Here is a 57,671-nt window from a genome sequence, read left to right as displayed (position 1 = left end):
CAACAGATACCTGCAGACTTTGCCCTAAATGGAGTCCGAAAGAACCTTGAGAAAATAATACATGAATTGAAAGAGCTTGCTCCTAAGGCGGATATCTATATAATGGGTTATTATGATGCCTATCCACATGTTAGCGAGAAACAAAAGGTTGGGCTAAAAGAAGAGTTATCTGTCCTTAACCAAATTTTACGTAGTCAGGCTGAAAAAGTCGGAGCGAAATATGTGCCGGTAGAAGAAGCATTCAAGGGAAAAGAGAAAGAGTTAGTGACTAATGCATCGGATGTCCATCCAAGCATGGAGGGGTATCGCATAATGGCTAACACCTTTTTCACCCAATATGATCAACGTCTTTCAGTAGTGAAAACAGAGCTGCCAAAGCCTAATCCACTGACGTTTGAAGAAATCATACAGGCTAGACAACGGAGTACAGAGGAGGGAGTGACCAAGAGTACAATGAACGGTTATCTCTCTTTAACTGAATTAAAAGCTTACACATGATTTCAAGCTGTATTAGTTTACCGATGAAAATAGAGGGTGGTCAGGAGTAACTTCCTGGTCCACCCTCTATTAATTTTCTTATGTGTTCCCTGTAATGGAGATTACTGACTTTTTCTAATCCACTTGAACTGGTTACATGTAACCTACCTTACTGGTTTCTTTGCTTTCATTACTTTTCGGATTATGGGATACACTACAGGTCCCCATTTCATCGCAGTCTTTATGAGAGATTTTATTTTCATGCTATCCGCTCCTTATTTTGTCTATATTTTTTTATTCCCCAACCCTGTTTTCCATAAACATTTAACGGAGAACCTTAATACCTTGTACAATGTTCCAAATCAGAAGGATACCATAAACAAGCATGTAGAGGAGCATAAGAATAATAGGTAATACAATCGGACCCAATGAAGTTCCATCAGCTGGTATAGAGAATATATTTAAAAAAAGTGAAAAAAATAGGATGACAGTTAGAATGACAGGGAAAATATGTGATATTAGAGATCTTTTCGCATGGTATTTTACCTCTCTATCCTCTGAAATGAAATAGACGATGATAGGTAATAGAAAAGGAGCAAAAAGAATAGAAAAATAAGACAGAGAACTTAAAATTTTGTTTGTTTCCATAAAGGTCTCCTTTAGATAGGTTAACTACTATACGTGTTTACAGGAGTTTTGGTTTCACTGTAATGCAAAAGAGACAAGGATGTCTTTATAGGTTTCGACAGACTCGATGGATACCCATTCCTTATCACCGTGCCAATCTCCTCCTATCGGTCCGTACTCAATTGCCCCTGCTCCTTTAGCCGCATAATATCTTGTGTCCGCTGCACCGTGCTGTCCAAATAAAACGGTTGGTTTGTCTCTTAAGTGGTTTGCAATAGATTGTAGCGTTTGGATATACTTGTTATCCTCTTTGTTCGTGATAGCAGGGGATTTGCCTTGCAATACAACCTCGCTTCCTGGATACTTTGCTATTAGTTCTCTTATCTCTTCGGTAATTGCTTCTATATCTTGCCCAGGTACAAAGCGCAGAGAATAACTAATAACGCATTTATCAGGAACCATATTGTATCTTTCTCCTGCCTCTATTTTTGCCAAATTTAGAGATGGATAATCATAATAAGCATTACTAGCCGTCATAAAGGAACATTTACGTAGCTCTTGATCTAATTCCATTGCTTTTTCAATGGCATTTATCCCTTCCCAAGGTCTACTTCCGTGCGCTGATTTTCCTTTCACGATAAAGTCCCATTGAAGAATCCCCTTTGCTTGAAGGCCGATGTTCAAGTTAGTAGGCTCCCCACAAATAACGAAATCTCCAAAGTGCCCTTGCTCAACTATGTGCTTGGAGGTCTTTCCACCCTTTTCTTCATCTGTGGCAATATGGAGCTGTACTCGTTTCGTCAATTGTTCTTGACTTTGAGCTAATCTACAAAATGCTTCCATCATCGCTGCAACTCCAGCCTTCATATCAGCAGCTCCTCTACCAAAAAGCTGATCTCCCAGTATATAAGGAGTAAACTGCTCGATATTTCCTGGCACTACGTCAATGTGCCCGTTCCATACAATACATTCTTCTCCTGTGCCTAATTCTGCCAGGAGCATTAGCTTGGAATCTAATTCATAGGTGGTACAAGTAACTCCACGCTCTTCTAGCCAATCCTTACAGAAGATAAGTGCCTCATTAGCTCCCTCGATTGTGTCGCTTTTAATTCTTATCAAATCCATTAGTAACTGAATCAAGCTATCACTCCCTCTCCAATATTACTTATCTATTATTTTACCCCAAGGCTTGCATTATCTAACTTCTTCCATTAAAATGAACTCGAATATAATAAAAATCGAAACCACAGGGGGCGTCGCTTTAAGCGGCTGAGATAGTACCCTTTGAACCTGTAAGTTCATGCTTGCGTAGGGATGTGGATAGAATCTGACAATCGCGCGGTGTCTGGCTCTGTCCCACGGCGTTTTTTTTGTGGTTAAAAAGGGGAGAGATCATGAAGAATACTCGTGTTGTATTGTTAGTGGAGATTGCTATTTTTGCTGCGTTAGGTTATGTGTTGGATATGATTGGGTTCGGAATGCCACAAGGAGGAGACGTTTCTTTTGTGCTCGTTCCAATTATACTAATTGCTTTTCGTAGAGGGATTGTAGCAGGCTTAGTTACTGGGTTTTTAGTTGGACTTTTACAGGTGGCAACAGGAAGAATTTCTACCGCACCATTATCCTTTGAGATTGTTGTTATACAGGTAATTATGGATTATTTCTTGGCGTATATGGTTGCAGGGTTTGCAGGACTATTTAGGGGCTCTTTCTTGACGGCACTGGAACGACAGGACAAAAAACAAATGATATTAGTGGTAACCTTAGGTGCACTTCTTGCTTCTTTTCTCCGTTATCTTGCTCATGTAATATCTGGCATACTATTCTTTGGTGAGTTTGCAGAGGGGAATGTCATTCTCTATTCACTGGGCTATAATGCAACCTATATGATTCCTGTTTTCCTATTAGCAGCTATTATATGTTCTTCTCTATTCGTAAAGGCTCCACGCCTTATACTGCCTAAATAACGTGAAATATGGTATGATATTTGTACAGTTATAATCATATTAGATGTATATAAATAGAAGCATCTAGTAGGAGAAGGGATCTTGTTAAGATGATTGTACAAACAAATGAAGATTTACAAGCTTTAAAAAAAATTGGCCAAATAGTTGCTGAAATACGAGAAGCGATGAAGGCTGCAACAAAGCCAGGTGTAACCACAAAAGAGCTTGACGAAATTGCAGGAAGAATGTTTGAAGAAAAAGGTGCTGTGTCAGGCCCAGTGGGTGAATATGACTTTCCTGGTTTTACTTGCATCAGTGTAAATGAAGAGGTTGCCCATGGTATTCCAGGCTCAAAGGTAATCCAAGAAGGCGACCTGGTAAACATAGATGTTTCTGGTTCTTATAATGGATATTTTGCTGATACAGGTATTTCTTTCGTAGTTGGCGAGGGGTATGAAAGTAAGGAAAAGCTTTGTAAGGTAGCTGAAAGTGCTTTTAATCGTGCAATGACGAAGGTAAAGGCTGGATCTAGATTAAATCAAATAGGTAAAGCAGTGGCTAGAGAAGCGAAAGATAATGGATTAACGGTTATTATGAACCTAACTGGTCACGGAATTGGTAAATCGCTTCATGAAGCGCCACAGCATGTACTAAATTATTATGATGCATGGGATCCAACTATTCTGAAAGAGGGGATGGTTTTAGCAGTAGAGCCATTCATCTCCGAAAAGGCAGAGCATATCGTGGAATCTGGCGATGGTTGGACGTTTGTTACTCCAGATAAATCGCTAGTGGCTCAAATCGAGCACACGATCATCGTGACAAAAGATACACCAATTATTCTAACAAAATTAGATTAATCTTAGATTTCTTGGAAACAAAGTTGAGTATAGAAAAACGTCTGCGAAATATTATTTCGCAGACGTTTTTTTTATAAAGAAAATACCAAATATTAACACAGCACTTAAAAATAGCGAAGCTGTAGATATTAGTAACTCATTAAACATATGGCGGAAAGCTATGCCTATAAATGCCCAAATAAATACAAGTATAATTGCGCGGTCATTAAAATGATAACGGAAATGAAGGGCAATAGCAGTTGCAATGGTTAGAAAAATAACCACCCAAAGGGAGTTAGTCATACCAAAGCCACTAAACTCATAGTAGGTTAACACATAATCAAGGTTTGCAAAATTGGCTACAAAGATCCACCCTAAATAGATAGAAATCGGTAATCTACTCTTCCAGTTCTTTTCTTCTGTTGAATAGCTTAAGTAGAGTAAGAAAAGGGACCAAAGTAAAGCGATATTTGTGACTAATGAATAGCTGAATTTTTCATAATGCCATAAGTAAATCCAAGAAATATTAAATATGCAGGTTGCTAGAAACAAAGCTACTCTCGTTAAAGGAACTCTTTCTCCGTTGCGATATTCTTTAATGATATTCCATATCCAAAAGGCCAATAAAATGTATATAAATATCCAAATAGAAAATACATAATTAGCAGGAGTGAATAGCGCAGGAATTCTAGCAGAAATAGCCCCAGTGGTTTGCCCATTAATAGGAAGTGTGTTGGCTAATATATTGATTGAGATCACAGCAATATAGCCAATTACCAAAAGGATAATTTTAATCATACAACCCCCCTCCTTCTATCTAATAAGTATACCTTCGAAATATATGAACGACAAATTCAATTATGGGAATTATGTGACAAAAAAACGAATAATCAACAGGAATGCTTTAAAACAATGATATAATACAAATGATGTAAATATTTAAAATAGGGGGAATATTTAGATGATAAAACAAGACTATTCAAATGTCTGGGATCTTGACTGCTTTTTTCCAGGTGGAAGTAAGTCTCCAGAATTAAGAGCACATCTAGACAAAGTAAAGGAAAGCTTAGTAGTTTTCGAAAGAGAAACAGCTCGCTATGAAATCCCTTCCTCGATACAGGATGTCCAACTTATGCGTAATACTATTGAAGAGCTAAAGGATATAGCCATTCATTTGTCTCAAGCTAGTGCTGTTATCTCTTGCTTCCTTGCACAGGATACGAGAGATAAACAAGCGGCTCTTTTACAAGGAGAAACTAGTGCATTATATGCAAAATTGTCTTCTATCATGCTTTCTATCCAACAATCTTATAGTAAGGTTGAGGATACAGTTTGGGAGCAATTGTTACAAACGGAGGAGCTATCTCCTTTTTATTTTGTTTTGAACGAGTGGAGAGAAAAAGCAAAGAAAGCGTTGTCTGAAAAAGAAGAGGACTTAATCACAAAATTAGAAGTGGATGGATACCATGCATGGGGTCAACTGTACAATATGCTGGTGGGAGACATGAAGATTAAGCTCACAAATGACGGGAAAGAAGAGCTCTTATCGGTTGGCCAAGCAAATAATTTAAGCTCCCATCAAAACAAGGATGTTAGGAAAGAGGCACATGAAGTTTTGGAAAGCTCTTGGGAAGAGAAGGAAGAAATCTTTGCAAAGACTCTTAATCACCTGGCAGGATTTCGCTTAGCAACTTATGAAAAGAGGGGCTGGGATTCTGTCCTTCAAGAACCATTAGAAATTAATCGTATGAAGCAGGAAACATTGGATGCAATGTGGGGAGCAATTGCGAAAAATAAAAAGCCATTTGTTGATTATTTAAAAAGAAAATCAGATATGCTTGGAGAAGAGAGCATGCATTGGTACAATTTAGATGCACCAATAAGTTCTTCTACTCAAACTATGAGCTACCAAGAGGGTGCGGAATTTATATTAAAGCATTTCAAAGAGTTTGGTCCTAAGCTAGAAGCCTTTGCAAGACATGCATTTGAAAATCGTTGGATTGAAGCAGAAGATCGCCCTAATAAGCGACCGGGTGGTTTTTGTACAGGAATGCCTGTTTCAGAAGAGTCACGTATTTTTATGACATATAGCGGGTCAATGTCTAATGTTTCAACCTTAGCTCATGAATTAGGACATGCTTTCCATTCATATGCTTTAAAACCTGTACATTGGCTAAATCGTAGATATGCAATGGGAGTTGCTGAAACTGCTTCTACATTTGCAGAGATGATTGTTTCTGATGCGGCAGTTAAAGAAGCACGTACGAAAGAAGAGAAAATCGCTCTGCTTGAGGATAAAATTCAACGTAGCGTAGCCTTTTTCATGAATATCCACGCTCGATTCCTTTTTGAAACTAGATTTTATGAAGAGCGTAAAAATGGGATAGTCTCTGCAGCAAGGTTAAATGAACTGATGGAAGAAGCACAACGAGAAGCTTATGGTCATGCTCTTGATACTGCTCACCCTCATTTTTGGGCATCTAAGCTACATTTTTATATTACGGGAGTACCGTTCTATAATTTCCCTTATACTTTTGGATACTTATTCTCTTTAAGCATCTATGCGAAAGCGAAAAGTGAGGGGACTGGCTTTGAAGAAAAGTATATTGCATTACTGCAAGATACTGCAGTAATGACTGTAGAAGATTTAGCGATGAAGCACTTGGGAGAAGATATTACACAAGAGTCCTTTTGGATGAAGGGGATTAACCTTTGCATTCAGGATGTCCAGGAGTTTTTGCAATTAACTAATGCCGAAGGGTGAAATTATTGATTTATTTAGATGGAACTACATGTTATTTAAGGACCTTAACTATTAAGGACGCCTCAAGCCTTGCTAATTTAGTATACGACAATAAATTTTATTGGTCTGTCTTTGAACCTTTACATCAAGATGAGTACTATACTTCCTCAGTACAGAGAGAAAAAATTAGAGAATCTTTAATGCTGATGCAGGAGAAGAGAGAGTTTAGTTTTGGTATATTTGAGCATAAGACGGATAGGATGATTGGGAGCGTATCTTTGTATAGCCTTAAACGCATGCCATTTTCAAGTGGCTTGATAGGTTATTCAGTGGACCAAGGGTTTATTGGTAAAGGGATAGCGACTGAGGCCGTAAAGCTAGTTAAATCATTTGGCTTTGAAAATGTACATCTGAATCGTATTGAGGCATATGTATCGCCTAGAAATTTTGGTTCTATCAAGGTACTAGAGAATAACCTTTTCCTTAGAGAGGGGTTACTTCGTAAGCTTCTCTTTATAAATGGTAAGTGGGAGGATCATTATATGTATTCGTCGCTTCGTGAAGAATATATTATAGGTAGATAATTTACCTACGTAAAGAGAGCCAGAATAATCAGATATGGAAAATGGAAGAGAGCACATCACGATTACTCGGAAAGATAGAATCGTAAGTGCTCTCTTTATACCAGGGGAAATGTCGATTTCCCGGGAAATATTTTACTTTTTGTCGATGTTTCCGTCAGATATCAAGTCTAATCGCCCAGTAGTTGGATCAATTATTAGTCCATGAACTGGAACATTTGGTACCATGAGCGGATGATTTCGAATCATTTTTACGCTATTTAATACACTTTCTTCTACATTAGAAAAGCCTTCAAGCCACTTATGTATATCTACACCTGAGTACTTAAGCACTTCGAAGGTTTTCGGATCAATACCACGGTTCTCCATCTCTCTCATCACCTTTTCAGGCTCAACGGAGTTCATTCCACAATCGTAATGTCCAATTACATAAACCTCATCCGCTTGAAGAGCATATACGGCAACCATCAGGCTTCGCATAATTCCACCAAATGGGTGGTTGATCACTGCACCTGCACTTTTTACGATTTTAATGTCCCCATTTTTTAAATTCATTGATTTGGGCAACAACTCTACTAATCGAGTATCCATACAGGTAAGGATAACAATTCGTTTATCCGGAAATTTTGTTGTAACAAACGGTTCGTACTGCTTATCTTCTACAAATGTTTTATTATATTCTAGAATGTTATATAAGCTTGGCATTGAATCTCCTCCTATTCTATATTCTATTATAAGTAAGAAAGGGGAGAGCTTCAAATTGTTGTGTATAAAATTCGCTTATTTTGCTATTTTCCGTTTTCGAGTATTAACGAAGAAGGACTTTCCCGTACCAACCGCCACGGATTGAAGAGGTTCTGGAGCGATATGGACAGGAACCTCAATGGTTGAACTTAGCCATTCCTCCATATCCTTTAATAGTGCGCCACCACCTGTTAGGACAACCCCATGATCTACAATGTCTCCAGAAAGCTCAGGCGGACAGATTTCTAGTGTTGCTCGGATTGCTTCCAAGATAGATTCTAATGATTCCTTTAGAACCTCTTGGATTTGAGTAGAAGAGAGGTTAATAGTTTTCGGTAGCCCAGTAACTACGTCTCTTCCACGCACCTCTAGTTGTTCAACTACATGAGGTACTAAGGCATGGCCAATCGAGATTTTAATATTCTCAGCAGTCGGCTCTCCTATCATTACGTTATATTCTTTTCGCACAAAATTAATGATTGCCTCATCCATACGGTCTCCAGCTGCTTTCACAGTGTTTGAGGCGACTACGCCACCAAAAGAAATAATGCCAACTTCCGTGGTGCCACCACCAATATCAACAATCATACTTGCAATTGGCTCATTAACAGGGAGACCAGCACCGATTGCGGCTGCTACGGGCTCATCCATTAGTTGAACTTCCTTTGCACCACTTTGTCTAACTGCATCTTGTATGGCTCTTTTCTCTACAGAAGTGGCACCAGATGGCGTGCACACAATAACGGAAGGCTTTCGTAGTGCTGTCCCTAGCTTCTTGCTAGCTTTTTGCATAATTAATTTTAATAGCTGCGTTGTAACATCAAAATCAGCAATGACTCCATCTTTTAAAGGTCGAATGACGTCAATAGAAGCTGGAGTCTTCCCAATCATTTTTTTTGCCTCATTCCCAAAAGCGACAATCTCATTCGTTTTATTGTTCACAGCTACCACTGTAGGTTCATCTATTAATATGCCTTTTGCTTTTGTATATACCAATGTATTAGCAGTTCCTAAATCTATCCCAATATATTGAGTTGATAACATAAGTATTCCTCCATTCGCTACTCTTTCACTTTCGTCATTATAATAGAAAAAGTCCTCATTGCCATGTGTAAGGATATGGAACTTTACTTATGTTGCAGAGAAAAAGGGGATAATTTAACTATGGTTAACCATTTAACCATCTGAAAAGTACTAATATGTTATATTTCTGCAAACTCCTTGTTACGTAAAAGTTATAAAAAAGAGAAGTAGTTACAGAAATTTAAAAAGAAAAAAAGCACTGCAATTGCAGTGCTTAAATCTATTAGAATTTTTCAGTTGGTTTAGGATCGATCGTACTTGAATCAAGGTTATTCATTGGCATGGAGAAATAATGCATAATAATATACCCTATTACACCCATTCCAACTGTAAAGCCAAGAACTGTTGCTAAGAATAAGCCCATTTTTAAAACACCTCACTAGCAAGTTTTGCTATTATTATAACGTAGATTAGATATAAATGTAAAAAGAAATATCTACTGAGCTGATTAGAACGCCCAGTTTCCATTACGGAATATTGGTTCTACTGAGCCATCTTCCTTAATTCCATCTATGTTCATGTTAGCAGAGCCAATCATAAAGTCAACATGTGTAATGCTCTCATTAAGTCCATTAGCGGCTAATTCCTCACGACTCATTTTCTTGCCGCCTTCAATACAGAATGCATAAGCACTGCCAATTGCTAAATGATTGGAAGCATTCTCATCAAATAATGTATTGTAGAATAATAGATTCGAATTAGAAATTGGTGAATCATGCGGAACAAGTGCAACTTCTCCTAAGTAATGGGAGCCTTCATCAGTTGCCACAAGATTTTCTAATACCTCTTGTCCTTCCTCAGCCTCTACTTTTACAATTCTTCCTTCTTCAAAAGTAACCGTAAAGTTGTCAATAATATTCCCGCCGTAGCTTAAAGGCTTGCTGCTTGCGACATACCCATTTACACCGGTTTTTAGAGGAACTGTGAACACTTCTTCTGTTGGCATGTTGGCCATAAAGGCTTCCCCTTTTTCATTTACACTGCTTGCTCCACACCATAAATGTCGTTTAGGAAGCTCTATAATTAGATCTGTTCCCGGAGCTGTATAATGTAACTTTTGATACCTTTTCTCATTTAGGTAATCTACTTTTGTATGCAACTCCACGTCATGCTCTTTCCAAGCTTCTACAGGATTTTCCTGGTTTACACGAACCGCTTGGAAGATAGCCTCCCATAATGCTGGTACTTGTTCTTCCTCAGATAGCTCTGGGTAAACCATGGCTGCCCATTTTGGGGATGGTGCGGCAATTACAGACCAGCTAATCTTATCGGATTGCACATATTGGCGATATTTGCTCATTGCTTTTCCAGATGCTTTTTGGAAAGCGGAGATTTTGGCAGAATCAATCCCTTTAAATAAATCAGGAGCTTTGCTCACGATACTCAAAAAAGCTGCTCCGTTTTCAGCTAAATATTCTCTTTCTTGAACCTTCCAAGGAGGGAAGAATTCAAAAGACTCTTGCGGAGCCATTTCATAATGAATACGTGACAGTTCATCGTCATTTAAGTCTACATATACGTTGCTCGCTCCAGCTTCATATGCTTTTCTCGTAATTAAACGTACTAACTCTAGGCTGTCTGTGGAAGCAGCAATATACAGTGCTTGGCCTTGCTGAATATTCACACCGACCTTCACTGCTAACGAAGCATACTTTTCAAGTTTCGTAGTAAAAGATGACATGTTCATACTTCCTTTCTGTGATAACTTCATAGTACCAGTTACATCCATGCACTTTCAATGGCAATTCAGACAAATCTGTCAAAAATTATTCATACATCAATAAATTATATGCTTGTTCCAAATCTTTTTATTAAAAAATGCTCCAACTTGCCGAAATAAAAAACAGAAATAGAATGTGGGGGTTAATGAATTGGATAAATCGACAGTCTTTGGACTTATTATTGCTGCAATAGCTTTACTAGTAGGAATGTTCTTTAAAGGAGTAACACCGGATGCATTATTAAATCCAGCTGCTATATTTATCATTATTTTAGGTACAATTTCAGCGGTTGTGATTGCATTTCCGACCAGTGACTTAAAGAGAGTACCAAAGCTATTCGGAGTTTTGCTGAAAGAACAGAAAGGTATCTCAGATGCCGAAATAATACACCTATTTTCGAGCTGGGCAGATCTTGCGCGCAGGGAGGGGCTGTTGGCTTTAGAAGGGAAGATTTCAGAAGTCGATGACGTTTTTCTGAAAAATGGTTTAACATTGGCAATAGACGGTCAAAACGCAGATTATATAAGAGATGTGTTAACAGAGGAAATAGATGCATTGGAAGATAGACATGCCGGTGGGGCGCAAATTTTCTCTCAAGCCGGGACTTATGCTCCTACTTTAGGGGTACTAGGTGCTGTTATCGGGTTAATTGCTGCACTTAAAGATATGAATGATATAGAAGCATTAGGACATGCTATCTCCGCTGCTTTCGTTGCAACATTAATGGGTATTTTCACTGGATATGTAATTTGGCATCCTTTTGCAAATAAATTAAAGAGAAAATCCAAACAAGAAATTCGTCAAAAAACGATGATGTTAGAAGGGGTATTATCTGTATTAGAAGGAGATGCTCCAAGAGTTATAGAGCAGAAGTTGGCTTCTTACTTATCGATGGCTGACCGCAAAAAAATCATGAATGAAAGCGGGGCGGCAAGTATTGGCAAGGAAGCATAAAAAACATAAGCATGAAGAGCATATGGATGAGTCTTGGCTTATACCATATGCCGACATCCTTACACTATTATTAGCTTTGTTTATTGTGTTATTTGCATCAAGTACAGTAGATCAACAAAAGCTAGAGCAAATGTCAGCTGTATTTAGTCAGGTTTTTGATGGCGGTGAAAGCATTATGGATAACCCAGCACCCCTAGAGATTCCTAATGCTTCTAAGCAAACTGGTGAAGGGACCGAAAGCACAGCGTATATAGAGGATCAGCAGGCGTTAGCTGAGATTCAAGACAGCGTGGATGAATATATAGCGGTGAATGAGCTCGAAAAACAATTTGCTACTAAGTTAACTGATGAGGGTCTATTGGTTACGATTCGTGATAGTATACTCTTTGATTTTGGAGAAGCTGAAGTAAAAGAGGAGTATCGTGGGATAGCAGAAGATATCTCTGAACTCTTGGTGTTTGATCCACCAAGAAATGTTGTGATTACAGGGCATACAGATAATATTCCAATATCGAGCTCGGAATACGCATCGAATTGGGAGTTAAGTGTCATGCGTTCTGTCAACTTCCTAAAAATTTTAGTGAACAATCAAACGATTGATCCACTATATTTTAGTGCAAAAGGTTATGGAGAATATATGCCTCTCGCATCTAATGACACAGAGGAAGGCCGTTCTAAAAATAGAAGAGTAGAAGTTTTAATTCAACCAAGAGTATTAGAGGATGGGACGTTAAACGATACACCCCAATAGATAAGAATGAAGTATAGTACCACAAAATAGATGCACTTGCGATGTTATCTTTTGATAACCTCGTGAGTGCTTTTTTACTTCTCTAACGTCTTGTTAACTTATTGGACCGGAATAAATAATTTTTATTTGAAAAAACAATTGACTTTATTAAACAAAAGTTTATACTTTAAACAAAAGTAAAAAACATTTGGTAAAAGTTTGAATGGGGGTGTATACACCATGGAATCTAAGGAAGTGAAAATATTATCATTCCTGCAAAAAAACCCTTACGCTTCCCAGCAAGAGATTGCTAATGAGCTAGGCATATCAAGACCAGCAGTTGCTAATATAATTTCTCAGCTAATAAAAAACGGAAAAATTATAGGACGTGCTTATGTGCTTCCCGAGAAAAAGGAAGTAATCTGTATCGGCGGAGCCAATGTAGATAGAAAATACATAGTAAAAGATAAACTGCTAATGGGAACTTCTAATCCAACTACTAGTATGCAAAGCATAGGTGGAGTTGCAAGAAATATTGCAGAGAATCTTGGGAGGCTTGGTCATTCGGTCCGTTTGCTGACCGTAGCAGGGAATGATATGGAGTTTGATTTAATTGAAAAGGCTTCAAGTCATTGGATGAATTTGTTCTCAGTGGAGAGGCTGTCAACCCATCAAACGGGAACGTATTCAGCCGTCCTGGATAAGGAAGGCGAAATGCTCTTTGCATTAGCTAACATGGATATATATGAACAATTAACGGTGGATTATATTAAAAAGCATGAATCTTTCCTAACAAATGCTAGATTACTTGTTTTGGATATGAATTGTCCTAAACAAGTGATTGAGTATGTGCAAGGTTTAGCTAAAGGACATCATATTCCCTTAGCGATTATTCCTGTTTCCTCTCCCAAGATGAATAGAATGCCCGATTCTTTGGAAGGCTTAGATTGGTTAATCGTTAATCGAGATGAAGTGGAAACATATCTACATATAGAAATATCAGATGAAACAGCATGGAAAGCTGCGGCAGATCAGCTAGTGGCCTTAGGTGTTAAACATGTAGCGATTACCAATGGATCAAAGGGAGTTGTGTCAGCCGGTTCATCATACGAGCCGATGCATATCCCAGCAATACCTACTACGCAGGTAGTCGATGTAACGGGAGCTGGTGATGCTTTTGTGTCAGGCACCTTGCATGCTTGGTTGGAGGGAGAAGGCTTGAAGGAGGCTATTCAAGCTGGAATGATGAATGCTCACAAAACATTACAATCTGCAGACACTGTAAGAACTGAACTTTCAAAAATTACTTTATTAAAAGAGTTGGAGGAACAAACGATATGAAACAATACTTAACATATTCAGAAGAAGTAAAAAAAGCGATGGAGGCTGGTCTTCCAATCGTTGCATTAGAATCAACTATTATTTCCCATGGCATGCCATACCCACAAAACGTTGAAATGGCAAGAACAGTTGAACAGATTGTCAGAGACAATGGTTCAGTTCCAGCGACTATAGCTATTATGGATGGAAAGATTAAGATAGGTCTATCAGATGAGGAGCTTGAATTGTTAGGAACAAGTAAAGGAGTAAGAAAGACTTCTCGCCGCGATCTTCCTTACGTGATAGCCTCCAAAGAAATTGGGGCAACTACTGTTTCGACTACCATGATATGTGCGGACCTAGCGGGAATCAGAATGTTTGTAACTGGTGGTATAGGTGGAGTTCATAGAGGAGCAGAAACTACTATGGATATTTCTGCAGATTTAGAGGAACTAGCTTCTACGAACGTAGCTGTCGTTTGTGCAGGAGCAAAATCTATTTTAGATATCGGATTAACATTAGAATATCTAGAAACAAAGGGTGTTCCGGTAATTGGCTATCAAACTTCTTCTTTCCCAGCATTTTATTCAGCAACAAGCCCTTTTGAAGTGAATTTCCGATTAGATTCAGAACAATCAGTTGCAGAATTGCTGAAGGTGAAATGGGAGCTTGGACTACAAGGGGGAGCAGTTATCGCAAATCCTATTCCCGCTGAATATTCCTTAGACGAGCAATATATGGATGAAATTATTCGAAAAGCACTTGGAGAAGCTGAAGAAAAAGGTATTAAAGGGAAAGATGTAACTCCTTTCTTATTAGGAAAAGTAAAAGAGCTTACAGAAGGAAAATCTTTAGAATCTAATATTCAATTAGTATATAATAACGCAAAAGTTGGGGCGCGTATCGCTGCGGTTTTAAACAAACTTGCTTAAACATAAAAAAATAATTTAAACAAAAAACATTTTTCTCAGCTGAGAAAAATGTTTTTTTATTTAAAAGGTATATAATTTTAGGGCCAAGTGTTTATATGACTCCAGCGTCTTGCCCCTCGAGGGCCAACAGGATGTTGGTCAGGAAAACGTTGTCACACGATGTTACGTTCTTAGTTTTTCTTCCTTGCTTACGTTCCCCATTTGCTTGTCGGGGCAAACCAGGCGCTTGCGCTTTTCTTGTTTATTTTCTTAGGTTGCCTAATTCTGATGCAATAGCTTGCATTTCACTAGGACTAAACGAATCTCTTTTTTGAACCATTTCATAAAGGTAAACTAAATCCTCGTACTGTGTAGCGTTGAAATCATCTACACGCATTGCATCAACGTTCACCATTCGTAATTTTTCTTTTATTGTCTCAAGCATAAACTTTACATTTTCTGCAGAAGGTTTTGATAAATCCATCTTCGTACCTGCCTTTCTATTCTGAACTCTAGCTACTAAGCGTTCAAGTTTCAATTAATCATTTCATGCTGCCGATAGAAAGTCAATTGTTAATTGGATTTGGCTGCTGCCTTTTCTTCTTTAAGCTTCTCTTGAATTCTCTTTGTTTCAAAAACTACTACACCAGCTAAGCCTATTAAACCTATTAAGTTAGGTATCGCCATCAATGCGTTCGTAATATCAGAGAATTTCCAGATAAGGTCAAGGGAAACTACAGAGCCTACAAAAACCATTGCCACAAAAGCTATCCGATAAACAATCAGTAGGGAAGTGCTCTTGAATAAATATTGGAAGCATTTCTCACCGTAATAAGCCCAACCAAAAATAGTAGAAGAGGCAAAAAATATTAAACCAATTGCTACTACAATTGGACCCCAATCTCCTAAGAAATATCCAAAGGAAGCGGAAGTTAAAGCGTCTCCCTTGATACTAGTATCTAGATATTGACCAGACATTACGATCGTTAAGCCAGTGATTGTACAAATAACAAAAGTATCTAAGAAAACTTGTGTCATGGATACAAGCGCTTGACGGCCGGGCATATCCGTCTTTGCTGCTGCGGCAGCGATAGGAGCAGACCCAAGACCTGCTTCGTTAGAAAATACCCCACGTGCAATCCCGTAACGAATAGCTGCCCCAATTGCACCACCAGCAGCAGCTTCTGTTGAAAATGCCATCTTAAAAATAGTTGCAAAAGCACTTGGGACTTCGGAAAAATTCGTCACCACAACTATTAAACCAGCAACTAAATAAAAGAGAGCCATAATAGGAACAAAAACAGCGGTCACTTTTCCAATTGATTTTATTCCACCAAGTATTACGAGTGCAGTAAATATTGTAAGTATAAGGCCTGTAATCCAAGTTTCAATACCAAAAGTAGTTTCTACTACACCAGCTACTGAATTAGATTGTGTACCATTTCCGATTCCAAAGGCAGCAACTGCTCCAAAAATAGCGAACAGTACAGCTAACCACTTTTGCTTTAATCCATGCTCTAAATAATACATAGGTCCCCCAGCCATTTGGCCATTAGAGTCCTTTACACGGTATTTTACGGCTAATATTGCCTCACTATATTTCGTAACCATCCCGAAAAAAGCGGAGAACCACATCCAAAAGATTGCTCCTGGTCCACCTAATACTACCGCTGTTGCTACTCCCACTATGTTACCAGTTCCGACAGTAGCAGCTAATGCTGTGGTAAGAGCTTGGAATTGAGAAATATCTCCTTCTGCATTTTTGTCATGCTTTCTTGAAAAAGCTAGTCTCAAGGCTACAGGCAATAATCTCACTTGTAAAAATGCAACTCGGACTGTTAAATAAATACCTGTTCCTACAATGAGAATTAATAGGGGCGCGCCCCATAAAAAATCAGAAATGCTTCCTAGTATGTCGTTTAAGCGTTCCATGCTTGCTTCCCTCCAAAAAATTATGTAGTATTTTTCCTTTCTAGTGAGACAGCTCCTTCTGCAATGTATTTTTCCTTTGTTACAATACTCTTAAATTAATGCGTTTTAGTCAAGATAAAATCAAATATTTATAATATTAGTTTGATTAATAACGACCCGGGTATAATGATGTTAAACTGATAAGTTTTAAAATGGAGGTATGTAAAATGAGTGAGAATAAGTTTTATAAAGGTATTTTGTACGGCGCGGTACTTGGAGGAGCGGTTACCCTGCTTGATAGAAAAACGAGAGATGCAGTGATGAATAAATCAAGAGTTATTCGGAATGAAATTAGTTATTATAGCAAAAATAGAGAGGAACTGAAAACTACCCTCGAAGATCAGATGAACAAATGGAAAGCTATTTATGAGCAATTTTCTTCAGATGCTAAATATCTATCTAATAAGGTTAATGAGGTAAAAGAAATTACTCCTCAAGTAAAAAATCTGTTAGCAGAAACCAAGGATACTTTTTCTCATTCAAAAGAGGAATATAAAACATTAGTTGCAGCAGAGGAAGAACCTAAAAGTATCTATGAACCAAAAGGATAAGGTAGGAAGAGGAGGGATGAAAACATGGAGCAAAACCATAACCACAAATCTAAGGCCTCCTCGTCGCATTGGTTATCAAGAATAAAGTTTTTAAATGTAAAGAAAAAGGAAGAGGCGGAAGAAAAACACGATTTAACCTCTTGGTCTGGTTATTTTAAGTATCTTGTGGCTCACATTAAGAGTGTTGATTTGTCGGGGCTAGCTGCTCAGCTAGCTTATTTCTTCCTTCTTTCTTTGTTTCCTTTACTTATATTTATGGTAACGCTTTTACCTTATTTAAATTTAGATGAGGCTCAAGTATATAGATTTCTAGAAAATTATGCTCCAGGTGAGGTATATGCATTAATCGAGGGTACTCTTTCAGATGTATTGCAGAATAGAAATGGTGGATTATTGTCATTTGGTATCATTGCTACTATCTGGTCTGCTTCTAACGGGATGAATGCAATTGTTAAATCACTAAATAGATCGTATGGAATAGAGGAGACTAGACCTTTTTATATTGTAAGAGGGTTATCTGTTGTTTTTACAATCCTAATGATTCTCCTATTTGCTGTCGCCTTAGTTCTACCGGTATTCGGAAGGCAAATAGGAAGTGTTCTATTTTCTTTCTTTGGCTTTGAGGAAGGTTTTATAAACATATGGAATAGCATTAGATGGACAATCAGTCCGCTTATTATCTTTATAGTTCTTAGTGCGCTATATTGGATTGTTCCTAATACAAAGTTAACGTTAAAAAGTGTTCTTCCTGGTGCATTATTCTCTACGATTGGATGGATTCTTACTTCTCTAGCATTCTCTTTTTATGTAAGCAATTTTGCGAATTACGCCAATACATATGGGAGTATTGGGGGAATCATCGTATTAATGCTATGGCTATACTTTACAGGAAATATCCTTCTAATTGGAGGTCAAGTAAATGCAGTAATGCGTGAAAGACAAGCGCAGCTAAATGCGAAGAAAGTAAACAGAGTGAAAGTGAAAGTGAAGGAAAGGTAATCCCTTTTGTTCGTAGAGAGAAAAGAGACAGGTTCTAATTCAAATGTAGAGGTGTGTCCAATTGATTTTTCCATTGGCGCACCTCTTTTTGATGCCTATGACTTCGTCAAAATAATAGGTGAATTCCTACTGAATCCCTACATTTTTAAATATATGATTGAGAGGAATTAACGCATAGAGAAAAAGCGCTTATGATTCCGAATAACATACAGAATCATAAGCGCTTTACCTTTACGAGGAATATTATTAAGAAGGAATGTTTCTATTTAGCATACGCAATCCATTTAGGATGACGAGAATTGTACTTCCTTCGTGACCAATTACTCCAAACGGCAAATCTACTACCTGCAGGAAGTTTGAAATAATAAGGACCACAATGACAGAGATAGAGAAGAAGATATTTTGCTTGACTATTCGTTGCATTTTTCGTGACAGTCGAACTGCATAAGCAATTTTAGATAAATCATTCTTCATTAATACAACGTCTGCTGTTTCAAGTGCGACATCTGTTCCTTCTCCCATAGCGAAGCCGGTTGTTGCGGTAGCTAGGGCAGGTGCATCGTTAATACCATCTCCGACCATACCTACAAAATGATGCTCCTTAAGCAACTCCTTCATATGCTCTACCTTTGTTTCAGGGAGGCATTCGGCTATATATCGGTCAATTCCAGCTTCCTTTGCAATTGCTTTTGCTGTTTTCTCATTGTCCCCAGTAAGCATGATCGGAGTTATACCAAGTTTTTTTAGCTGTTTGATAGCTTCTTTTGCTTCTTCACGTACTGTATCCTTTAATGCTACAGCGGCGGCAATACCAGCTTCATCACGCATAAATATGACGGTTTTCCCTTCGTTGGCAAGATTGCTAGTTATGCCATTCTGAAATGCGAAGGCATCCTCTTTATTCACGAAATCTGGCTTTCCGACTAAATATAATTGATTATTCACTGTAGCCTGTAATCCAAAACCTGGCTTATCCTCAATTGGAATCGGACTAAATTTAGTAATTCCTTTGTCCTTTGCGAAACTTGTAATGGCTACAGCAAGTGGATGATTGGACTGTGCCTCGATTGTTGCTAGAATTTCTAATGTAGCTAATTGATCTAAACCATCTCGAACGAAGTAATCTGTCACTACCGGCTTCCCTTGGGTTAATGTTCCTGTTTTATCAAGGGCTATTGCTTTCATTTCACTGATATTTTCTAGATGCATACCACCCTTAAAGAGGATTCCGCTCTTAGCTCCATTAGAAATAGCAGCTAGTGTCGCAGGCATAATGGAAGCGACAAGTGCGCAAGGAGAAGCAACTACTAAGAGTACCATAGCTCGATAAAAAGTAGTATTCCAATCCCAGTCAAGTAAATAATGAGGGAGAAACATCATCAAGGCAACTGCGACTAGCACTACTTTTACATATGTACCCTCAAATCTCTCGATAAATTGTTGAGCAGGAGATTTCTCATCTCTTGCTGCTTGTACGAGGTCGATAATTTTTTGGAAAAGCGAATCCTCATTTGTTTTCGTCATTTCCATTGTAATAGCACCACTTAAGTTAACTGTACCGGCAAATAATTCATCGCCTGTTTGTTTGGAAAGTGGGATGGATTCTCCACTAATCGTTGCTTCATCAACGGATGTAGCTCCAGAAATGATTACCCCATCTGCAGGAATTCTTTCTCCTGGTTTAACCACTAACCGATCTTTTAATTGTAGATCTTTGACGGAAACTCTTGTAGTTGTACCATCATTGTTAAGTCTCCATGCTTCTTCAGGCTGAAGCTCCATAAGAGAGGAGATTTCCTTTTCGCTCTTATTCATCGTATAAGTTTCCAAAGCACCACTTAGAGCAAAAATGAAGATTAAAATCGCACCTTCCGTCCAATATCCAATGATTGCTGAGCCTATTGCCGCTAGAATCATCAGCATTTCTACATTGAGTTTTCTCTCCTGAATGGTAGCCTCTATACCCTCTTTTGCTTTGGCAAAGCCACCGATAATAAATGCTAGCAAATAAAAAATAATAGAAGCAGTCTGTTGTCCTGCCTCACCTATAAGCCATGCAGCTAATATTAAGACACCCGAAAGTAGAGCAGCTATTAACTCTAAATGGGGAACAATTCTTTGTAAAATATTTGTTGATTTACTGTTTATCATGAAATTACCTCCTCTTACCAGTATCCCTATAGAGAATGCATTCAATAGGGATTAATGGGAAAACTGGACCTCCCAAAGGGGGAAATCCAGTTAATTATATTAAATATTACTTTATAATCATTATAATGTAGAGAGGTTTTTCGTGTCAACCTTATACGATTAGGAGAATACTCTTTCTTTATACATAGCTAGTTTTTCTAAAGAAGATTTCTCTACGTCTGCATGTAAACTGTTGCCATGAGAATCCATTGTAACAACAGCAGTAAAGTCCTCTACTCGAAGATGCCACATTGCTTCTGGGATACCGAATTCCATTAAGTCTACGCCGTCAACCCCCTTAATGCAATCAGCATAATATTGAGCTGCTCCACCAATTGCATTCAAATAAACTCCTCCATGCTCTTGTAGGGCAGCGAGTGTTTTAGGACCCATTCCTCCTTTTCCGATTACGGCACGAATACCAAATTTTTTCATAATATCCCCTTGGTAAGGCTCCTCACGGATAGAGGTTGTCGGACCTGCTGCACGCACATGCCAGTTGCCGTCTTCGTCTTTTTGCATTACTGGACCGCAGTGGTAAATAATTTGTCCATTTAAATCGACAGGCGCATCATGACTCATTAAGTGATGGTGAATTGCATCACGGCCTGTATACATACGACCTGTGATAGAAACAACATCTCCTACTTTTAAAGAACGAATTTGTTCTTCTGTTATAGGAGCTTTCAGTTCGATTACTTGTTTACTAGCATCTTCTTTTATTTCATCTTTAAACTCTATTTTTTCTCCATCTTGGTAATGCCAATCTAAGATTTCTCCAGTAGATGGGTGTATATTAATAGCCATACGACGATATGCCCAGCAATTATAAGCTACTGAAACATAAAAGCTGGCTGGTATACGATGCATGACACCAATTTTGCAGCCCAGTAGAGTAGCTTCTCCACCAAATCCCATCGTTCCTATTCCTAAGGTATTTGCTTTTTCTACTATATATGCCTCTAATTTTGCAAGGTCCGGATTTGGATTAACATCCTCTACAGAACGGAATAGTTGCTCTTTAGCTAAATCATAACCGGATGAACGGTCTCCACCTATACCAACACCTATAAAACCTGCTGAACATCCTTGTCCTTGTGCTTGATAAACAGAGTGAAGGATACACTTACGAATGCCATCTAAATCTCTTCCTGCACGACCAAGCCCTTCTAATTCTGTAGGAAGACTGTATTGGATATTTTTGTTTTCACATCCGCCACCCTTAAGGATTAGCTTCATCTCTATGTAGTCTTTTTCCCATTGTTCAAACTTGATAACAGGGACACCATCTCCTAGATTATCTCCACTATTTTTTCCTGTTAATGAATCTACGGAGTTTGGTCGAAGTTTCGCATCTTTTGTAGCCTCAGCTATCGCTTTCTTAATAGCGGCTTTTATTTCTAATTGGTTAACACCGACAGGAGTTTTTATCTTGAACGTTGGAAGTCCAGTGTCCTGACAAATAGGAGATATATTTTCATCTGCCATTTGAATGTTATTTGTAATAGTATCAAGGCTCATAGCAGCGCGTGTTCCTGCATTTTCTGAAGCCTTAGCCTTTTGAATTGCTCGTCGAACATCCTTTGGTAAATTTGTAGAAGTTTCAGTAATTAACTGATATATGCTTCTCTCCAACTGCTCAAGATATGTACCGTTTCTTTCTAATTGCTCTAATTGCATATGGAAACGCCCCTTTTTAATATGTAGTAACAAGCCATCTTTCAGTATACTATGTTCTTCATCTGAAAAAAAGAGTGCTAAGCAGTTGAAAGAGGAAACAAACAATGTTTTCCTGATCTCCTGTTGGGCTACGGAAAGCGTCCGGCGCAACGAAGAACCCAATGGCGAAAAAATCTAGATAGAAGGAATAGGTCCAACAATCCCATTCCTTTCTTGATTAGGTGAATGGTATTTAAATTTATAGAACATTTTAATTTTAGTAGGAAACCCGATTGGTTCGTAGCAGCGTCGGCGACTCCTGTGGGAGCAAGGTGGTAGGTAAGACAGCACAACCACGCGCGTTAGCGTTGGGTGCTGGCTTACCTAAGGGAGGGAAAACTAAGAACGTCACATCCTGTGACAACGTTTTCCTGACCAACATCCTGTTGGCTTCCGACGCAGCGGAGAACCATAATGCTTCAAAATAAAAAAGTACTTACGATTCTAATCATCTATAGAATCGCAAGTACTCTCATTCAATCTGCCCCAGTCATTTGAGGTATTTTATCTACATTCATTTCAAAACAAGCATATTAGGCTTATTTTATTTATTGGAGTTTTTAAATTGTTCCATTTTAAGTTCTAGGTCGTCCATCATTTGAATAAGGCGATCAATATCCTCTAAATTAGTCGTTTCTGGCTCAATGGAATCAAGAACCTCCAAGAACATTTGCAGCCTGTCCTTTAAATAGGATACTTGCTGTTCTGGATTTGAAATTTGTTTGCCCAAAGAATAACACCTCGCTTTTATATGATAAGAATATAGGAAAGCTTCAAGAAAAGATAGGAAAAAAGAGTTATTTCTTTATTTTATTTATTTATAATATTTACAATAATCAGTTTACGTGTTATTGTAGATATAACCTTTACATAGGAAGGAGGCCGTAGTGAATAGTCGAAACCAATTCAATCTAGTGAAGGAGGGGTTCAGACATTTCACCGGCAACAGTGCCGTAAATGCAATTATGAAGAATTTCAAGGAGAATAGTTATCATTAAAGGCTCAGTCTTATCTATTTAGATATTGCTGGGCCTTTTGTTTTGTCTTTTTTCACCGTGTTTGGAAAGGTATATTTTATCGTGTTAGTTTGTTAAAATAGTCTCATCACACATCTACGAGGTACAGTTTATGCATTTTACAAGCACAGAAAAGAAACGTTTTCTTATTTTGGTCCTAATCGTCTCTATCTCAGGGTTCTCACAAGGAATGCTGCTTCCCTTAATATCTGTTATTTTTGAGATGGATGGGGTAAACTCCACGCTTAATGGACTTAGTGCCACAGGTTTATACATAGGTACATTATTAATATCCCCATTTATTGAAAAACCATTACAGAAATATGGATATAAACCGATGATTATCGTTGGTGGATTAATGGTAATAATCTCCCTGTTATTATTTCCTTTATGGAAATCGGTTGTATTTTGGTTTGTTTTACGATTGCTGATTGGAATAGGAGATCATGCGCTTCATTTTTCTACGCAAACCTGGATCACTAGCTTTTCTCCACAGCATCGTCTAGGGAGAAACATAGCCATATATGGATTGGCGTTTGGAGTAGGCTTTGCAGTTGGACCTCTGTTTGTTCAACTAGTTAAAATTCATGAAGCAGTACCTTTCATCGTATCTAGCTTGCTTTGTTTACTGGCATGGATATTTGTATTTTTTATTGAAAATGAAAAGCCTGAAATAGGGGTTAGTACCTCTGAAAATGGTACGTGGAAACGTTTTGGGGCTGCGTTCGCCGTTGCTTGGGTAGCATTTATTCCACCATTTAGCTATGGCTTTCTAGAGTCCTCACTAAATGCTATCTATCCTGTTTATGCTCTTCGAAATAGCTTAGAGGTGTCCGATCTTTCGTTTATCCTAGCTGCTTTCTCTATTGGTGGAGTGATCTCTCAATTACCACTTGGAATACTGAGTGACCGCTTAGGTAGAAGAAAAATCTTAATCGTAGCATTGGGTGTGGGTGCTTGCTTATTTACTTTCGCTAGTTTATATGAGCATTCAGCTATTGTATTAGGAATTATATTTTTATTTGCCGGGATGTTTGTCGGTTCCATGTTCTCCTTGGGTATTTCTTATATGGCAGACCTTACTCCGAAAAACCTTCTCCCAACAGGTAACCTAATGTGCGGCATTGCATTTAGTCTTGGTAGTCTAACAGGGCCTATTTTCGGAGGGATGTTCATCCAAATCTTTGCAGGAATCAGCTTTTTGTTATTAGTGGCTGTTTTACTTGGATTATTTAGTCTAATCATTTTTTTCTCCAATAAGAGGGAAAGGGCTATGTCATAAAGACAGCCCTTTTTTAGTTCTTATTATATTTCCAGCCGAAGCTATTATGATAAATCATCTGTTTAGACATTCCACCATCAATCGTAATTTCTTCCCCATTAATAAAATCATTGGCAGGGTCACATAAAAATATCGCTGCCCTTGCAATATCTTGTGGTGTGCCGATTCTATTAGAGGGATGCTGCTGGATATCTTCTTCTGATGGCTTATAGGCTTCTGCATCAAAATGATATTCTCCTGTTTCTATCCAACCAGGGTTAATTGCATTCACCCGAACCTTCCCTGTTAAACTAATCGCTAGTGCATGTGTTAAAGCGCTTATCCCTCCCTTAGCAGCTGTGTAGCTTTCTGTATCCGGTTCACTCATAGATGCTCTTGTAGAAGAGATATTTATAATTGAAGCATTCTTGGTAAAGTGGGGGAGTAGAAGCTTTGTAAGATAATAGGGAGCGGTTACCCCGACACGGAGGATTTCATTAAAATCTTCATAGCTACAATCACTTAATATTCCTTTATTACTAAAGCAAGCATTATTAATGAGACAGTCAACCCGTCCATATTTTTGTATGGTGCTTGAAATAAAATCTTCTATCTCTGTCTGGTTGGCTATATCACCAGCTATAAATAGATGATCCCCCTGTAGAGATGACAGTAGTTTGTCTCCCGCATCTTTATCCTTATCAATAAAGGCAATAGAGGCTCCTAACCGAGAAAACTCCTCTACCAAACATCTTCCAATACCATTTGCTCCACCAGTGATAATGCATACTTTTCCTTCGAACATAATCATCATTCCTTTATTCGTGTTTTACTTCATCATAACGTACAAAAGGGGCCGTCTGAAAAGTCATTTTGAGACGGACCCTTTGCGACGATGGTGGCATTTTGACGCGACCACCGCAGGAGCAAAAAAACTGTCTGAAAAGTCATTTTGAGACGGGCCCTTTGCGACGAGGATGGTGGCATTTTGATGCGACCACCGCAGGAGCAATGCTACATAACAGATATCTGTCAAAGAAGGAAGGGGTTGTCCCGTAAGTTTTTTACTTATGGGACAACCCTCAATTATTTTAAGGCTTTAGAACAAATTTAATACTTTCTTCCTCATGATCATGGAAAATGCGATAAGCTTCGCTAGCTTGATCTAGTGGCACACGGTGGGTGATAATTTGGGTTGGGTCGATATCGCCTTTTACAATCATATCGTATAGCATTGGCATGTAATGTACCACAGGTGCTTGCCCAGATTTAATGGTTAAGTTTCTTTCAAATATGTTTCCAAGTGGGAACATATTATAATTGGAGCCATAAACTCCTGTTAACATAATGGTACCAAATTTTCTTACGGCATCTTTAGAAGCTTCTAAAGCGCTAAGCGTACCACCCTGCAATTTAAGCTTTTGCCCTAATCTCTCCATAGCAGACATTTTACCGTCCATGCCGACGCAATCAATGACTACATCAGCACCGCCGTTGGTAACTTCTCTTAAGTATTTTCCAATATCGTCATGCTCGTCAATATTAAATGCTTCTACTTTATTATTTTTAACTGCATGTTCCAAGCGATATGATAGATGATCGACCGCTATAACACGCTTTGCACCTTTCATCCATGCAAATTGTTGAGTCATCAGACCAATTGGGCCAGATCCCATTACAATTACGGTATCTCCTTTTTTAACTCCTGCATGCTCAACGCTCCAGTATGCAGTTGGGAGGACGTCAGAAAGAAATAAAAGTGATTCATCCTCTAGTTCACAGGATTCAGGTATTTTGAATGGCAAATAGTTTCCGTATGGAACGCGAAGATATTCTGCTTGGCCACCAGGGAAGTCCCCGTATCTTTCGGTATAGCCAAAGTATGCTCCAGAATCTAGTGCAGGATTTTCATTGGAGTTATCACATTGGCTCTCCATTTCATTTTTGCAGTAATAGCATTCTCCACAAGAGATATTAAAGGGGATAACGACACGATCGCCTTTTTTAACTTTTGTCACATTAGGACCGACTTCCTCAACGATTCCCATTGGCTCGTGTCCAATGACAAATCCTTTACGAGTAGGTACGGCACCTCGATAAATATGAAGGTCGGATCCACAGATGGCCGTAGTCGTAATACGTACGACAATATCATCAGCTTTTTCAATCTTTGCATCTGGAACATTCTTTACTTGAACATCTTTTGCACCTTGAAAAGTAACTGCTTTCAAAATAACACCCTCCTTTAGATTAAATAAGCTCTATTAGTACTTACCCTGCTAGTCCTAAAAAAAACGCTAAACTCACTAATTGTTCTCCAAATTTTGTAGGGTATCAATTTTCTCTGTTTCTTCTTCTGGAAGAATGGAGATTTCCCCATTTGGCTCTATAACTACGGCTTTGACTTGCTCCATCGAAAGATCGCCATTTATTCTAACAGATTGGATAATTTCTTCTTCTTGAATCCTCTCTTTTTTAAGCGCATTTTTGCAAAAAGAACCGTTGTAATAGAGGAGGGTTGGATCAGCTGTAACAACGTCATCGAATTTCTTAGACTTTTTAGTTGTCATAGTAAATATCCACTGAAGAAGTAACAGCGTAGCTAATGCAGTGATTCCATCAAAAATGGAGACTTTTTGATCAAGCATAATCGTTGCTAATATCGATCCAATGGAGACGGTGACAACGAGGTCGAATGCATTTAACTGGGAAAGCGATCTTTTGCCGGCAATTCTTAATAGCAAAATTAATACAACATACCCCATTAATCCTAACAGAGCTATTTTCCCAATATTTGTCCAATCTAATGTAAACATCTAATACTCCTTTCTAACTCTTTTTTTTACAGGTACCACGACATAATGTTAATAAACAAGGTTTTTATTAAAGGGATAACTAATTCGAAGGAGGGGAGCTTCGCAAGTAATTAATCAGCGTCTGTATGTGAAAAGGAATAAATATGATAAATTTCCATTTATATAAATGATTCGATTAATCTTTCAAAGTATTATGTCTATTAACAAAAAAACAGGCTACAAACAACTCAAAGGAAATTGAGAAGTCTGTAGCCTGATAAATAGGTATTTAATCTTAAGTTTTTAAGCAATTCAATTTGTTTGCTCTTCTTATTGTATAGATTCTAATTGTTGTCTTTCTTCTTCCGTATAAACACGTGATCGAATATGAAATGCATACTCGCCTGTGCTCTCGAGGGAGAAAGAGGCTCCCATGCCTTTTACGACATCCAGAATAATCTGGGTATGCTCGTAATAACCAAAATTGGTTTTATGCATGTAATAAGGGACGTTCCCAATAGTACCGATAAGTAAATCACGGCTTCCAATATAGAAATCACCTTGCTTATAGCACATAGGAGCAGAACCGTCACAGCATCCAGCAGATTGTACAAACATGATTGCTCCATGCTTGGCTTCAAGCTCTTCTATAAGTGCAAGTGCTGCATCTGTTGCAATTACACGTTTGACCATCATCTGTTCATCTCTTTCTATATTAGAAGAATCCCATAGCTGATTTGTTATAACCAACTAGTAAACATTTCGTTTGTTGATAGTGTTCAAGCATCATTAAGTGGTTTTCACGACCGATACCTGATTGTTTGAATCCACCGAATGCAGCGTGAGCAGGGTATTGGTGGTAAGTGTTTGTCCAAACACGTCCAGCTTGGATAGCGCGACCTGCACGGTATGCAGTATCGATGTTACGAGTCCAAACACCAGCGCCTAGACCAAATTCTGAGTCGTTAGCAATTTCCATTGCTTCGTCGAAGTCTTTGAAAGTAGTTAATGAAAGTACTGGTCCAAAGATTTCTTCTTGGAAGATACGCATTTTGTTGTTTCCTTTGAATACTGTAGGAGCAACATAGTAACCGCCTTCTTGGTCACCATCAAGTTTGTTTTGAGTACCACCGATTAATAATTCAGCGCCTTCTTCTTTACCGATTTCGATGTAAGAAAGAATTTTTTCTAATTGTTGGCTAGAAGCTTGAGCACCCATCATTACTTCTGTATCAAGTGGGTTACCAATTTTAATCGCTTTAATGCGCTCTAATGCACGCTCCATGAATTTTTCATAGATAGATTCTTGAACAAGTGCACGAGAAGGACATGTACAAATTTCACCAGAGTTTAGTGCAAATAATACTAAACCTTCAATTGCTTTATCGAAGTACTCATCATCTGCATCCATAATATCCTCGAAGAAGATGTTAGGAGATTTTCCACCTAACTCTAAAGTTACAGGAATAATGTTTTCTGTTGCATATTGCATGATAAGACGACCAACGCCAGTTGATCCAGTGAAAGCTACTTTGTTGATACGTGGATTAGTAGCAAGTGGTTTACCTACTTCTACACCGAATCCGTTAACAACGTTTAGTACACCTTTTGGTAACAAATCTTGGATTAGCTCGATTAATACCATAAGAGAAGCAGGAGTCTGCTCAGCTGGTTTTAATACGATTGTGTTACCTGCAGCTAAAGCAGGAGCGATTTTCCAAACTGCCATAAGTAATGGGAAGTTCCAAGGGATAATTTGTCCTACAACTCCGATTGGCTCATGGAAGTGGTAAGCTACTGTATCGTTATCGATTTGGCTGATTCCACCTTCTTGTGCACGAATAGCTCCAGCGAAATAACGGAAGTGATCAATTGCTAAAGGAATATCAGCATTTAATGTTTCACGAACTGCTTTACCGTTGTCCCAAGTTTCAGCTACAGCGATTTTTTCTAGGTTTGCTTCCATACGGTCAGCAATTTTGTTAAGGATGATTGCACGGTAAGCAACAGTTGTTTTTGCCCAAGCATCTTTTGCAGCGTGTGCTGCATCTAAAGCTAACTCGATATCAGCTTCTGTAGAACGAGCTGCTTTCGTGAAAACTTGTCCTGTAACTGGAGATTTAACGTCAAAGTATTCCCCGTTTACTGGAGCAACCCATTCGCCGCCGATAAAGTTATCATAACGTTCTTTGAAATTAACAATAGCGCCATCTGTATTAGGATTTGCATAAATCATTTTTCATTTCTCCCTTTTGTGATAAATTTGTTAGTCGTCTGACAACTCAGAGATTACTCCAATCATGCTATATAAATATTCGGAAAGCAAGAAAATTATACCGTTTTATTTAAATAAAAAAATAAATAATTATCACTAAAATCAAAATAATGCATAATGATTCCTGTTTGGTAAATGAACATGTAAAAGTATTCTTTACTTTAAAATATTTTGTTTTGAAATGAAATAATAAATATACAGAAAGTTGCATTTAAATAAGGCAGGGTGTTCTAGTTGGTAATTTTACACAATTATAAAAAGGAGGGAGTTAGGTAGTGTATTTTTTAGGTTAAAATGAGGATTTGGGTGTTTCGAAAATAAAAAGAAAAACACTTACAATTTTCTATTCAATTGTAAGTGCATTTTTTGATATTAAATTTAGGATTTTATTCGTATGGTGAGAATTCTAGTCTATTTCGATAGGTCTGAGAACATTGCTTAGACACTGTTACCCGCGGTATTTAATAGCTAACCCTTTTAAAAAGTTTCTGGCAAATTTATCTCCACATTCTTTAAAATTTCGATGTCCTTCTTTTCGAAGGATAGCCCCTAGCTCACTTTTCGTGATATTAATACGGGCCTCTTCAAATATTTCCATCATATCTTCACTAGTTAGAGATAAAGCAATTTTCATCTTTTTTAAAAGCATATTATTGATAGGTTCGTTAGAAGGAACGGGAGGAGCCTGATTATTGTCTTGTTGTCCTCTTTTGTAAACGATTAGACCGTTTAAAAACGACTCCATCATTTTGTTATTACATTTCAACGTATCCTGTTCTTCTTCCTCGTCTACTTTTTTCAGCATCTCAATTACATCAGCCTTTGAGATTTCTACGCCACCAAGCTTAAAGATTTCTACCATTTCAGGATTTTTTAAATCAAGAGCGTATCTTACACGTCTTAGAATATCGTTATTCTCCATTTCTTCCTCTCCTCTTTACAGTCTTATCCTCTCTCAGCTTTAATAAACAAACGGCTTCGATGTGAGCTGTTTGAGGAAACATATCTACTGGTTGGATATATTCGATAGTATAGGCTTTTGATAAGTCCTTCAAATCCTTTGCAAGTGTGGAAGGATTGCAAGATGTATAGACAAAACGTTTTGGTTTAATTTCTAAAACTGTTTGAATAAAGTCCTGATCTAGCCCTGTACGTGGTGGGTCTACTGTTAATACATCGGGTATAAAGCCTTCATTTTTCCACTTTTTCAGCCATTTTTTTGCTGGTCCGTGGACATACAGGGTATTCGTGTAGCCATTACGCTTTGCATTTTTCTTTGCATCCGATATGGATTCCTCGATGATATCCATTCCCCGTACTTCCTTTGCATTTTTGGCAAGCCATAAACCAATAGTTCCAACACCACAATAAGCATCTACGACAGTTTCTTTTCCTGTCAGATTGGCTGCTTTTTCAATCTCGTTATATAGGTGCTCTGTCTGTGCTGGATTAAGCTGGAAGAATGCACGGGCAGATAAATCAAATGCCAACTCACCAAGTTTTTCATGGATTGTTTCTTTTCCATATAGATTAAACGTAGCATCTCCAAATATTAGAGAGGTTTTTTCTTTATTGATGTTTTGATTGATAGATACTATATTGGCATCTATTTTACGAATCATTTGGACAAGCTCTTCTTTATGAGGCATCTTTTTTTGAGTTGTCACTAATGTTACTTGTATTTGTCCTGTTTTCATTCCAGTTCGTACTACGATTGTGCGAACAATACCATTTGGATTTTTATCATCATATATAGGAATATTAAGCTGTTGTAGATATGCTTTTATTTCGTTTGTAATCTTTGTAGTTGCAGGATGCTGTACCATACATTCATTAATATCAATTAACTTATTAGTACCCTCTGCATACAGACCAGCAACTACATCTCTACCCAGTCTCTTTGTTTGAAACTGGCTCTTATTACGATAAAGCCAAGGATTTTCCATCCCAATCGTCTCTTTGACTTCGATGGATGGAACCAGGTCCTTCACATACCGCTCTAAAGCCTGAATCACAATATCTCTTTTTTCCACTAACTCTCTTTCATACGTCATATGCTGGAGCTGACAGCCGCCACAAGCATCATATACAGGGCAAGGGGGAGTTACTCGATCGGAAGAGGCTTGTCTAATTTTTTTTATCTTCGCCTCTGCATATTTGGGAGTAGCCTTTGTAACCTCTGCAATGACTACCTCTCCAGGCAGAGCTCCTTTTACAAACACAACATTTCGCTTAAAGAAGCCGACTCCTTCCCCGTTGATACCTAATCTCTTTATTGTGAGAGGGAATTCTTGTCCGACTTGTATCATCGTTTGTTCCTTCATGTATTCACGTCCTTTTTAGCCAATAAAACAGTATACCTATATTATACACACACTGGCAAGGGAAAAGATTTCATTTGCTAGCATCTATAAAGGATATATTTGATTTGGGAAATAATAAAAAGAGAGATCAAGAAATGGAAACTGAAGTAGAAGAAATAAATATAAAATGGAGAAGCCTAGATGATCCAGTGCTTCTCCATGTTGTTATTAAGGTAGGGTATAGCTAGGGAGATTAGTTTTCGCCAGGTTTAAATCATCAAGCTTTCCAAAGGTATATCCTCTTTTTCGAGCTTCTGTGATGAATGCTGGAAGTCCCTCTGCATTATCTGGAGATACGGTATGCATTAAAATGATCGCTCCAGGGTGAATCTGTGTAATTAGTTCATTATAAGCATACTGACCACCTTTCTTTTGGTCACGATGCCAATCAATAAATGCAACAGACCAGAAGAAATGCTGGTAGCCAGCTTCTAGTGCTGCTTCCAAAACCTCTTCATTAAAAGTTCCCTCTGGAGGCCTTGTAACTGTAGTACGCTCCAAAGAAGTAAGCTCTTTTAAACGGTTATCAAACTTTTTTAGCTCTTGTTTGATTTCCGACTTCGAAAGTTTAGCTAAATTCGGGTGACCGTATGAATGGTTTCCGATTTGGTGTCCATCCTTAATCATACGTTGTACTAAATCAGTCGCACTTTCTAAGTAGTGCCCGGTCAAGAAAAAAGTGGCACTAATGTTTTCTTTCTTTAAAGTGTCTAAAATACTTTCGGTATAACCGTTTTCATAGCCGTTATCAAAGGTAAGGTAGATGATTTTTTGATCAGCTGGACCTTTATAGAAAGCATCATATTTTTCAAGTAATGCATCTAGCTCTGCACCAGCTTCGGGTGGTATTTCGTTTCGGGCCTTTTTAAAGCCCCAATGAATTTCCTTTGCTTCGGCAGGTAACGGCTGGTAGGACAAGCCTACTCCAAATATGAGTGCAGCCATTATTATTCCAACTATATGAGATTTCACGATTTGCTTCCCTCCAATTTACTTTCACTAAAAAAGGTGCAACACTTTTTTAGTAGGTTGCACTCTTGGAAGGTAATTATTCATATATGTCTTTTAAAGCACTTTCGAGGTCTGGAAACTGAAAAGAGAAATTATTTTGCAGCAGTACCTGTGGCGTCACATGCTGGCCTTCTATTACTAACTGACTTTTTTCTCCCAAAGCAATCTTTAATGCAAAGGCTGGTACAGGAAAATAGTGAGGCCTTCCTAGTACGGACGCTAATATCTTACCAAAATCATTCATTCGGATAGGATTCGGGGAAACAACATTAAACGGACCTCCCAAATTTTGCTCAATAGCAAACAAAATCGATTTTGCTACATCCTGAATGTGTATCCAAGACATCCAATTTTGCCCGCTACCGATTTTTCCTCCAACAAACAGCTTATAGGGAAGTGCCATTAACGGTAATGCTCCTTCTGATTTATCTAATATAATCCCGAATCTTGCATATGCTACTTTTACTCCTAGCTGGCTAGCTTCTTCTGCTTTTTTCTCCCAATCAGCTACTGTCTTTGCTAAAAAGTCTTTCCCTAGATTAGACTCCTTTTCCGTATAGTTGGTATCCAAGGAAGCAGGATAAATACCAATAGCGCTAGCGTTTATTAAGTTACTTGGCTTGTTCTCTAAAGCACGAATAATACGCAAAACCTCCTCGGTTGCTAAAATTCTACTGTCGTATATCTTCTTTTTTTGTCCTTCTGTCCATCTACCATTGTTAATGGATTCTCCTGCAAGATTAACAATCGCATCTACTCCTTCAAGCCTTTCTTCTGGGCAAGCCTGAGCTGTTAACCATTCTACATAGGTAATAGATTTTTCATCCTGTTTAGGGGATCGAGTAAGTATGATTACCTGATGTCCTTTTTTTATTAAAAGCTTTGTTAATGCTCTCCCAACTAAGCCGGTCCCACCAGTAATAGCAATTTTCATTTCTTTGCCTCCTTACTCTTTCTTCTTATTCTAACATTTTCTAATACCCTATCTCCCTGTCGAAAAACAGGATACTTTATCGAAAAGTTAGTTGTAAGGTATAATGAAGTACTAGAATAGATTGGAGAGAGTGAGTATGCCCGTTATTACAAAGATAGCAAGACAAAAAAATAATAATGAGCGATATAATCTCTATTTAGATGAAAAATATGCTTTTAGTGTAGACGAAGCGGTACTCGTTAAATACCAGCTAACAAAAGGGAAAGTTTTAGAAGCCTTTACGATAGATGAAATGGTTTTTGATGACGAGGTAAGAAAGGCTTACAATAAGGCCATTCAGTTCTTAAGCTATCGTATGAGAAGCGAGCAAGAGGTGAAAGATAAGCTATTAGCAAGCGAATTTGGTGAAGCTGTTGTGATTGAAGCAATACGAAAGCTTTACGAGCATGGTTTTCTAAACGATGAAAGCTTTTCAAAGGCACTTGTAGCAACTCAAAAGAAAAATGCCAAAAAGGGACCGAGGGCTATAAGAGTGGAGTTGAAGAAAAAAGGTATTGAACAGCAACTTCAGGACGAGGTTTTATCGGCTTATTCAGAAGAGGAGCAGGTTAAGATAGCAACAGGATTAGTTGAAAAATTAATCAAACAAAATCATACAAAGACTCCTTTGCAAATAAAACAAAAAGCACAAGACCTTCTCTTAAGAAAGGGCTTCAGCTTTTCCATCATATCCTCAGCAATGGAATCTCTCCCTTTAGAAAAGGAGCAAGATGAATGGGAAACGTTAATAGAAGCTCAAGGTGAAAAGATTTGGAGAAAATATAGTAATAAGCTTAGCGGCTTTGATTTACATAATAAAGTAAAGCAAGCTCTTTATCAGAAGGGCTTCCCAATTGAGCATATAGAGGCTTTTATAGAAAAGAAGGAGCTGGAACAACATGAGGGATAAGAAATATAGTGAGATGACAGAGCAGGAGCTCAGAGAAGAAATAGCAAGACTGAAGGAAAAAGCACGAAAAGCTGAGCAGCTGGGAATTGTTAATGAATTCGCTGTATATGAAAGAAAAGTAACATTAGCGCAATCTTATTTGACCGATCCTCTTTCCATTAAAAAGGGAAAACTGTATAGAATAATCGGAGATCCAGGAGTATTTTTCTACGTAGAATATTTAAAAGGAAGATTCGCTTGGGGATATCGATTGGGTGGAGAAAAATATGAGGAAGCATTACCAATATCTTTATTAGAACCAGTAGAGGAAGGGAAGTAGCATGCAAGAAAAAATCGAAGAACTAACTCAATTACTACTAGAAAAAAATGACAAGCTTTCTTATGAAAAGGCACTTGCTTGGATTGAATTGCTCTGGTCTGACTTTGAATCCTCCTATGCAAGAGCGGGATATGAGTATAAGGGAGCTGCAGTTACAGAAATGGTCATTCGAAAATGGATCGATGGCTACGGAGGACAGCTACACGAATTTGCAAACACAAATGAAAAGTATAAGCATCTACTAGATGCAAATGAATAAGCAACGTAACAAGCGATAGGGATAGCTGAGGGGTTAAGAAGAAAGTGAGAATTTTGATGAGGTATTCTTTAGGAAAAAGACTTCTGGTGTATTAGGGATAGGTAAGCTAGCCCCTCGTTAATGTTGGGTGCTATCGTCTTATTGAAAAGATTGGAGAATGGAATATATATTTGACATATTCTTCATACACTCTATTTCCAACCGGAAGCGACTGGCGGCGACTCCTGCGGGAGCAGGGTGGTAGGTAAGACAGCACAACCATGCGCGTTAGCGTTGGGTGCTGGCTTACCACGCCCCCGCGGAAAGCGTCCGCCACGAGCGACTCACTTCTTCTATCCCTAACCGGTTTCTGACCAACGTCCTATTGACCTCACGGAAAGCATCCGACACAGCGGAGAACCCAGTAACACCAACAACTAAAGAAGCACTTATGATTTAATCATCATAAGTGCTTCTCCTTCGATAATGCCATAAACCAAGCGTTTATGGTGTTTTATATGTCTAGCTTCAGTGGTACTAGCGCTATTAATTGGATATAAAATCTAATTTTTTTCGTAGCTTATCCTCGCTGAATATCCAACCTGTATAGGAATTGACTATCTCTAAATCCTCATCTAAATGGGCAACAGCCACAAAGGGATAGTAATCATTACTCCTATACCGCAAATCGATTAATCGTACTTCATGTATATTGTCAAACTTGTTAATTTCCCATCTAAAAATCGGGGAAAAAGAAATGAACGCACTTAGATTGGGATCATCCAATGCTGCTCTCACTAAAGGGGAGCTCGGTATTGGGACCTTTTCAAATTTGTCATAGATCGTAATGGAACGGCCATAAGCTCTTCCAACATAATGATGAGTTGCAGAAGTGGCTGCAATTCGCCAACTCAAAAAACGAATAGTTGGAGCGATTATTATTTCTTCAACATCTGGCAACGTTTTTTTCACACTATTTTTTACTGCTTTTTGTACTGCAAAACGGAGGATGTAATACAGAATTATTACCCCATACATAATAAGGAAGGTAATTACTGGATTTGCTCCGAAAAACCAAATGAAAATCCCGATAATATGAATTCCAAAAATGATTGGATCAAAGGTATTAATAACACCTAATGCCACCCATTTTCGAGAGAATGGTCTGAGCGCTTGGGTTCCATAAGAATTAAATATATCAACAAATACATGTAAAAAGACGGCCAAAAATGTCCAAAGCCAAATATGAAGCCAGTCAGCAGAAGGCATAATGAGCCATAAAACTCCAGAAATAAGCAGTGGCCATAAAAGTACAGCAGGAAGAGAGTGGGTAATCCCACGATGATGCCGTATGTAAACGGCATTGTTTCTAAGCTTTAATACAGTATCTATGTCAGGTGCTTGGGAGCCGATTATTGTTCCGGCGATAACTGCAGTAGTGGTGATTGTACTATTAGCTACTACGGGATCGGCAAAAGCTAACCCACCAAGTGCAATACCCATAACGAAATGCGTACCTGTATCCATGCTCTTTATCAGCTCCTTTAGGAAACAGTCAAATATTATTATAAAACGTAAATATCATTATTTACATACCCGTTTTTCATTTCCCATAATCTTTTTAGAAAGGATACAAAAAGTGGAAAAGATATATAAACAAAAGGTTAGAGATGCGTTAGTCACCTGGTATTTAGAAGAAAAAAGAGATCTTCCTTGGAGAAAGACAACAGATCCATATAAGATTTGGGTCTCCGAGGTAATGCTTCAACAAACAAAAGTAGAAACTGTTATACCTTATTATGAAAGGTTTATTGAGAAATATCCTTCCTTAGAAGCCTTAGCTTCTGCAGAAGAGGAAGAACTTCTAAAACAATGGGAAGGATTAGGCTATTATTCCAGAGCAAGAAATTTACAAGCTGGTGTACGAGAGGTAGTAGAGGCTTATGATTCTCAAGTTCCAACAAGTCGTGAGGAAATATCTAAATTAAAAGGTGTTGGACCATACACAGCAGGAGCTGTTCTAAGTATTGCCTACGGGATTCCTGAACATGCAGTAGATGGAAATGTCATGAGAGTTCTTTCAAGGATTTTACTTATAGAAGAGGACATTGCAAAGCCTAAAACAAAGAAAACCTTTGAACGTGCAGTTATGGAGCTCATTGATAAAGAAGATCCATCCTCCTTCAATCAAGGGTTAATGGAACTGGGAGCAGTAATATGCACCCCAACTAAACCAAAATGTCTTCTTTGTCCTGTCAGAGAATATTGTACTGCTTATTTTGAAGGTAAGCAGGGAGACTTGCCTATTAAAACAAGCAACAAAAAGACAAAGCTTCATTATATGAAGTCAATGATTATTAAGCGAGACGATGAGAAGATTTTATTGGAGCAACGACCAAGTAAAGGTCTACTCTCGAACATGTGGCAATTCCCAATGGTAGAGCTACCTACCACCTCTCATACTATAGAGGAAGTAATGGAGTACGAATATGGAGTGGAAATAAAAAAAGGCAAGGAAATCAATGCGTTTAAGCATGTCTTTTCTCATTTAACTTGGGAAATGGAAAGCTTTGAAGGCTCTCTTATACAAGAGAAGATGCTTCCAAGTAGCTGCAAATGGTTTACTATGGAAGAAATTGAGGCACTTCCAATGCCAGTCCCAATATTAAAGATTTTTAATGAATATAAAAAGAAATTTACTTGAATTTACTCTTACTAGCATGCTCGAAAGTCCAACAACCAATCACTAATAAAATGATTTAAATCATTCAAAGAACTGCGTGAAAAAATCAAAACAAATGAATAATATCACTTCACCTGCACATCATAATGTTTGTACGGAGGTGAAATCCATGAAAAAGAATAGCAGTCAACGTCAGAACAAAAAGCCAGAATTTGCATCTGAAACTGACATTCAACAAGTTAAAGAACAAAACCGTCAAGCTGAAATGAAAAAACAGCAAGCAAGCGGGAAGTATGCAGGCGGTTCTTTTAACAATTCTTCAAAATAAGAACATGGATACACCAAAAATCAGCGAGGGCATATTGCCTTCGCTGATTTTGTTCTAAATCAAAATATCGCTCCTACCTAAAAGAAAATATTTCTGACATAGAGGAATACTTCCTGACATATCTTTTGAACTGATTCCTACATATTTATTAAAAGGACCTTTTAAATTTAAATTTAACTTACCAAACCTATTTTTACTACAGTTTTTTCCTATGGATTGTTATAATATGAAAATAGGAAAAATTATATAAATTGCGCTTGATGAAAAGGTGGCTAAATCATGGCGATTCCAACAGAAGGAGAAATTATTCAAATTCATAGTTATAAACATAATGGCCGTATCCACCGTGTCTGGCAAGAAACGATGGTTCTAAAGGGTACTAAAAATATTGTGATAGGAGCAAATGAACGAACGCTTGTAATTGAAGCGGATGGTAGGACTTGGGTTACAAGGGAGCCCTCCATTTGTTATTTTCATGCAGAGCATTGGTTTAATATTATTTGTATGCTACGAGAAGATGGGGTATATTATTACATTAATATTAGCTCACCCTTTGTCTACAATAATGGTCGATTAAAATACATTGACTATGATTTAGACGTGAAGGTTTTCCCTGATATGTCCTATACGATTCTTGACGAGGATGAATACGAACAACATAAGAGTGAAATGAAATACCCACCTGAAATGGATGCTATTTTAGAAGGGAATATTAAAAAACTTATATCTTGGATCAAGCAAAGAAGAGGACCGTTCGCTCCTGACTTTATTGAAGCTTGGACAAGTCGTTATCACTTTTATAAACAGCTAAACGAGTAATGGAAACCTGTTGAATGCCCAACAGGTTTTTCCGTTTTAGAAAGGAAGTTTCAAAATGGGTTCCATCAAGAGATATATGAGATTTGTAAAGCCATATAATTTACAGATTTTCCTAACCATAATAATAGGTATTGTGAAGTTTGCAATCCCACTTTTTATTCCGTATTTAATTAAGATTGTTTTAGATGACATCATTGGTGAAGAAACGCTTACTGACCCTGAAAAAATAAGGCAACTATTTTATTGGCTGGGGGGGACTGCCATTGTATTCTTCATCGTCCGTCCACCTGTAGAATACTACCGACAATACTTAGCTCAATTAGTAAGTAATAAAATTTTATATGACATACGTCAGAAGTTATATGGACATTTACAAAAGCTAAGCATGAAATATTATTCAAATAATCGTGTAGGCGAAGTTATCTCTCGTGTGATTAATGATGTGGAGCAAACGAAGAACTTTGTCATGATTGGATTAATGAATGTATGGCTTGATCTTGCTACAATCTTAATCGCTATCGGAATTATGCTTACGATGAACGTAAAGCTGACAATTGTTACGCTTATTGCATTTCCATTCTACGCATTTAGCGTGAAGTATTTCTTTGGGAGACTCCGTGACTTAACGAGGAAGAGGTCGCAAGCGCTTGCGGGTGTGCAGAGTTACTTGCATGAGCGGGTGCAAGGAATGAGTATCATTAAAACCTTTACGTTAGAAAAGCATGAGCAAAAGAACTTTAATGAGACCAATGGGGAGTTTTTAGATAAGGCTGTTGACCAAACAATTTGGAACGCCAAGGCCTTTGCAGTGGTAAACACGATAACCGATATTGCACCGCTTCTTGTCATTGCATATGCCGGCTACGAAGTAATTAATGGAAATCTGTCTATTGGAACTATGGCGGCATTTATTGCTTATATAGAAAGACTTTACAGTCCGCTTAGAAGGCTAGTGAACTCCTCTACAACGCTTACACAATCTATTGCGTCTATGGACAGAGTATTTGAGCTAATGGATGAAGAGTATGATATTTTGGACAAGCCGGGTGCTTATCCTTTAAGGAAAGCTGCAGGAAATATAACCTTTTCGAATGTTCAATTCAAATATGAGGAAGAAGGACATACAATCCTTAAGAACGTCAGCTTCCAAGTGAATGCTGGAGAGACAGTTGCTTTTGTCGGAATGAGCGGTGGAGGTAAGTCTACTATTATTAGCTTAATACCTCGTTTTTACGATGTTTCCTCTGGAAGTGTAACAATAGATGGTCACGATGTAAGAAATGTGACGATAGAGTCTCTTAGACAACAGATAGGTATTGTATTACAGGATAATATTTTATTCAGTGATTCAGTAAAAACCAATATATTAATGGGAAGACCAGATGCTACGGAGGAAGAGATTATTGCCGCCGCAAAAGCTGCTAATGCTCATGATTTTATCATGGAGCTTCCAGAAGGATACGATACAAAGGTTGGGGAACGAGGAGTTAAACTGTCTGGCGGTCAAAAGCAACGAGTAGCAATTGCGAGAGTATTTTTAAAAAATCCAGCTATTTTAGTTCTAGATGAAGCGACTTCAGCATTAGATTTAGAGAGCGAATCTTTAATTCAGGATTCGTTGGCACGTTTAACAGAAAATCGCACAACTATTATTGTGGCCCATCGACTTTCCACTATCACACATGCTGATAAGATCATAGTGATTGAAAACGGAGAGGTTTCAGAGGAAGGTACACATGCAGAGCTAATGAGTAAACGAGGGGCATATTTTAATTTATTTCAAATACAACAACTAGATACAGAGACATAATAATTTAAGCATCCTATAAGGCGAAATTCTTCTTATAGGATGCTTTTTTTTACCTAGATATGAATTTGAAAAATAAGTAAATAGTTGTGTTTATTCTAAAACTATTGAAACTATTGATAGATTATGTAAAATTACAATAATACTGAAAATAAAGAAATTGACAAATTTTAGGTTTGCTAGATTTTGTGAATGAGAAGTACGACCCTGATAAAAAGAGGGCTGTAGCAAGTGAAGATATGCAAACCATGCTTTAGCAAATGAACATGCCTAGTTCTGTAGAAAAAGTAAAAAAGGAGCATCCAAATGTCAGACAAGAATAAGATTCTAGAGATTAAAGAGCTTCAGACATCCTTTTTTACAGATGAGGGAGTTATCCCTTCAGTTGACCGTATTAGTTTTGAGGTCAAGAAAGGAGAAATCCTTGGAATTGTCGGAGAATCCGGCTGTGGGAAAAGTGTCACCTCTTTATCCATCTTGGGCTTAGTTCCAAGTCCTCCAGGTAGAATAACAAATGGACAAATACTATTCAAAGGGAAGGATCTAACAAACCTCTCTGAAAAAGAGATGAGGAAGATCAGGGGAAATGAAATAGCGATGATTTTCCAAGAGCCAATGACCTCTTTAAATCCTCTTTTTACCATTGGTAACCAATTAGAAGAGGCAATTGCGTTACATAAGAAAGATTGGAGTAAAAAACAAATACGTAGCAGGGCAATTGAAATGCTGAAGCTTGTGGGACTTCCAAGAGCAGAGGAATTGATGAAGGAGTATCCACATCAGCTATCTGGCGGGATGAGGCAAAGAGTAATGATTGCAATGGCACTTGTTTGTGACCCAGAGCTATTAATAGCAGATGAGCCTACAACTGCTCTAGATGTAACCATTCAAGCACAGATTTTAAAGCTAATGAAAGACTTGAATGAAAGGTTAAACACAGCTGTGATTCTAATTACTCATGATTTAGGAGTGGTTGCAGAAGTATGTGAGCGGGTCGTTGTCATGTATGCTGGAAAAATTGTAGAAGAAGGAATGGTTCAAACAATCTTTAAGGATCCACAGCATCCTTATACAAAAGGGCTTATTGCATCTGTTCCGGACATGAGATTTAAGAAGCAACGTTTATACTCTATCCCTGGAAACGTGCCGAAGCCAGGCACTGTTAAACAAGGCTGTCGCTTTGCTGCGAGATGTGAGTATGCGTTTGCTCGCTGTGTGGAAGAAAATCCTCCTTTGTATGAAACATCTGCTGGGCATAAAACAAGATGTTTCTTATATGACGAGAAGGAGGTAATGGACATTGACAAAGCCGTTGTTAGAAGTTGAAGGCTTAAAGAAGTATTTTCCGATTAGAAAAGGCTTACTAGGAAGAAAAGCTGGATTTGTAAAAGCTGTGGATGATATCTCCTTTCATGTTCATGCAGGAGAAACACTGGGCATTGTAGGGGAATCAGGTTGTGGTAAGTCAACAACAGGAAGAATGCTTATGAGACTGTTAGAACCCTCAGATGGTCGAGTTGTATTTGATGGTGTGGAAATAACAGCTTTATCAGAGGCAGCTATGCGAAAGCTTAGAAGAGAGATACAGATGGTGTTTCAGGATCCATACGCATCTCTTAATCCACGTCACACAGTAGAAAAAATATTAATGGAACCATTAATTGTTCATAATATCGGCAATCCAAAAGAACGAAAACAAAAGGTATACGATCTGCTAGAAACAGTAGGATTAAGTAAATATCACGCTAAAAGATATCCTCACCAATTTAGTGGTGGGCAGAGGCAGAGAATTGGAATAGCAAAGGCATTGATGACAAATCCGAAGCTCATTATTGCAGATGAGCCAGTCTCTGCGTTAGATGTCTCTATTCAAGCTCAAGTATTAAATCTCATGCAGGACCTTCAAAAGGAATTGAAGCTTACGTATATTTTCATTGCTCACGATCTTGGTGTTGTTCGACATATTAGTGACCGAGTAGGAGTAATGTATCTAGGAAAATTAGTAGAGCTTGCTCCAAGTGAAAGTCTTTATGCGGAGCCTTTACACCCGTATACAAAAGCGCTACTTTCAGCTGTTCCAGTGCCAGACCCAGATTTCAGGCGGGAACAAATCATCTTAGAGGGAGACATACCTAGTCCATCTAATCCACCATCGGGCTGCACATTTCATACCAGATGTCCCTTTAAAATGGATATCTGTTCAAAGGTAGTACCAGCATTGCAAGAAGTGAATTCCGGTCAATTTGTTGCGTGCCATTTATATAATGAACGCAGCATTGATAATAATCAAAATGTGGAGGGGTCTATATGAGAAATAAAAAGTTGCTGTCTTTTTTATTAATGTTTTTTGTATTAGGGACAATTTTAGCTGCTTGTGGAGCAGATGATGGAGATCAAGCAGATGGTGATGAATCCGAAGGTAACAAAGTCTTAGTCTTTGGTCGAGGTGGGGATTCAGTATCTTTGGATCCTGCAATTGTAACAGACGGAGAATCCTTTAAAGTGACACAGAACTTATTTGAGACATTATTAAACTTTGGTGACCAAGATACTACGATCCATCCGGGTCTAGCAAAGGATTGGTCTACGTCAGAGGATGGATTAACGTACACCTTTATTTTGGAGGAAGGCGTTAAATTCCATGATGGGACTGACTTTAATGCAGAGGCTGTAGTAAAGAACTTCGAGCGCTGGGCAAATGGCTCTGAAGAAAGCTTCTATTATTATGGTTCTATGTTTGGAGGATATGCTGGAGACGAAGGGCATGTGATTGAATCAGTAACTGCTGAAGAAGAGTATAAGGTAGTCTTTAAGCTGAAAAGACCACAGGCTCCATTCTTGAAAAATATTGCAATGAGTCCATTTGGCATTGCTAGTCCAACTGCATTTGAAGCTGATGGAGATAAATTTGGAGATAATCCAGTAGGTACAGGACCATTTAAATTTGTTGAGTGGAAGCGTAACGAAACAATTACAATTGAAAAATTTGAAGATTATTGGGTTGATGGTTTACCGAAATTAGATAGAGTTGTATTCCGTTCTATTCCGGATAACGCTGCCCGTTTAAATGCATTAATTAATAACGAAATCGACCTTGCGGATGGAATTAATCCGGAGGATGGAGCAAAAGTAGAGGGAGATTCTAAACTTCAGCTATATGAAAGACCATCGATGAATGTAGGATATCTAGGATTAACAACAACTCGTCCTCCTTTTGATAACGTAAAGGTTCGTCAGGCAATGAATTATGCAATTGATAAACAATCCATTGTGGACGCTTTCTTTGAAGGGAGAGCAGACGTAGCGAAAAACCCAATACCGACTTCCATTAGTGGTTATAACGATGAAATCGAGGGGTATGAATACAACCCAGAGAAAGCAAAAGAACTTTTAGCGGAAGCAGGATTACCAGATGGTTTTGAGATGGAACTATGGGCAATGCCTGTTCCAAGACCATATATGCCAGATGGAAAGAAAGTTGCAGAAGTTATACAGAAAAACTTAGAAGACATTGGAGTAACAGCAAAAATCGTTTCTTATGAATGGGCAACATATTTAGAGAAAGCTAGAAATGGAGAAGCAGATGCATTCCTTCTTGGATGGACTGGTGATAATGGCGATGCTGATAACTTCCTATACGTATTATTAGATCAAGACAATATCGGAAGCAATAACTATACGTATTATGAAAATGATCAACTTCACGATATTCTAATCGAAGCGCAGTCTGAAATCGATGAAGAGAAGCGTATTGAATTATACAAACAAGCACAAGAAATTATTTTTGAGGACGCTCCTTGGGTGCCGCTTGCTCACTCTACACCATTATTAGCAGGAAAAGCAGATTTAACAGGTTTCTTACCTCATCCAACTGGTTCAGACAAATTAGCGAATGTTGATTTTCAGTAATGATTGAAGGAGGAAATCGTCTAACGATTTCTTCCTTTTTTAAAACGTCTAAAAGCTAAAAAAGGGAACTATTCTCCAGTTTTTCTATTGTCTAGATAGACAGAACGCTTCGAAGAGAAAGAGGAAGAGGTGAACACTGACTTTGTTACATTTTATAGGGAAAAGATTATTACAGTTGATACCTGTTTTGCTAGGGATGACCTTTGTTGTCTTTATGATTATACATGCAATTCCAGGAGACCCGGCACAGGTGATTCTTGGACAGCTAGCCTCACAGGATGCAATAGAGGCTCTTAGGTTAAAGCTAGGATTGGATCAACCATGGTACGTCCAATACTTTGACTATCTAATTCAGTTATTTCAAGGGAATTTAGGAGAATCACTTAGAACCGCACAACCTGTAGCTTCGGAGATTTGGCCGTATCTAGCTGCAACTTTTGAACTGACCTTATTTGCGATAATCATTGCGGTTATCGTAGGAGTAAATGCTGGAATTATCTCTGCGTGGTTCCAGAACTCCTGGTTTGATTATTTAGCGATGATTTTTGCCTTAATCGGAGTTTCTATTCCAATTTTCTGGCTTGGTTTGATGGAGCAATGGATATTCGGTATTGAACTGCATCTTTTCCCAACTGGGGGGAGATCGGATGCACGTGACCCTATCTCTACTATTACGGGCTTATATATCATTGATACGATCCTAAATGGCCGGTTTGATCAGCTGGTTACTGTGTTGAAGCATTTAGTACTACCAAGTATTGCGTTGGCAACTATTCCGATGGCTATTATTGCTCGAATGACAAGATCAAGCATGCTGGAGGTAATGCGAGCAGATTATGTTCGTACTGCGAGAGCAAAAGGGCAAAGAATGTTTTTTGTTGTATACAAGCATGCATTAAAAAACGCTGTGATTCCGGTATTAACGGTTATCGGCTTACAAATGGGGCTTCTGCTTGGAGGAGCGATACTCACAGAGACTATTTTTAGCTGGCCGGGGATCGGAAGATATATCTATGATGCTATTCAATTTAGAGACTATCCAGTCATCCAATCTGGCATATTAGTTGTTGCGTTTATATTTGTCATGATTAACTTATTGGTTGATATCTTGTATGGAATCATTGATCCAAGGATTAAATATGACTAGAAGGAGGGATAGATATGTCTGAAACAGCTCCGATACAGACTGCTCACTCTATTCCAAGTGACGATTCTACAACTGGTCCATGGAGAGAGGCGTGGAGAGGCTTTCGAAAGAATAAGATTGCTTTAGTAGGAACAACCATTGTATTTACATTTATTCTAATTGCTATTTTTGCTCCGTGGATAGCACCGTATGGAATGAATGATCAGCTTCTAAAATCAAGGCTGCAGCCTCCTTCTAGTACACATTGGTTTGGAACAGACGATTTTGGAAGGGATATATTCTCTAGGGTAATTTTAGGGGCAAGAATATCTCTATGGGTTGGTTTCTTCTCGGTAATTGGCTCTGTTATTGTGGGAAGTATTTTAGGAATTATCGCCGGTTATTATGGTAAGTGGGTAGATGTTATAATTTCACGTATTTTTGATATTATGCTAGCTTTTCCGAGTATTCTATTGGCTATTGCTATCGTTTCTATTTTAGGGCCGTCTCTTCAGAACGCATTAATAGCGATAGCAATTATTAATATTCCTAACTTCGGTCGTTTAATTAGATCTCGAGTACTGAGTATAAAGGAAGAGGAATACATAACCTCGGCCAGAGCAACTGGAATGAAAAACATTCGTATATTATTTTCGCATATCCTGCCAAACTCTATGGCTCCCGTTATTGTATCGGGTACACTTGCGGTTGCTACAGCTATCATAGAGGCAGCGGCTTTAGGCTTTCTTGGATTAGGAGCAGAAGCACCAGCACCAGAATGGGGCAAGATGCTAGCTGATTCAAGGAACTATATAACAAACGCCCCTTGGACTTTAATATTCCCAGGTCTAGCAATTATGCTGACTGTATTAGGGTTTAATTTAATGGGAGATGGTTTGAGGGATGCCTTAGATCCAAAAATGAAAAACTAATTCGTATAATAAAAAACATCATTCTTCTCAAAAGAGAAAAATGATGTTTTTTGCAGTTAGAAGGGTGATTCCTCTACCTGTACGGTAAGCTCGTTGCTATGGAAATTTTGATAGGAAGTGATGAGTCGATCTACATGCTCTAATTGCTCTTCATACATAAGGATAGCGGATAGAAGATGAAGCAAATGGTAGGTGGAAAATTCTTCTTCCTCTTCAATCGTCACAGCTATTTGCTGTAAGAAGATGTTCATTACTTCTTGTCTTTGTAAAAAGGCATTTTCTCTATTCCAATCTATATGCTCAGCTTTAAGCTTGCCTAAAAACTTCAGATGCAACTGTTCATGGTAGGTTAATAATGCATCTAACCTTTCTTTAATCATCATTCTGAAATGCTCAGGTAGGCTCATTATTTCATGCTCATGCTGATGCAGTCTGCTCAAAACGTCTAGACTTCTATAGGAAATAGCAATAAGCTCTCTGTAGACGACTGTCTTTCTACCCTTTGAATAAAGTGATTTTTTGGTGTAAACTCTTTCTTCTTTGAAGAAGGAATAAATTTGATCAATTCGACTAAGTCTGTTTTCTATCTGTGCTATTGCCTGCTTGGTGGATTGGTGGTCAGAAGCATGTCTAACACAGATACGAATCCAGCGAATGATTTCATCCTGTGTAAAATGAATGGAATTAAACAGCTTCGTTTCAAACTTGGGAGGTATAAAAACCATATTTACAATAAAAGCAGAAAGCACCCCTACTAATATTGTTAAAAATCGTATTAAGGCAAACGTAAGGAAATCTTCTCCCTGTATTTCCATAATCGCAATGACGGTTACCAATGCTAAAGAGATTGTTTTCTCCAGCTTGAAGCTTATCATAATAGTGATTGCTACAATAGCAGCAAAGCCTATTACAACGATGTTATTACCGAATAGTAAAGCGAATAATACTGCCACAGCTGCACCAATCAGATTGGATTGTACTTGCTCGATTACTGTTAAGTAGGAGCGATAAATGGATGGCTGTATAGCAAAGATAGCAGCAATGCCTGCGAATACAGGGCTAGGAAGCTGGAGCAGTTCCGCTACTAATAAAGCAAAGACAATCGCTACTCCTGTTTTAAATATACGTGCTCCTAATTTCATTGCATCCTACCCTTTCTTAAAACATTATCTTTTCTCATTTAATTGTGCAAAAGCTTTATTTACAGCAACAATAGTTTCTTTGATATCTTCTTCTGTATGTGCAGTAGTTACGAACCAAGCTTCATATTTGGAAGGAGCCAGGTTAATGCCCTGTGCAAGCATAAGCTTGAAGAATTTAGCGAACATTTCACCGTCGCTTGCTTCAGCCTGTTCATAGTTCTCTACCTTTACATCGGTAAAGTATACAGAAAGTGCACCTTTAATACGATTGATCGTAATAGTTATGTTATGTTCCCTAGCGGCTTTCAAAATTCCTTCTTCTAGCATTGCACCTAGTCTATCTAGTTCTTCATATATGCCAGGCTGCTGTAAAACCTCTAAGCAGGCAATACCAGCTTGAATAGAAGCAGGATTTCCGGCCATTGTACCTGCTTGGTAAGCAGGACCCAATGGAGCAACTTGTTCCATTATTTCTTTTTTCCCGCCATAAGCACCGATTGGAAGACCTCCACCAATGATTTTACCGAGTGCTGTCAAGTCAGGAGTCTGACCAAGCATAGTGGAGGCTGCTCCATAGTGAAAACGGAAAGCAGTAATAACTTCATCATAAATCACTAAAGCGCCTTTTTCTTTAGCAAGTTTGTGCACAAGTGGTAAAAATCCCTCATTTGGTTCTACCATCCCAAAGTTTCCGACAATCGGTTCCACTAAAATCCCTGCAATTTCATCTCCCCATTTTTCCATTGCTTCTTGATATGCAGCTGGATCATTGAAAGGGATCGTAATCACTTCTTGAGCAATTGATTGTGGCACCCCTGCGGAGTCAGGAGTTCCTAAAGTTGCAGGACCAGAACCAGCTGCAACTAGTACTAAATCAGAATGTCCATGATAGCAGCCAGCAAATTTCATGATTTTTGTACGGCCAGTATATGCTCTAGCTACACGGATAGTCGTCATGACTGCCTCTGTACCTGAATTTACAAAACGCACTTTATCCATAGATGGAATAGCGTCTTTTAGCATTTTAGCAAAAACAACCTCATGCTTTGTAGGTGTTCCATAAAGTAATCCTGTTTGGGCTGCTTTCGTTATTGCTTCTGTAATATGTGGGTGGGCATGACCAGTAATAATTGGTCCGTAAGCGGCAAGATAATCTATGTACTTATTGCCATCTACATCGTAAAAATATGCTCCTTCTGCTCGTTCCATTACAACTGGAGCTCCTCCTCCTACTGCTTTGTAGGATCTTGAAGGACTGTTTACGCCTCCTACAATATGTTCAAGTGCTTCTGCTTGTATATGTTCAGATTGGGTGTGATTCATCTGTATAACCTCCAATAATTATTGTTCAAGGTAGTAAAGTATATGACGTATCAGCTTTCATGTCTACCAGCAAATACGTTCTTTCTTATTTTAGACAATATTGTTAGAAAAGGCTAAAGAAATTGAACAAATGAGGGAACTTCGTTACCATAGGAAGAAAAGAGGAGGAGATTATATTGGTATTAGAGGGTATGTCTGCACCATTGTTTACGTTGAAGAATGAAAAAGGAGAGCAAGTTTCTCTAAAAGATTTTGCTGGGAAAAAGTATGTTGTTCTTTATTTTTATCCAAAGGATTCGACTCCAGGTTGTACGACAGAGGCATGTGATTTTAGAGAAAATCACACTAATTTCTCCGACCTGAATGCAGTAATATTGGGTGTTAGTGCTGATGACGAAAGAGCACACCAGAAATTTATTGAAAAGCATGGTCTTCCATTCTCTTTATTGATAGACGATACACATGAGGTTTCAGAAGCTTATGGAGTATGGAAGTTGAAAAAGAATTTTGGCAAGGAATATATGGGAATCGAGCGTTCGACCTTTTTAATTGACCCTACTGGAACAATTGTGAAGGAATGGAGAAAGGTGAAGGTGCAGGGCCATGTGGAGGAAGTGTTGTCTACTATTAAATCATTAAAAGAAGGTGGGGAATAGGGTGGAGGTGTTATTTTCTTTATTGCCAAATGAAAGATTGCAAGAGCAGCTTGTTCAAAAGTTTCCGGAGGTGCATTTTACTTTTCAGAAGGGAATAAATGAAGAGAGGCTTTCTGTTGCCGAAGTTCTCGTTACCTATGGAGAAGATCTTTCGAAGGAACTGCTAGCATCCGCTAAAAGGTTAAAGTGGATCATGGTGGCCTCGGCAGGAATGGAGAAGATGCCACTAAAGGAAATTGGGGAGAGGGGCATCCTAGTAACAAACGTTAGAGGGATTCATAAAATACCAATGGCTGAATCGATTATCGGACATCTTCTTTCTGTAAAAAAGTCGCTTCATAAGATGAGAGAAAATCAGAAGAGGGGAGAGTGGGTAAAACGCCTACCGTCCTCAGAGCTTTACGGCTCTACAGCCCTCATACTTGGACCGGGTGCTATTGGTGGAGAAGTCGGAAGGCTATTACAGGCTTTCGGAGTAAAAACCATTGGATGTAACCGAAGTGGACAGAAGGCAGAATATATGGAATCTATGGTCTCATTTGAAAAACTAGAGCAAGCTTTACCGGCTGCTGATATTCTTATTTCTGTATTACCAAGTACAGAGGAAACGAGAGGATTGCTGACCAGTAAACATCTTCAAAAAATGAAGCCCTCCTCTATCTTTATGAATTTTGGCAGAGGTGACCTTATAAAAGAAGAGGAGCTTTTAGAAGCACTAGAGAAACAATACATAGCGTTTGCAGTATTAGATGTTTTTGAACAAGAACCATTGAAAAATGGACATCCATTTTGGAGGATGGAGAATGTAATTGTTTCCCCGCATGTTTCGAGTCACTCTTCTCAATACTTAGTACGTGCTCTTGATATTTTTTCTAATAATTTAACTCATTGGTTACATAATAAAAAAGAATTCCTAAATGAAGTGGATATAATAAGAGGATATTAGGGTTTTCACTATGCAAATGGTCTAAAATTTGACATGGATAGGGTTCTTCTTTATACTTATTATAATATAATAATCCTATAATATATGGAGAGGTGCATTGCGATGACGGAAGTACATTTAAGAGATGCTTTGGATACACTGAAATCCACCGGTGTACGTATAACTCCTCAGCGCCATGCGATTTTGGAATTTATTATTCAATCCATGTCTCACCCGACAGCGGACGATATATATAAAGCACTTGAAAGTAAATTTCCTAGCATGAGTGTTGCGACAGTATATAATAACTTGCGTGTTTTCAGAGAGGCTGGCTTAGTCAAAGAGTTAACCTATGGAGATTCTTCGAGCAGATTTGATTTCATTACGAATGATCATTATCATATGATTTGTAATTCATGCGCAAAGATCGTTGATTTTCACTACCCAGGACTTGATGAAGTAGAGCACTTAGCTTCTCATATAACTGGCTTTGAAGTAAGCTCCCACCGAATGGAGATTTACGGAAAATGTCCGGACTGCCAAGAGCATGCGACAGAAGTTCAATAACTACTATTAAATAGGAGGACGCTACTTTTCCAGTAGGTCCTCTTTTTTGATTGTAATGAAACGGACCATCCTCAAGGTTGGAGGGTGGTCCATTTTCGGTTTAGGAATCGCCAATGCCTTCCACCGTTTTCAGGAGTGCTGAACGAGAGTAAATTGGCGCTATCCGAGAGTAAAATCGCCTTAACCGAGAGTATTGAAGCTGAATGAGAGTAAAGCCCCTCTAATCGAGAATAAAAGAAGTCCATCCGAGAATAAACCAAGCGTCACCGAGAGTAATCACACGCTATACGAGAGTATCTACCCTGCAAAGCCCTAGACAGGGATACAAACTGTCGTAATTTCTCCTTCCCTCTGGAGTTTGTCCTCTTTGACTAATGTCTTCTAAAAGTATTTGAAAAATAAGAGGCACTTACGATTGTAAAATCGTAAGTGCCATCTATTTGTTTCTGGGTCCATGAGAAGATTAAGCTTTTGTACCAAGTCCGTCATCTAGTTTTATAGGGGTAAAGCCTTTTTGGTCAGCATCAAGCTTCTTTTTGAGACCCCAGAAGAAGCCTATTATAATAATGACTGTAACGATGGCTCCCAAAATATAAGAGGTTTGCATAGATAGATTAAACCCTATTTTTGCGTTAAATATATAGGTGAACGTTGCCATCGTTATAAAAGTCGCTGGTATTGCTGCAATCCAAAAGTTCTTTCTTTGAAGTGCCAGGTACATAGCACAGACCCAAAGTGCAATCATTGCAGTAGATTGATTTGCCCAAGAGAAGTATCTCCACAGTATAGTGAAATCAATTTGTGTTAAAGCGATAGATATAGCAAACATTGGGAGTGCAATCAAAAAGCGTTTAGATATCTTCTTTTGGCCCATTCCAATATAATCTGCCACTATCATACGGGCACTACGGAAAGCGGTGTCTCCAGATGTAATAGGGAGTACCACAACTCCTAACACAGCAATTGTTCCAACTACCGCTCCTAATGTGGTCATAGATACCTCTTTTACAATTCCTGCAGTTCCTACAGTATTCAGTAGTTCGTTTAAATCTTGACCATTAAAAATAGACATTGCTGCAGCAGCCCAGATCATTGCGATAATTGCTTCAGCGATCATCATTCCGTAAAAAATATAACGCCCCTGACCCTCTTTTTGCGTAGTGCGTGAGATAATCGGAGATTGAGTTGCGTGAAAGCCAGATAAAGCCCCGCAAGAAATAGTAAGGAATAATAACGGGAAGATAGGCAAATTATCTGGATGCATATTTGTAAAGCTTAACTCAGGTATTGTATATCCCTTTACAAACAACGAAACTCCTATACCGACAGCACTTATAAGAAGCAAAGCGCCGAAAAATGGATAGAGCCTACCGATGATTTTATCAACTGGAAGTACAGTAGCTAAGATATAGTAAGCGAAAATAATGACTACCCAGCCTCCAACAGATAACCAGCTTGAGGTAAGATCTCCAAGCAGAGCTGCAGGAGAGGAAACAAACACTGTTCCTACTAAAACTAATAATAAAAGAGCAAATGCATTTACTACATGCTTAAAGGCTTTTCCTAAAAACTTTCCTGCTAGCTCCGGTAAATGGGCTCCCTTATTTCTTAAAGAAATCATACCAGTTAAATAATCATGTACTGCACCGGCAAAAATTGCACCTAAAACAATCCAAAGAAAAGCAATCGGTCCATAAAGAGCGCCCATAATAGGACCGAAGATGGGGCCCACTCCAGCTATATTTAGTAGCTGGATAAGCGAGTTTTTATTTTTGGACATAGGTACATAATCTACACCGTCAGACATGGTATATGCGGGTGTCTGACGTTCCTCTTTCACTCCAAATACTTTTTCCACGTATTTACCATAAGTGAAATAAGCTACTATTAAAAGTACGATTGACACAATAAAGGTTATCATTCTGTTAGCCTCCTCTTTTTTTATAGTCTATTTTAAATAATCAGTTTATTGTACGAGAAACTATTAACATGTTCATTTCGATGCTTAAGAGGTAGAATTGAGCGATTGAAATTCAAACCCATTTAGAATTTATATTTCAAGCAGTTCTCTTAACTCCTTTATATAATTTCTGCTAAGAGGTATCTGGTCTGGAATCCCTGTGACCTTAATGTTATATATGCTTTGATTCCAGGAGGAGACCTCACAAATATGATGCACATTTACTAAAAAACTCTTATGAGTTCTATAAAAATGATAGCCACTTAATTTTTCTTCTAGCTCCTTTAATGAATGTTTACTTGTAAACTCACCGGTGTTTGTACGAATTATTGTTTCTTTATGACTTCTAGCGATGAACAAAATCGTAGCTGGATCAATATACAAGATTCGGTCTGCTTCTTGAACAGCTAGCTTAAAAGGATTTTTAAGTCTATTCGGTTGTAATTGTTGTATGATTCTATTTACGGTTTCTGTTATTCTTATTTCATCGAATGGCTTCAATAGATAATCGATGGCATTGGCATGAAAAGCCTCTACAGCATAATGGGGAAAGGCTGTGGCAAAAACAATTAAAGGTGGTCGTTGAAATTTCTTCATAATGTTGGCGAATTCTAAGCCGTTCATTCCTACCATTTCTATATCTACAAATACGACATCCGGTTCTAGCTTTGCTACTAAGGATAAAGCTGTTTCAGCAGAATCTGCCTCGCCTACCATTTTTATTTCTTTAAACTTACTTAAAAGATAAACTAACTCCTCTCTGCTGTACCGTTCATCATCTACTACGATTACTTGGATAGTCATTGGGTTATCCTCTCCTTTTTCTTGATTCTTTTCTTCGGAATAAAGAAAGAGATACAAGTTCCATTTGCATCGCTAGCAATTTGTAAGCCAGCAGTGGGGTGTACCATTTTTTTGAGTCTGAGGTGTAAATTATATAAGCCGATACCTGAACCATTAGTTGATTCCACTTTGTTCTGCAGGAGTATTTTCTTTTTAGTTGCTTCAATCCCATTCCCATTGTCAGTCACTGATATAGCGATATAATCTCCACCGTCTTTTATGATGATTTCAATGAGGATTTCCTTCTTTTTTTGCAAGCCGTGCTTAAAGGAGTTCTGTACTAATGTAAGGATTGCCATAGAAGGGATAAGTACATGTAAAGCACTTTCCTCGATTTTATAAGAAATTTTTACACGATCTCCGAATCTGGCTTCTTCTATTAATAAATAGGTTTGGATTAGTTCTACCTCCTTTTGTAGTGTAATCATTCCAGAGGAAGAGTTTTCTGTATTTTGTCTAATAAAGTGGGCTAGGGAAACTAATAAGGTTCTTGCTCTATTTGGGTTAGTTCTTATTAAAGAAACAATCGTGTTCATTGCGTTAAATAAAAAATGTGGATTTACTTGCGCCTGTAATGCCTTTATTTCGGCCTCTTTGGCCAATTCCTTCAATTCCTCCAGCTCGGATAATTCTAGTTGGTGACTAAAGATGTTACTTAACCCTTTTACAAGTTCTACTAAAGAGGGAGAAAGCATTCTTTCATTAGAGACATATATTTTTAAGGTGGCGACGGTTTCTTCTTTTATCTTTAAGGGAGCAATAATCGCAGCCCCGAGCGTACAGGCTGGTTGGTCACAAAGAATTCCCCTTCGTCCTATTACTTTTAGGCTACCAGTTTGAATAACCTGACGTGTTGCTTCTGTTTGAATAGGGCTCCCGGCAATGTGATGGTTACTTTCATTGCCCACGTGTGCAAGTATTGTATCCTTGTTGGTCATGGATACGGCTAGGGAGGGAGTTTTAGAATAAATCAGCTCGCAAACTCTATTTGCCGAATGAAAAGAAAGGCCGCTACGTAAAAATTCAATGGATGATTCGGCGATTTCCAAAGCTTTATGGGCACCATACGCTTCTGTCCGGTTATCCTCATCTAATACACTTTTTATAATAAGTATGAAAATGGCTGAGCCCATAGCATTTGTGAGCACCATTGGGACCATAATTTCTTCAACTAAAGCTAGTGCTTGATAAGTTGGTTTTGCTACTAGAAGGATGATTCCCATTTGCATCGCTTCCGTCATTGCCCCAATTAGAAAAGCTACCCAAGGGGATATGAAGAGCGTTTTCTTACGGAGTTTACTCCCAATTAGCCCAGCGATTAAACCGGCAATAATAGTTGCTAAGCCACAAGCCAAACCAGTAAAACCACCTAAATAAACCCGATGAATCCCAGCAATCAAGCCTGCTCCAAAGCCTATTCGGAAACCTCCCAGAAGGCCGCCAACGACTATACCTAAAACTCTGGAGTTCGCTAGTGCCTCTTCTTGTGCTAAACCGCCTGTCCATCTTCCAGCTGAATCTGCAAGCGGATTGATGACTATTCCTGTATAAGTACCAAGAATACCGAATAATCCGAAAATTATTGTCAGGTAAATGCGCTTCTTCGTCGTCATTCGTCTGTGATAATCAAATAAATCTCGAAAAAAAGGTAACCGTGTTAATAAGAAGGCAATTGTAGCTATTATTGCAAGTCGCTCGATAAGAGATACAATAAGCAAGATTACATCCTCCCAGCTTTTTTAGTATACTATTATAAGAAAAGCACTTCGCTAGAAGCGGAGTGCTGTTATCTCTTCTTATTTAAGCTTTGGTCAAACTCTTGTCCTTCTAGCGTAGGATCTAATGTTAAGGGCTCGTTGCAATGCATGCACATATCTACTCGTCCAAGTATTTTAGTTGGCTTGTTACAGTTAGGGCATATTACTTGTACGGCTTTGGTTGATAAAAGACCGATCCAGCCATATACTGCAGTACTACCAATTACACACAGTAAGCCAAGTGTCATAAAGATTGTAACTAAGATAGCGCTCTCTCTGAAAAATATTGCGCCATACATTATAATAAAGCCAAAGAATATTAATCCAAGAGCAAAGGATCTTATTCTATTTATTTTATTTTTATAGGGTTTCATTTCTCATCCTCCTATTTCTACATTCACTATAACATATTTTGGTTTGGAGAGAGGATACATTATTTTTTTGTAGAAAGTTAATATATAGCTATAGCAAGCAAAGGAGGCTTTCGCAATGGAAGCGTTATTAAGACCCATCTACCAAGAAAGAGCTAGTGATCCAAATACTTTAGGGATTTTTGTTATCGAGAAAAAAGAGGAGTTTAGTCCGATAACAGATACATTTGATTCTATATTATTAATTATTACAAAAGAATCTTCCCGACCTGTTTTTACAAAGCATTACTCTTTTCAAAACAAAAAAGCAGCATTACATATAGTGACGGAGCGCCAACTGAGAAAGTGGCTAATCATTGGCTCAAACCCTAAACTAATAGATTGGATCATAAATGGAAGAGTTGTGTTTGATCGCAACGAATATATTGATGGTTTAAAAAAGGAGTTAGACGAATTCCCTAACAGTGCAAGAAAAGTTAGAATGGGAATAGAATTTTCTAAATTATGCAGAAGTTATATGAAGGCGAAACTATTTTTTGAACAACTAAATTATTTAGATGCTTCCTCCCATATTGTTAACTCACTACATCATTTAGCTAGATTGACGGTCTTTGAAAAAGGAATGCATCCAGAGGTAGTTGTATGGAAACAAGTCAAGCAGCTAGATCCATCCATATACAAACTTTATGATGAGTTAATTTGTAGTAAAGAAACGATTGAGAAAAGATTGGAGCTTCTATTCTTAGCGAGCGAGTTTTTAATCCATTCTCGAACAAAAGATGGAGCTGCTCATATAGTAGATGTTTTATCACAAAAGGAATTTTGGACTATTCAAGAAATACATGAACATCAGGAATTAAAGAATTACTCAGTTGATTTAGAGGTTTTTATTGAATTCCTTGTAGAAAAAGGACTCATTTTAATAGTAGAACAACCAACAAAAAGTAATCAAATCATGCATCGTTACTATAAAGTAAAGCAGTTTCATGCATAGAGAAAAAAACGAGCAAAAAAAATGCTCGTTTTTTGTTGACATGAATAATTGTATGTTGTAAGATAATAAACGTCGTCAAGAACGAAACGAAAAATGTTATGAAACAAATAATATTTTTTAAAAAACTTCTTGACTCTCGCAAGATGAAATGATAGACTAGAGAAGTCGCAAAAAACGACATCACAAAAATGAACATTGAAAACTGAACATGCAAAACGTCAAGATATACAGCGATTGAAACATATCGCAAAACAAACATGAC

At 38.1% G+C, this 57,671-nt stretch carries 56 protein-coding genes and 1 riboswitch (1 of these 57 running past the window's edge); of the genes, 28 read left to right on the top strand and 28 right to left on the bottom strand.

The genetic code is table 11. From position 1 onward, the window contains the following. Positions 1–498, top strand: partial view of an SGNH/GDSL hydrolase family protein gene (locus AC1VU3_RS13330; RefSeq protein WP_480389015.1) — the 3' portion only. 363 nt of this gene lie to the left of the window's left edge; only the last 498 of its 861 coding nucleotides appear in the window; its start codon lies off the left edge, out of view; the stop codon is at positions 496–498. A 303-nt stretch (positions 499–801) separates the two neighbouring features. On the opposite strand, the gene AC1VU3_RS13325 is transcribed toward AC1VU3_RS13330, so the two are convergent. Next, positions 802–1,125 (bottom strand): magnetosome magnetite crystal formation protein family, encoded by a 324-nt coding sequence (locus tag AC1VU3_RS13325; protein WP_480389016.1) that lies wholly within the window; start codon positions 1,123–1,125, stop codon positions 802–804. A 54-nt stretch (positions 1,126–1,179) separates the two neighbouring features. Further along, positions 1,180–2,244, bottom strand: a complete 1,065-nt coding sequence (locus AC1VU3_RS13320) for a M20 family metallopeptidase (protein WP_480389017.1) — start codon at positions 2,242–2,244, stop codon at positions 1,180–1,182. Between the two features lie 99 nt (positions 2,245–2,343). Then, a riboswitch (TPP riboswitch) is annotated at positions 2,344–2,436 on the top strand. A gap of 62 nt (positions 2,437–2,498) precedes the next feature. Between AC1VU3_RS13320 and thiT the strand changes: the two genes are divergently transcribed. Next, on the top strand, positions 2,499–3,071 hold the full coding sequence (gene thiT, locus AC1VU3_RS13315; RefSeq protein WP_480389018.1) for an energy-coupled thiamine transporter ThiT: 573 nt from the start codon (positions 2,499–2,501) through the stop codon (positions 3,069–3,071). An 89-nt stretch (positions 3,072–3,160) separates the two neighbouring features. Then, entirely contained in the window at positions 3,161–3,910 is a 750-nt protein-coding gene (gene map, locus AC1VU3_RS13310; RefSeq protein ID WP_480389019.1) for a type I methionyl aminopeptidase, read from the top strand. A 51-nt stretch (positions 3,911–3,961) separates the two neighbouring features. On the opposite strand, the gene AC1VU3_RS13305 is transcribed toward map, so the two are convergent. Then, positions 3,962–4,687, bottom strand: a complete 726-nt coding sequence (locus tag AC1VU3_RS13305) for a tryptophan-rich sensory protein (RefSeq protein ID WP_480389020.1) — start codon at positions 4,685–4,687, stop codon at positions 3,962–3,964. 163 nt (positions 4,688–4,850) lie between these two features. Here AC1VU3_RS13305 and AC1VU3_RS13300 point away from each other — a divergent pair, with 163 nt between their 5' ends. Both AC1VU3_RS13300 and AC1VU3_RS13295 read left to right on the top strand, forming a co-directional pair. Then, positions 4,851–6,653 carry a M3 family oligoendopeptidase gene (locus AC1VU3_RS13300; RefSeq protein ID WP_480389021.1) on the top strand — a complete coding sequence of 601 codons (1,803 nt, stop codon included), beginning with the start codon at positions 4,851–4,853 and terminating at the stop codon, positions 6,651–6,653. A gap of 5 nt (positions 6,654–6,658) precedes the next feature. After that, positions 6,659–7,216, top strand: a complete 558-nt coding sequence (locus AC1VU3_RS13295; protein ID WP_480389022.1) for a GNAT family N-acetyltransferase — start codon at positions 6,659–6,661, stop codon at positions 7,214–7,216. Between the two features lie 132 nt (positions 7,217–7,348). Here AC1VU3_RS13295 and AC1VU3_RS13290 read toward each other — a convergent pair whose 3' ends face one another. From AC1VU3_RS13290 to AC1VU3_RS13275, 4 genes are all read right to left on the bottom strand, one after another. Then, on the bottom strand, positions 7,349–7,918 hold the full coding sequence (locus AC1VU3_RS13290) for a beta-class carbonic anhydrase (RefSeq protein ID WP_480389023.1): 570 nt from the start codon (positions 7,916–7,918) through the stop codon (positions 7,349–7,351). Between the two features lie 75 nt (positions 7,919–7,993). Then, positions 7,994–9,001 (bottom strand): rod-share determining protein MreBH, encoded by a 1,008-nt coding sequence (gene mreBH / locus AC1VU3_RS13285; RefSeq protein WP_480389024.1) that lies wholly within the window; start codon positions 8,999–9,001, stop codon positions 7,994–7,996. A gap of 262 nt (positions 9,002–9,263) precedes the next feature. After that, positions 9,264–9,404 carry a hypothetical protein gene (locus tag AC1VU3_RS13280; protein WP_480389025.1) on the bottom strand — a complete coding sequence of 47 codons (141 nt, stop codon included), beginning with the start codon at positions 9,402–9,404 and terminating at the stop codon, positions 9,264–9,266. An 84-nt stretch (positions 9,405–9,488) separates the two neighbouring features. Beyond that, a complete protein-coding gene (locus tag AC1VU3_RS13275; protein WP_480389026.1) occupies positions 9,489–10,721 on the bottom strand; it encodes an aminopeptidase in 1,233 nt (410 codons plus the stop codon). Between the two features lie 190 nt (positions 10,722–10,911). Between AC1VU3_RS13275 and motA the strand changes: the two genes are divergently transcribed. The 4 genes from motA to AC1VU3_RS13255 all read left to right on the top strand — a co-directional run bounded on the left by motA (position 10,912) and on the right by AC1VU3_RS13255 (position 14,697). Then, the gene (gene motA, locus AC1VU3_RS13270; RefSeq protein WP_480389027.1) at positions 10,912–11,715 is read left to right on the top strand and encodes a flagellar motor stator protein MotA; all 804 of its coding nucleotides are present in this window, start codon (positions 10,912–10,914) and stop codon (positions 11,713–11,715) included. Beyond that, the gene (motB, locus tag AC1VU3_RS13265; RefSeq protein WP_480389028.1) at positions 11,699–12,466 is read left to right on the top strand and encodes a flagellar motor protein MotB; all 768 of its coding nucleotides are present in this window, start codon (positions 11,699–11,701) and stop codon (positions 12,464–12,466) included. The genes motA and motB overlap by 17 nt, the downstream gene beginning before the upstream one ends. Before the next feature lie 219 nt (positions 12,467–12,685). Next, complete coding sequence (locus AC1VU3_RS13260) at positions 12,686–13,786, top strand: PfkB family carbohydrate kinase (RefSeq protein ID WP_480389029.1); 1,101 nt, start codon at positions 12,686–12,688, stop codon at positions 13,784–13,786. Then, a complete protein-coding gene (locus AC1VU3_RS13255) occupies positions 13,783–14,697 on the top strand; it encodes a pseudouridine-5'-phosphate glycosidase (protein ID WP_480389030.1) in 915 nt (304 codons plus the stop codon). Before AC1VU3_RS13260 ends, AC1VU3_RS13255 begins: the two co-directional genes overlap by 4 nt. 241 nt (positions 14,698–14,938) lie before the next feature. Here the strand turns inward: AC1VU3_RS13255 and AC1VU3_RS13250 are convergent, their stop codons facing one another. Then, entirely contained in the window at positions 14,939–15,160 is a 222-nt protein-coding gene (locus AC1VU3_RS13250; RefSeq protein ID WP_480389070.1) for a DUF1128 domain-containing protein, read from the bottom strand. An 89-nt stretch (positions 15,161–15,249) separates the two neighbouring features. After that, entirely contained in the window at positions 15,250–16,608 is a 1,359-nt protein-coding gene (locus AC1VU3_RS13245) for an alanine/glycine:cation symporter family protein (protein ID WP_480389031.1), read from the bottom strand. Between the two features lie 206 nt (positions 16,609–16,814). Between AC1VU3_RS13245 and AC1VU3_RS13240 the strand changes: the two genes are divergently transcribed. Continuing rightward, positions 16,815–17,198 (top strand): YtxH domain-containing protein, encoded by a 384-nt coding sequence (locus tag AC1VU3_RS13240; protein ID WP_480389032.1) that lies wholly within the window; start codon positions 16,815–16,817, stop codon positions 17,196–17,198. Between the two features lie 24 nt (positions 17,199–17,222). Then, entirely contained in the window at positions 17,223–18,197 is a 975-nt protein-coding gene (locus tag AC1VU3_RS13235; protein WP_480389033.1) for a YihY/virulence factor BrkB family protein, read from the top strand. Between the two features lie 246 nt (positions 18,198–18,443). On the opposite strand, the gene AC1VU3_RS13230 is transcribed toward AC1VU3_RS13235, so the two are convergent. The 3 genes from AC1VU3_RS13230 to AC1VU3_RS13220 form a co-directional block, all read right to left on the bottom strand. Beyond that, entirely contained in the window at positions 18,444–20,348 is a 1,905-nt protein-coding gene (locus AC1VU3_RS13230; protein ID WP_482983726.1) for a heavy metal translocating P-type ATPase, read from the bottom strand. 159 nt (positions 20,349–20,507) lie between these two features. After that, positions 20,508–22,067: a fumarate hydratase gene (locus AC1VU3_RS13225; protein WP_480389035.1), complete on the bottom strand. Its 1,560-nt coding sequence runs from the start codon at positions 22,065–22,067 to the stop codon at positions 20,508–20,510. A 583-nt stretch (positions 22,068–22,650) separates the two neighbouring features. Continuing rightward, positions 22,651–22,836, bottom strand: coding sequence for an SE1561 family protein (locus tag AC1VU3_RS13220; protein ID WP_480389036.1), 186 nt, complete (start codon positions 22,834–22,836; stop codon positions 22,651–22,653). Positions 22,837–23,234: 398 nt separating this feature from the next. Between AC1VU3_RS13220 and AC1VU3_RS13215 the strand changes: the two genes are divergently transcribed. Next, positions 23,235–24,404 (top strand): MFS transporter, encoded by a 1,170-nt coding sequence (locus tag AC1VU3_RS13215; RefSeq protein WP_480389037.1) that lies wholly within the window; start codon positions 23,235–23,237, stop codon positions 24,402–24,404. Positions 24,405–24,417: 13 nt separating this feature from the next. Here AC1VU3_RS13215 and AC1VU3_RS13210 read toward each other — a convergent pair whose 3' ends face one another. The 9 genes from AC1VU3_RS13210 to AC1VU3_RS13170 all read right to left on the bottom strand — a co-directional run bounded on the left by AC1VU3_RS13210 (position 24,418) and on the right by AC1VU3_RS13170 (position 33,761). Next, positions 24,418–25,188, bottom strand: a complete 771-nt coding sequence (locus AC1VU3_RS13210; protein WP_480389038.1) for an SDR family oxidoreductase — start codon at positions 25,186–25,188, stop codon at positions 24,418–24,420. Positions 25,189–25,474: 286 nt separating this feature from the next. Beyond that, on the bottom strand, positions 25,475–26,614 hold the full coding sequence (locus tag AC1VU3_RS13205) for a zinc-dependent alcohol dehydrogenase (RefSeq protein ID WP_480389039.1): 1,140 nt from the start codon (positions 26,612–26,614) through the stop codon (positions 25,475–25,477). A 75-nt stretch (positions 26,615–26,689) separates the two neighbouring features. Next, the gene (locus tag AC1VU3_RS13200) at positions 26,690–27,199 is read right to left on the bottom strand and encodes a DUF421 domain-containing protein (RefSeq protein ID WP_480389040.1); all 510 of its coding nucleotides are present in this window, start codon (positions 27,197–27,199) and stop codon (positions 26,690–26,692) included. A 309-nt stretch (positions 27,200–27,508) separates the two neighbouring features. Next, on the bottom strand, positions 27,509–27,871 hold the full coding sequence (locus AC1VU3_RS13195) for a DUF779 domain-containing protein (protein WP_482983739.1): 363 nt from the start codon (positions 27,869–27,871) through the stop codon (positions 27,509–27,511). Positions 27,872–27,893: 22 nt separating this feature from the next. Further along, on the bottom strand, positions 27,894–29,414 hold the full coding sequence (gene exaC, locus AC1VU3_RS13190) for an acetaldehyde dehydrogenase ExaC (protein ID WP_480389041.1): 1,521 nt from the start codon (positions 29,412–29,414) through the stop codon (positions 27,894–27,896). A 487-nt stretch (positions 29,415–29,901) separates the two neighbouring features. Then, positions 29,902–30,375: a YehS family protein gene (locus AC1VU3_RS13185; RefSeq protein WP_480389042.1), complete on the bottom strand. Its 474-nt coding sequence runs from the start codon at positions 30,373–30,375 to the stop codon at positions 29,902–29,904. Further along, positions 30,365–31,777 carry a 23S rRNA (uracil(1939)-C(5))-methyltransferase RlmD gene (gene rlmD, locus AC1VU3_RS13180; protein WP_480389043.1) on the bottom strand — a complete coding sequence of 471 codons (1,413 nt, stop codon included), beginning with the start codon at positions 31,775–31,777 and terminating at the stop codon, positions 30,365–30,367. The genes AC1VU3_RS13185 and rlmD overlap by 11 nt, the downstream gene beginning before the upstream one ends. 207 nt (positions 31,778–31,984) lie before the next feature. Continuing rightward, entirely contained in the window at positions 31,985–32,791 is an 807-nt protein-coding gene (locus tag AC1VU3_RS13175) for a polysaccharide deacetylase family protein (protein ID WP_482983738.1), read from the bottom strand. A 73-nt stretch (positions 32,792–32,864) separates the two neighbouring features. Further along, positions 32,865–33,761: a TIGR01777 family oxidoreductase gene (locus AC1VU3_RS13170; protein ID WP_482983725.1), complete on the bottom strand. Its 897-nt coding sequence runs from the start codon at positions 33,759–33,761 to the stop codon at positions 32,865–32,867. 136 nt (positions 33,762–33,897) lie between these two features. Here AC1VU3_RS13170 and recX point away from each other — a divergent pair, with 136 nt between their 5' ends. The 3 genes from recX to AC1VU3_RS13155 are packed head-to-tail and all read left to right on the top strand — an operon-like array spanning position 33,898 to position 35,288. Further along, a complete protein-coding gene (gene recX, locus AC1VU3_RS13165) occupies positions 33,898–34,710 on the top strand; it encodes a recombination regulator RecX (protein ID WP_482983724.1) in 813 nt (270 codons plus the stop codon). Then, on the top strand, positions 34,700–35,029 hold the full coding sequence (locus AC1VU3_RS13160; protein ID WP_482983723.1) for a YfhH family protein: 330 nt from the start codon (positions 34,700–34,702) through the stop codon (positions 35,027–35,029). Before recX ends, AC1VU3_RS13160 begins: the two co-directional genes overlap by 11 nt. Position 35,030: 1 nt before the next feature. Then, the gene (locus tag AC1VU3_RS13155; RefSeq protein WP_480389047.1) at positions 35,031–35,288 is read left to right on the top strand and encodes a YfhJ family protein; all 258 of its coding nucleotides are present in this window, start codon (positions 35,031–35,033) and stop codon (positions 35,286–35,288) included. Between the two features lie 525 nt (positions 35,289–35,813). Here the strand turns inward: AC1VU3_RS13155 and AC1VU3_RS13150 are convergent. Next, positions 35,814–36,794: a metal-dependent hydrolase gene (locus AC1VU3_RS13150; RefSeq protein WP_480389048.1), complete on the bottom strand. Its 981-nt coding sequence runs from the start codon at positions 36,792–36,794 to the stop codon at positions 35,814–35,816. A gap of 112 nt (positions 36,795–36,906) precedes the next feature. Here AC1VU3_RS13150 and mutY point away from each other — a divergent pair, with 112 nt between their 5' ends. The 9 genes from mutY (at position 36,907) to AC1VU3_RS13105 (ending at position 46,871) form a co-directional block, all read left to right on the top strand. Then, positions 36,907–37,971, top strand: coding sequence for an A/G-specific adenine glycosylase (gene mutY, locus AC1VU3_RS13145; protein ID WP_482983722.1), 1,065 nt, complete (start codon positions 36,907–36,909; stop codon positions 37,969–37,971). A gap of 148 nt (positions 37,972–38,119) precedes the next feature. Then, complete coding sequence (locus AC1VU3_RS13140; RefSeq protein WP_482983721.1) at positions 38,120–38,278, top strand: gamma-type small acid-soluble spore protein; 159 nt, start codon at positions 38,120–38,122, stop codon at positions 38,276–38,278. 279 nt (positions 38,279–38,557) lie between these two features. After that, the gene (ntdP, locus tag AC1VU3_RS13135) at positions 38,558–39,097 is read left to right on the top strand and encodes a nucleoside tri-diphosphate phosphatase (RefSeq protein ID WP_480389051.1); all 540 of its coding nucleotides are present in this window, start codon (positions 38,558–38,560) and stop codon (positions 39,095–39,097) included. A 55-nt stretch (positions 39,098–39,152) separates the two neighbouring features. Next, positions 39,153–40,907, top strand: a complete 1,755-nt coding sequence (locus tag AC1VU3_RS13130; RefSeq protein ID WP_482983720.1) for an ABC transporter ATP-binding protein — start codon at positions 39,153–39,155, stop codon at positions 40,905–40,907. Between the two features lie 303 nt (positions 40,908–41,210). Beyond that, positions 41,211–42,230, top strand: coding sequence for an ABC transporter ATP-binding protein (locus AC1VU3_RS13125; protein WP_480389053.1), 1,020 nt, complete (start codon positions 41,211–41,213; stop codon positions 42,228–42,230). After that, positions 42,205–43,215, top strand: coding sequence for an ABC transporter ATP-binding protein (locus AC1VU3_RS13120; protein ID WP_482983719.1), 1,011 nt, complete (start codon positions 42,205–42,207; stop codon positions 43,213–43,215). Before AC1VU3_RS13125 ends, AC1VU3_RS13120 begins: the two co-directional genes overlap by 26 nt. Beyond that, positions 43,212–44,813: an ABC transporter substrate-binding protein gene (locus AC1VU3_RS13115; protein ID WP_480389055.1), complete on the top strand. Its 1,602-nt coding sequence runs from the start codon at positions 43,212–43,214 to the stop codon at positions 44,811–44,813. The genes AC1VU3_RS13120 and AC1VU3_RS13115 overlap by 4 nt, the downstream gene beginning before the upstream one ends. Before the next feature lie 142 nt (positions 44,814–44,955). Then, positions 44,956–45,960, top strand: coding sequence for an ABC transporter permease (locus AC1VU3_RS13110; RefSeq protein WP_480389056.1), 1,005 nt, complete (start codon positions 44,956–44,958; stop codon positions 45,958–45,960). A 14-nt stretch (positions 45,961–45,974) separates the two neighbouring features. Continuing rightward, positions 45,975–46,871 (top strand): ABC transporter permease, encoded by an 897-nt coding sequence (locus AC1VU3_RS13105; RefSeq protein ID WP_480389057.1) that lies wholly within the window; start codon positions 45,975–45,977, stop codon positions 46,869–46,871. A 56-nt stretch (positions 46,872–46,927) separates the two neighbouring features. On the opposite strand, the gene AC1VU3_RS13100 is transcribed toward AC1VU3_RS13105, so the two are convergent. Both AC1VU3_RS13100 and AC1VU3_RS13095 read right to left on the bottom strand, forming a co-directional pair. After that, the gene (locus tag AC1VU3_RS13100) at positions 46,928–48,013 is read right to left on the bottom strand and encodes an FUSC family protein (protein ID WP_480389058.1); all 1,086 of its coding nucleotides are present in this window, start codon (positions 48,011–48,013) and stop codon (positions 46,928–46,930) included. Between the two features lie 24 nt (positions 48,014–48,037). Next, entirely contained in the window at positions 48,038–49,336 is a 1,299-nt protein-coding gene (locus AC1VU3_RS13095) for a glutamate-1-semialdehyde 2,1-aminomutase (protein ID WP_482983718.1), read from the bottom strand. Positions 49,337–49,509: 173 nt separating this feature from the next. Between AC1VU3_RS13095 and bcp the strand changes: the two genes are divergently transcribed. The 3 genes from bcp (at position 49,510) to perR (ending at position 51,484) form a co-directional block, all read left to right on the top strand. Continuing rightward, positions 49,510–49,992, top strand: a complete 483-nt coding sequence (gene bcp / locus AC1VU3_RS13090) for a thioredoxin-dependent thiol peroxidase (protein WP_480389073.1) — start codon at positions 49,510–49,512, stop codon at positions 49,990–49,992. 1 nt (position 49,993) lies between these two features. Next, positions 49,994–50,938: a D-2-hydroxyacid dehydrogenase gene (locus tag AC1VU3_RS13085; protein WP_482983717.1), complete on the top strand. Its 945-nt coding sequence runs from the start codon at positions 49,994–49,996 to the stop codon at positions 50,936–50,938. Between the two features lie 102 nt (positions 50,939–51,040). Next, entirely contained in the window at positions 51,041–51,484 is a 444-nt protein-coding gene (gene perR, locus AC1VU3_RS13080) for a peroxide-responsive transcriptional repressor PerR (protein ID WP_480389061.1), read from the top strand. 463 nt (positions 51,485–51,947) lie between these two features. Here perR and AC1VU3_RS13075 read toward each other — a convergent pair whose 3' ends face one another. The 4 genes from AC1VU3_RS13075 to AC1VU3_RS13060 form a co-directional block, all read right to left on the bottom strand. Next, on the bottom strand, positions 51,948–53,405 hold the full coding sequence (locus AC1VU3_RS13075; RefSeq protein ID WP_482983716.1) for a carbon starvation CstA family protein: 1,458 nt from the start codon (positions 53,403–53,405) through the stop codon (positions 51,948–51,950). 129 nt (positions 53,406–53,534) lie between these two features. Next, positions 53,535–54,248, bottom strand: a complete 714-nt coding sequence (locus tag AC1VU3_RS13070) for a LytR/AlgR family response regulator transcription factor (protein WP_480389063.1) — start codon at positions 54,246–54,248, stop codon at positions 53,535–53,537. Continuing rightward, the gene (locus AC1VU3_RS13065; protein WP_480389064.1) at positions 54,245–56,005 is read right to left on the bottom strand and encodes a LytS/YhcK type 5TM receptor domain-containing protein; all 1,761 of its coding nucleotides are present in this window, start codon (positions 56,003–56,005) and stop codon (positions 54,245–54,247) included. The genes AC1VU3_RS13070 and AC1VU3_RS13065 overlap by 4 nt, the downstream gene beginning before the upstream one ends. Positions 56,006–56,073: 68 nt before the next feature. After that, positions 56,074–56,418 carry a YgzB family protein gene (locus AC1VU3_RS13060; protein WP_480389065.1) on the bottom strand — a complete coding sequence of 115 codons (345 nt, stop codon included), beginning with the start codon at positions 56,416–56,418 and terminating at the stop codon, positions 56,074–56,076. Between the two features lie 115 nt (positions 56,419–56,533). Between AC1VU3_RS13060 and AC1VU3_RS13055 the strand changes: the two genes are divergently transcribed. Further along, on the top strand, positions 56,534–57,409 hold the full coding sequence (locus tag AC1VU3_RS13055; RefSeq protein WP_480389066.1) for a nucleotidyltransferase-like protein: 876 nt from the start codon (positions 56,534–56,536) through the stop codon (positions 57,407–57,409). Positions 57,410–57,671 lie beyond the last annotated feature (262 nt).

The sequence above is a fragment of the Psychrobacillus sp. Z16_25 genome, assembly GCF_056856695.1.
Note: the sequence above shows the minus strand (reverse complement) of the source record. Positions and strands in the feature narration are given on the sequence as shown.

Excerpts from the sequence above, each read along its gene's own strand:
- AC1VU3_RS13325 (WP_480389016.1), bottom strand. The coding sequence starts at position 1,125 with ATGGAAACAAACAAAATTTTAAGTTCTCTGTCTTATTTTTCTATTCTT.
- thiT (WP_480389018.1), top strand. The coding sequence starts at position 2,499 with ATGAAGAATACTCGTGTTGTATTGTTAGTGGAGATTGCTATTTTTGCT.
- map (WP_480389019.1), top strand. The coding sequence starts at position 3,161 with ATGATTGTACAAACAAATGAAGATTTACAAGCTTTAAAAAAAATTGGC.
- AC1VU3_RS13305 (WP_480389020.1), bottom strand. The coding sequence starts at position 4,687 with ATGATTAAAATTATCCTTTTGGTAATTGGCTATATTGCTGTGATCTCA.
- AC1VU3_RS13300 (WP_480389021.1), top strand. The coding sequence starts at position 4,851 with ATGATAAAACAAGACTATTCAAATGTCTGGGATCTTGACTGCTTTTTT.
- AC1VU3_RS13290 (WP_480389023.1), bottom strand. The coding sequence starts at position 7,918 with ATGCCAAGCTTATATAACATTCTAGAATATAATAAAACATTTGTAGAA.
- mreBH (WP_480389024.1), bottom strand. The coding sequence starts at position 9,001 with ATGTTATCAACTCAATATATTGGGATAGATTTAGGAACTGCTAATACA.
- AC1VU3_RS13280 (WP_480389025.1), bottom strand. The coding sequence starts at position 9,404 with ATGGGCTTATTCTTAGCAACAGTTCTTGGCTTTACAGTTGGAATGGGT.
- AC1VU3_RS13275 (WP_480389026.1), bottom strand. The coding sequence starts at position 10,721 with ATGTCATCTTTTACTACGAAACTTGAAAAGTATGCTTCGTTAGCAGTG.
- AC1VU3_RS13260 (WP_480389029.1), top strand. The coding sequence starts at position 12,686 with ATGGAATCTAAGGAAGTGAAAATATTATCATTCCTGCAAAAAAACCCT.
- AC1VU3_RS13255 (WP_480389030.1), top strand. The coding sequence starts at position 13,783 with ATGAAACAATACTTAACATATTCAGAAGAAGTAAAAAAAGCGATGGAG.
- AC1VU3_RS13250 (WP_480389070.1), bottom strand. The coding sequence starts at position 15,160 with ATGGATTTATCAAAACCTTCTGCAGAAAATGTAAAGTTTATGCTTGAG.
- AC1VU3_RS13245 (WP_480389031.1), bottom strand. The coding sequence starts at position 16,608 with ATGGAACGCTTAAACGACATACTAGGAAGCATTTCTGATTTTTTATGG.
- AC1VU3_RS13240 (WP_480389032.1), top strand. The coding sequence starts at position 16,815 with ATGAGTGAGAATAAGTTTTATAAAGGTATTTTGTACGGCGCGGTACTT.
- AC1VU3_RS13235 (WP_480389033.1), top strand. The coding sequence starts at position 17,223 with ATGGAGCAAAACCATAACCACAAATCTAAGGCCTCCTCGTCGCATTGG.
- AC1VU3_RS13230 (WP_482983726.1), bottom strand. The coding sequence starts at position 20,348 with ATGATAAACAGTAAATCAACAAATATTTTACAAAGAATTGTTCCCCAT.
- AC1VU3_RS13225 (WP_480389035.1), bottom strand. The coding sequence starts at position 22,067 with ATGCAATTAGAGCAATTAGAAAGAAACGGTACATATCTTGAGCAGTTG.
- AC1VU3_RS13215 (WP_480389037.1), top strand. The coding sequence starts at position 23,235 with ATGCATTTTACAAGCACAGAAAAGAAACGTTTTCTTATTTTGGTCCTA.
- AC1VU3_RS13210 (WP_480389038.1), bottom strand. The coding sequence starts at position 25,188 with ATGTTCGAAGGAAAAGTATGCATTATCACTGGTGGAGCAAATGGTATT.
- AC1VU3_RS13200 (WP_480389040.1), bottom strand. The coding sequence starts at position 27,199 with ATGTTTACATTAGATTGGACAAATATTGGGAAAATAGCTCTGTTAGGA.
- AC1VU3_RS13195 (WP_482983739.1), bottom strand. The coding sequence starts at position 27,871 with ATGGTCAAACGTGTAATTGCAACAGATGCAGCACTTGCACTTATAGAA.
- exaC (WP_480389041.1), bottom strand. The coding sequence starts at position 29,414 with ATGATTTATGCAAATCCTAATACAGATGGCGCTATTGTTAATTTCAAA.
- AC1VU3_RS13185 (WP_480389042.1), bottom strand. The coding sequence starts at position 30,375 with ATGGAGAATAACGATATTCTAAGACGTGTAAGATACGCTCTTGATTTA.
- rlmD (WP_480389043.1), bottom strand. The coding sequence starts at position 31,777 with ATGAAGGAACAAACGATGATACAAGTCGGACAAGAATTCCCTCTCACA.
- AC1VU3_RS13170 (WP_482983725.1), bottom strand. The coding sequence starts at position 33,761 with ATGAAAATTGCTATTACTGGTGGGACCGGCTTAGTTGGGAGAGCATTA.
- recX (WP_482983724.1), top strand. The coding sequence starts at position 33,898 with ATGCCCGTTATTACAAAGATAGCAAGACAAAAAAATAATAATGAGCGA.
- AC1VU3_RS13160 (WP_482983723.1), top strand. The coding sequence starts at position 34,700 with ATGAGGGATAAGAAATATAGTGAGATGACAGAGCAGGAGCTCAGAGAA.
- AC1VU3_RS13155 (WP_480389047.1), top strand. The coding sequence starts at position 35,031 with ATGCAAGAAAAAATCGAAGAACTAACTCAATTACTACTAGAAAAAAAT.
- AC1VU3_RS13150 (WP_480389048.1), bottom strand. The coding sequence starts at position 36,794 with ATGGATACAGGTACGCATTTCGTTATGGGTATTGCACTTGGTGGGTTA.
- AC1VU3_RS13140 (WP_482983721.1), top strand. The coding sequence starts at position 38,120 with ATGAAAAAGAATAGCAGTCAACGTCAGAACAAAAAGCCAGAATTTGCA.
- ntdP (WP_480389051.1), top strand. The coding sequence starts at position 38,558 with ATGGCGATTCCAACAGAAGGAGAAATTATTCAAATTCATAGTTATAAA.
- AC1VU3_RS13130 (WP_482983720.1), top strand. The coding sequence starts at position 39,153 with ATGGGTTCCATCAAGAGATATATGAGATTTGTAAAGCCATATAATTTA.
- AC1VU3_RS13125 (WP_480389053.1), top strand. The coding sequence starts at position 41,211 with ATGTCAGACAAGAATAAGATTCTAGAGATTAAAGAGCTTCAGACATCC.
- AC1VU3_RS13115 (WP_480389055.1), top strand. The coding sequence starts at position 43,212 with ATGAGAAATAAAAAGTTGCTGTCTTTTTTATTAATGTTTTTTGTATTA.
- AC1VU3_RS13105 (WP_480389057.1), top strand. The coding sequence starts at position 45,975 with ATGTCTGAAACAGCTCCGATACAGACTGCTCACTCTATTCCAAGTGAC.
- AC1VU3_RS13100 (WP_480389058.1), bottom strand. The coding sequence starts at position 48,013 with ATGAAATTAGGAGCACGTATATTTAAAACAGGAGTAGCGATTGTCTTT.
- AC1VU3_RS13095 (WP_482983718.1), bottom strand. The coding sequence starts at position 49,336 with ATGAATCACACCCAATCTGAACATATACAAGCAGAAGCACTTGAACAT.
- perR (WP_480389061.1), top strand. The coding sequence starts at position 51,041 with ATGACGGAAGTACATTTAAGAGATGCTTTGGATACACTGAAATCCACC.
- AC1VU3_RS13075 (WP_482983716.1), bottom strand. The coding sequence starts at position 53,405 with ATGATAACCTTTATTGTGTCAATCGTACTTTTAATAGTAGCTTATTTC.
- AC1VU3_RS13070 (WP_480389063.1), bottom strand. The coding sequence starts at position 54,248 with ATGACTATCCAAGTAATCGTAGTAGATGATGAACGGTACAGCAGAGAG.
- AC1VU3_RS13060 (WP_480389065.1), bottom strand. The coding sequence starts at position 56,418 with ATGAAACCCTATAAAAATAAAATAAATAGAATAAGATCCTTTGCTCTT.
- AC1VU3_RS13055 (WP_480389066.1), top strand. The coding sequence starts at position 56,534 with ATGGAAGCGTTATTAAGACCCATCTACCAAGAAAGAGCTAGTGATCCA.